The sequence below is a fragment of the Xanthobacter sp. NM-25 genome, from assembly GCF_022138605.1.
In the GTDB taxonomy this organism is placed as follows: Bacteria; Pseudomonadota; Alphaproteobacteria; order Rhizobiales; family Xanthobacteraceae; genus Xanthobacter.
This window is the reverse complement of sequence record NZ_JACBFS010000004.1, coordinates 509,719-566,156: the sequence shown is the minus strand read 5'-3', so window position 1 is coordinate 566,156 and position 56,438 is coordinate 509,719. Positions and strand designations below refer to the sequence as shown.

The following is a 56,438-nucleotide window of genomic DNA, read 5'->3' as shown; positions in this document are numbered from 1 at the left end:
CGGGGACAATCAAGAAAGGCATGAATTGCGTGCCGGCAACGCTATTCTCCCGCGTTTCGTAGCCGGTCGTAGAAGGGAGAAAAAATACTGGAAGTTCTCGGCGTCCCTAAGTCGGCCGATGGCTCCGGCCGTCTCGCTGGTCGTCTGTCGACTGGATCAGAATCGTGGTTTCAGGACATCCAGAAATTGGCTCAGCACCGGGTTCGAATTGTCCGGCTTCCAGCAGGCTGAGTATCCAAGACGGGTTGCGCCGTTGCCATTGTGGACCGGCCGGAACACGACTCCCAAACCGCTCAGGCCAGTTGCAGACTCGCATTGCAGGGCAATGCCCTGGCCGGCGGCGACTTCACTCAGGATGCTCTCGCGGCTAAGAAGGCGCGTTGCGATGTGAGGGTGATCAGAAGGTGCTGCGAGATTGCGCAGCAGGATGTTCTGGATGTCGGGGCCTGGATCATGATGGCTAATAAGGAAGCGCTCCCCCTTCAATTCTGGCCAATAGATGACGGGCTTGTCCGCAAGCGGATGTTCGATCGGTAGGGCTACGACGAGATATTCTGACCAGAGCATGATCGTGCGAAACACTTCGCATGCACTGGCTTCACAGAGCACGATAGCCACGTCGATTGTTCCGGAAAGCAGCCCGGCAGTCAGATCGACGAAAGGAATTTCGAAAGGGACCACTTCGACATCGCGATACCGCTCACGGAAATCTCGCAATGCCGCGCGGAATGCACCGTTCGAAAGCGAGTTGTAGAACCCAACGACAATACGGCCACGGCGTCCGGTGCCGCTGGCTTTCGCATGTTCGGCCAGGCGCTCGATGTCTTCGACGATACGGCGCGCCCCTATAACAAACTCCTCGCCTATCGATGTTAGGCGCGCTCCGGCTGTGGACCGGTCGAACAGCAACACACCGAGCTCATCTTCCGCCTCCCGAATGCGTCTGCTGACGATTGGTTGGCGAACGTTGAGCTCATATGCGGCAGCGCTGAAACTGCCGTTGCGCGCGCAAGCGACGATGTAGCGAAGGTGGCGTAGATCCACCAAGCATCCTCCACATCTATGTACCCGCTGGACGGGCCGCCCCCACGAAAAGCCAGAATTCTCTAGTAATGCGCTGACCGTACAATGCGTCGGCGTCTCAGCTCTCAGCAGCACACTCGCGCAAGGTCGCCTCAAGAATGTCGAGCGCCTCGACAAACAGCTCATCCTGAATGGTCAACGGAGCCAGGAAGCGCACGACGTTGCCATGGACACCGCAGGTCAGAAGGATCAGGCCGCGCTCCAGGGCGTTGAGCCGGACCTTGTTCGTAAACTCGGGATTCGGCGTGCTGGTGCCCGGCAGGTTGAACTCAACGGCGTTCATGAAACCGGGCCCACGCACGTCCACGATCTGAGGGACGTCATCCCGCAGAGACTGCAACTTCTGCTTCAGCCGATTGCCGAGCAACGTGGCTCGCTCGTTGAGGCCCTCCTCCTCGATGACATCAAGAACCGCATTGCCGGCAGCGATACCGATTGGGCTCCCACCGTAGGTGCCACCAAGACCGCCCACCGCAGGCGAATCCATCAGGTCCGCGCGTCCGGTCACCGCCGCGATCGGAAAGCCACCGCCAAGGCCCTTGGCCATGGTGGTCAGGTCCGCCACCACACCAAAGTGCTCCATGGCAAACATTTTCCCCGTACGCGCGAAGCCGGTCTGGACCTCATCCGCAATCAGCAGGATCCCGTGCTTGTCGGCAAGTTCCCGAAGTGCCTGCATGAAAGCCTTCGGCACCTCGTAGAAGCCGCCTTCGCCCTGAACGGGCTCGATGATGAAGGCGGCGACCCGGTTCGGATCCACATCCGCCTTGAACAGCTTGTCCAGTGAGGAGAGCGAGGCCTCGACCGTCGTCCCGTGAAGTTCCGCGGGAAACGGCACATGGAAAACGTCCGGCATCATAGCGCCGAAACCAGCCTTGTACGGCGCCACCTTGCCCGTGAGGGCCATGCCCATGAATGTCCGACCATGAAATCCACCCGTGAAGGCGATGACCGCGGAGCGCTTGGTCGCAGCGCGTGCGATCTTGACCGCATTCTCCACAGCTTCCGCCCCGGTCGTGACAAAGACCGTCTTCTTCTTGAACTCACCGGGCACAAGAGCGTTCAGACGCTCAGCAAGCTGGACATAATTCGCGTAGGGTACCACCTGGTGGCAGGTGTGGGTGAAGTGATCCAGTTGCTTCTTTACGGCATCGATCACCTTCGGATGACGGTGGCCGGTGTTGACCACGGCGATACCGGCTGCGAAGTCGATGTAGCGCTTTCCCTCCACATCCCAGATCTCCGCATTCGCGGCGCGCTCGGCATAAATCTGGGTGGTAACGCCCACTCCTCCTGAGAGTGCGTCATTGCGGCGGGCGGCGAGTTCGGTGTTCAACATCTGAAGGTTCCCAATGCGTGACGATTAGCCCAAGCCCTTGGTCGAGCATGCATCGCTCTCCCCCCGGGCCTATCAAATCTCTACATAAATTCTGTAATGTTTCAACATGCCCGCAGCACCCGGTGACTGCTGCCCTACGCGCTTCGCTCGTGCGTCCGGCAAAGTGCTTCTCACAGAGGATCGACGCACGTCATCATGAGGCGTTCGAATTGGCCGAAATCCACATCAGCCTTGGAGCCGATCACCACAAGAACGTTGGCAGTGTCCCCTCGCTCTCGCACGCTCAGGTCGAGTGATGACCGCTTTCCAACGATCTGGAACAGCGAGCTGCGCTCAGGCTCGTCGGTGAACGTCAGATATCCCTTGGCGCGATAAATGCTCGCTGGAAATTCCTTTACGGCAGCCTCAAAGGCATCGCGCCTCAATAGGCCATCCGACGACCACGTCTGGGTGGCGAAGGCTTGATCGTGCGCACCAGATTGCCCTGACACGAAGCCCGTAGCACGCGGGAAGACGGACAGCCGCGGCGACTCGCGCGTTGAGTCCAGGATCACTTCGAGCGGCACTTCCGCTTGGACACTCTCGATAATGCGCATCGACGGGAGGGCAGCCTTCAACACCCTATGCACGCCCGCAACCACGTCACCCGATACGAGATCGATCTTGTTAAGGATGACCACGTCCGAGACTGCGGCCTGCTCGATCGCTAACTCTGTCATTCCATAGTCGAGATCGAAATAGTTGAGCGCATCCACCAAGCAGAATATGCCGTCGACTTGAAACTGGCGACTCAGCGCACCGGAGAAGAACATCTCCGCAACACGTCTGGGCTCCGAAACACCACTGGTTTCGATGACGATATGATCCGGAGTGGATTCCGCCTCCATTAGTCGCCGCAAACCACCCGCGAGATCGTCATTGATGTTGCAGCACACGCAGCCATTCTTAAGCGAAATGATATCGGGCTGCACCTCGCTCAGCATGTCCGCGTCGACATTGATCGCTCCGAAGTCGTTGATTAGGATCCCTAGCCTGTACCCCATTGGCTGAGCCAGCAAACGCCGCAGGAGCGTGGTCTTTCCAGCACCCAAAAAGCCGCTCACGATTGTCACTGGGATTTTCATCGTGGGAGCATCCGTGGAAGCCCGTTCGACCGGGGCGGCCTTCGGTAGCATTCTCATTCTTCTCGGCCTTCCACCCGCTTCGAGACCCCATCCCCACCCGATCGCGCGGCTGAGATTGGACCCGACTACAACCGCGCTCGCTTCCCCCAAGGTGCGACTTCACATACGGAAGTTCGCAGGAGATTTGCACAGAAATATTTACATAATTTCTGCAAAGATTCCACCATGCTAGTGCCCTTCCCAGCATCTCTCCGCCCCAACCCGACGCTGGGAATGCCTTCTCGGCCTCAGAACGTTGGCGGCGTGTTCACCCAGATCAGGCGACAGGGCTTACGTCCCTTGCAACGCCAAGCGTGAGCCCGTTTGCTTTCGAAGTAGAGGGAATCGCCTGGCTCGAGATCAACCGCGCCAATGCCATCGACTTCGATCTCGAACGTGCCCTCCAAGACCCTGATGAACTCCTCGCCCTCATGCGAATAGAAGCCTTCGCTGCCCGCTCCGGGTTGAAGCGTCCATTCTTGGCAATCGAGCATTCTCGGTCCTGAGGCGAGCTCAAGGATCTTGATCCCCGTGCCGAGCATAGGCAGTACACGCCCCTTCCCCGACTTCACGACACCATGGGCAGATGGGGGTTCGCCGGCGGCAAGGTCGGTCACCGTTGTTCCGAGCGTCTCCGCCAGGATCTTCATCAAACGGATGCCAACACCGCTTGAGGTCCGCTCCAGGGTCGATATCACAGAAGACGATACGCCGACGGCATCGGCCACCTGCTTGATCGTCATCCCTCTCTTCCGACGCAACTTACGAAGCAGGGGCCCCAGACCTGGCGCAGAGGCGTGATCGGCTTCCGGAACTTGTTCAGCGTCTTGCAGAGCGGATCTTATCGCCGCCAGATTCAGACCGTGGACCGACCGCAGCCGCAGAATTTCCCGGACGCGTGCAACGTCCTCCTCGCGGAAGAGTCTGTATCCGCTGTCCGTCCGGATCGGGTGAACCAGACCATGCTGCTCCCAAAGCCGAAGAGTGGCTGGAGGAACACCTACGGTCGAGGAAACGTCAGAAATCTTATAGACTGTCTCAGTCATCCAGTGCCGCCGCGCACCCCCCGAACATAGCGGGCCATTGCGCGGAATTTTAGCAGGCTCCCTTGCTGCGCGGCAAGCCAGCAAGAAGGCAGAACTGGCTGAGCATACTCGCGTACCGAGGCCGGGGCCACCAGCCTTTTTAACAGCTCGCGAGCGTTGGTTCCCAGGCGGCACGACGAACTGTGAGAATTCCGCTGCAACCAGGAACCAGCGCCCCGGAGCACTATTATATGGCTCCGGGGCGCCTCAGCTCACGCTTTGGGACGCAACGCCTTAGGGTCGTAGAAGGGCGGCAATGACAGACTTGCGCCATATCGCACGCCGGCAATCTCGACCTCGTATAGACCCTCGGCGAGGAACGCCTGCCATCCGGTCAAAGGCACGTCGACATAGCCGGATCCAAGCGAAGCCCCGATGGTGTAACCAAACGAACCAGACGTGACCCGCCCGACGATCTGGCCGTTCCGGTAGATCGGCTCATCATGGTGAAGCATGGCTTCCGGATCATCGAGCTTGATGTGGACCAGACGACGCTTCACGCCTTCGGCGCGCTGACGGGTGATCGCCTCTGCGCCGATGAAGGTGCTCTTCTTACGCGAAACCGCAAAGCCCAAGCCTGCCTCGATCGGCGTGTCCGCCGGCGAGACGTCATGGCCCCAGTGCACAAACCCCTTCTCGCTCCGCAGGGTATCCAGCGCGTGATAGCCCGCGAGGCGCAGACCCAGATCCTGACCTTCCTGCATCAGCGCATCGAAGATCGGCACCAGGAAGTCGGTCGTGGGATAGAGCTCCCAGCCGAGTTCTCCGACGAACGAAATGCGCAATGCCAGCGCCTTCCCATATCCGATATCAATCTCCTGGGCCGTGCCAAACGGGAAGGCTTCATTGGAGAAATCGTTGGGAGAAACGCTCTCAAGCAGTTCGCGCGATTTCGGGCCATTCAGGGCGAGCGTCCCGAAACCTGCACTGACGTCGGTGAGGGTCACGAATGCCTGAGGATCAAGATGACGACGAATCCAGTTCACATCGCGCGCCTGCTGGGCCGCGGCTGTCACCATCAGATATTTGTCCTCCGCGAGACGCGTGAACGTCAGATCCGACTCGATGCCGCCTCTATCGTTGAGCATCTGCGAATAAATCACCGACCCGACCGGGCGGTCCATATCCGAGGCGACGATGTGCTGAAGTTCACGACACGCATCACGACCCTGGATGAGCGTCTTGCCGAAGGATGAGAGATCGAAGAGAGCGACCGTCTCGCGAGCAGCCTTGTGCTCTTCGCCAACGGCCTCGAACCAGTTCTGCCGACCATAGGAGTATTCATACTTGGGCTCGACACCGGCGGGCGCGTACCAATTGGCGCGTTCAATGCCGGCAGCCGTACCAAAGCAGGCATTGTGCTCTTTGAGGCGCGCATACAGGGGCGTCTGCCGCACGGGACGGGCCGTTTCAAACTGCCTATGCGGCCAGTGCATCTCGTAAAGCAGGCCGAGACTCTCTCCGATGCGCGTCCGCAGGAATTTCTCGTTGGTCTCGAAACCATGGAAGCGGGCGATGTCCATTTCGGACAGGTCCATAGTGGCATGGCCCTCCACCACCCAGTCAGCCATGGCACGTCCCACGCCCGGCGAGGCAAGAATGCCCTGCGAGTTGAAGCCTGCCGCGACGAATAGATTGTCGACGTTCGGGGCTTCACCGACGATAAACCGGTTATCCGGCGTGAAGCTCTCGGGGCCATTCATGAAGTGACGTATGCCGAGCTCCTTCAGGAGCGGGACAGTCTCCATGGCCTTGGTCATGGGAAGCTCAAACTGATCCCAGTCCTCCGGGAGTTCGATGAACTGCTGGATCTCGGGGAGGCGCGACAGGGGGAGCGCCTTGGCATTGGGCTCGAACGCTCCCACGAGCAACTTGCCCGCATCTTCCTTGATGTAATTGTAGCCGTCTGTGTCCCGCAGCACCGGCAGCACCTTCGGGATCGACACATGCTCCTCGGTCGTGACGTACATGTGCTCGGAAGCATACAGCGGAACGTGAACACCCGCACGCGCGGCAAGCGTCCGGGTCCACAGCCCGCAGGCCAGGATGACCTTCTCGCAGGCGATATCGCCCTGCTTGGTCTTCACGCCGACAACACGTCCGCGCTCGATGGCGAAGTCTGTAACTTCGATCCCTTCGAGGATCTTGGCGCCGCCCATGCGGGCGCCACGGACAAAGCAGGCGGTCAGATCGACGGGATTGATCTGTCCGTCACCGGGAATGAAGGCGCCGCCCACAATCGCGCTGGGATCGAGCAGCGGATAATGATTCCGCACCTCGGTGGGGCTCAGCATATGCGCCTCGACGCCGAACACCTTGCCTAGAGAAACGAGGCGGGCAATCTCATGCAGGCGCTCCTGGGTACGGGCGATCGGCAGGGAGCCGCTGCGCTTGAACCCCGTGTCCAGACCGGTCTCCGCGGTGAGCTTCGGAAACAGCTCCGCGCCGTAACGGCAAAGCTCGGTCATCGTGTGCGTCGTGCGGAGCTGCATGAAGAGGCCAGCGGCATGCCAGGTGGTACCCGACGTGACCTGTCCGCGCTCGAGCAACACAACATCGCTCCAGCCGCGCTTCGTGAGATGATAGGCAATCGAACTCCCGATAGCGCCACCACCGACAATTACCACTCTCGCCTGAGAAGGAAACGACATGTGTGCCTCTAACACTCTACGTTGATTGATCGAAAAATGCTGGCGCGTGGTCGGTCAAATCAGACGCGGCATAACCCTGCCACGTCTGATTTCTTGGATGATGGACTAAACAATTTGCATACATTCTGCAATGTTCGTCCGCCCGGGGCGCGAGCTTCCGGCCTCAGGACGCAGATGCGTTCAGCGCCTTCTGAAGCTCCGGCATGATCTCGAAGAGATCCCCCACCAAGCCGTAATCCGCGATCTGGAAGATGGGCGCATCCGGGTCCTTGTTGATCGCGACGATCACCTTGGAGTCCTTCATTCCAGCGAGGTGCTGGATGGCACCCGAGATGCCCACAGCGACGTACAAATCCGGCGCGACCACCTTGCCGGTCTGACCGACCTGCCAGTCGTTCGGGGCATAACCAGCGTCCACCGCGGCACGCGAGGCGCCCATCGCGGCCCCAAGGGCGTCCGCCACCGGTTCGATGAACTGCGTGAAATGCTCGGGCGATCCCAGCGCCCGTCCACCAGACACGATGGTCTTCGCGGACGAGAGCTCAGGCCTGGTGCTCTTGACGACCGTTTCCTCGACAAACGTCGAGATCCCAGTATCGCCACGATCCGACAAAAGCTCAATCGGCGCCGCGCTGCCGTCGGCGGCAGCATCGAAGGAGGCAGTGCGGATCGTGAGCACCTTCTTTGCGTCAATGACCTGTACTGTCTGAAGGGCGTTACCGGCGTAGATCGGACGCTCAAACGTATCCGGCGCCAGAACACGGATCACGTCGGACACCTGCATCACATCCAGCAGCGCGGCAACGCGGGGCAGAATGTTCTTTCCGAACGCGGTGGACGGCGCGACGATGGCATCGAAGCTGGGAGCAAGCGCGACGATGAGATCCGCAACAGGCTCCGCGAGGCCATGCCCGTAGAAGACCGCGTCGGCCAGCAGGATCTTTTCAACGCCATCGAGCCGGGATGCCGCCTCGGCCGCGCGCTGCGCTTCATGGCCTGCCACCAGAACCTGGACAGAGCCACCCATCTGCTGCGCGGCGCTCAATGCCTTCCGGGTCGCATCGTTGATCAACGTGTTGTCGTGATCTGCAATCAGGAGAGTCGCCATCACAGCACTCCCGCCTCAGTCTTGAGTTTCGAAACGAGTTCGGTCACCGAAGCGACCTTCTGACCGGCGACACGTCCGGCAGGCTCGGTGGTGGTGATCACCTTCAGGCGCGGCAAGACATCCACGCCGAGCGTATCGGCCGCGATCTCCTCCAGCGGCTTCTTCTTCGCCTTCATAATGTTCGGCAGCGAAGCGTACCGGGGTTCATTCAGCCGGAGGTCGGTGGTCACGATCGCGGGCAGCTTGAGCATGAGCTTTTGCAGCCCACCATCGATCTCTCGCTGCACCTCCAGGTTCTCACCCGCGACCTCGAGCTTGGAAGCGAACGTTCCCTGCGGCCATCCCAGAAGCGCAGCGAGCATCTGGCCGGTCTGGTTGCAGTCGTCGTCGATCGCCTGCTTGCCAAGAATGACGAGATTTACCGCTTCCCGCTCCGCAACTCCCTTGAGGATCTTAGCGACGGCAAGCGGTTCGACGGTAGTTTCCGTTTTCACGAGGATTCCACGATCCGCCCCCATTGCGAGCCCCGTACGAACGATCTCCGAGGCCTGGGCCGGGCCGATCGAGACGACGATGACCTCCTCAGCCTTGCCGGCCTCCTTCAGACGAAGCGCTGCCTCGACAGCGATCTCATCGAAGGGGTTCATCGACATCTTGACGTTGGCCAGGTCGACACCGGATCCGTCCGGCTTCACCCTCACCTTCACGTTGAAGTCCACCACCCGCTTCACGGGCACCAGAATTTTCATCCTGCGACCTCCAAATGTGCGTTCTCTTCAGCCGCCTGCGCGACCATTGGAGAGAGCACTCCCCTGCGTTGGCATGCGGCTTCGATGGTGTTGCTGAGCAGACAGGCAATGGTCATCGGTCCAACCCCGCCCGGCACTGGCGTGATGGCGGCTGCGACCTCAACGGCCTCGTCGAACGCCACATCGCCGACAAGAATCCTGCGGCCATTCCGGTCGATCTGGTTGATACCAACGTCGATGACGATCGCCCCGCCGCGAATCCAACTGCCTCGAATGAGCTCGGGCTGGCCCACCGCCACCACCAGGATATCCGCTGTCCGGCAGACGGAGGGGACGTCGACGGTCGCTTTATGGGCCACAGTCACTGTGCATCCCTCTGCGAGGAGCAACCGAGCCATCGGCTTTCCGACGATATTGGAATGCCCGACCACCACTGCGTTCAAACCGACCAGAGACTTTCGTGCCTCCTGGATCAACATCAAGCATCCGAGCGGCGTGCAGGGAACGATACTCGGCTTGCCGATAGCCAGATTGCCTGCATTCGTCGGGTGGAAGCCATCCACGTCTTTGGGTGGCGCGATGGACGACATAACCAGGAAAGCGTCGATATGGGGAGGCAGCGGCAGCTGGACGAGGATCCCGTCCACACTGTCGTCCCCATTCAACATTTCAACCAGCGCCAGCACCTCAGCCTGCGAGGTTTCGACAGGCAGGCGGAAATACTGCGGCTCGATACCAACGCTGGTAGCCTGCTCGACCTTGTTGCGGACATAGACCACGCTGGCCGGGTCCTCACCGACGATCACCACACTCAACGCGACGCGAATGCCGTCGTTAGCGAGCTCTGCCGCAGCGGTCCGGACGCGATCCCGCAGTTGAGATGAAAGATCTCGACCGGACAGAAGTTTCGCGCTCATCGAAAGACCACCGTACGCCGCCCGGACAAGAACACGCGCCGCTCAGCGTGCAGTCGCACGGCACGAGCGAGCACCACGCATTCGACATCTCTGCCGGTATCGACCAGTTCCTCGGGGCCAAGCGAGTGCTCGGCGCGTGCGACGTCCTGCTCAATGATTGGGCCTTCATCCAGATCCGCGGTGACGTAATGCGCCGTGGCCCCGATCAGCTTCACGCCGCGTTCGTAAGCTTGATGATAAGGCTTGGCGCCCTTAAAACTCGGCAGGAACGAGTGGTGGATGTTGATCGCACGTCCATGAAGGAAGCCGCACATGTCGTCAGACAGCACCTGCATATAACGAGCAAGAACCGTGAGCTCGATGTCGTAGTCCGAGACGATCTGCTTGATCTGAGCTTCCTGCTGGGCCTTCGTCTCACGGTTGATCGGCAGATAGTGAAAAGGGATGCCGTGGAACTCGGCCAGATCCCTGAAATCCTCGTGATTGGAGACGATCGCCGGCACCTTGATGGGCAGCGTGCCCACACGCAGACGAAACAGCAGGTCGTTGAGGCAATGACCGAACTTCGAGACCATTAACAGCGTACGCATGGGCTCGGCTGCATTGCGCACCTCCCATTGCATGCCAATGCGTTCAGCGACCTCAGCGAGCGATGCCTTGATGCCCTCCGGACGTTCAGCTTGGCAGTCGAACACGACGCGCATGAAGAACATGCCATGCGGCGCCGTGAACTGGGCGCTTTCGACGATGTTGGCCTCATTCCCGGCCAAGGTTCCGGAAATCTCGTGCACGATCCCGACCTGATCGGCGCAGGACAGAGTCACGACCTGACGACACATATTCCCAGCCATTCGGCTCTCCACACACATCAATCCTGCCGATCACACGGCGGCTCTCGTCATTCCGGCGGGCGCACGAACGCATGTGCGCCCGCCGGAACAGGCACAATGAGACGAACTCAGCATCTTGGATGGACCGGGCAGTTTGCTCGGTCACTCACGCATCAGCGGTCACCACAACCTTCTCCGCGTTCCATTTCTCAGCACCCGCGACGTAGGTACGCAGAACGCCGATCTCACTGATCTTCCCCGCCGGGTGGGTCAGAGGATTGCCGGCGAGGACGACGAAGTCAGCTGCCTTGCCAACGGCAATGCTCCCGACCAGATCCTCCATCTGCAAGTGGTAGGCAGCATTGATGGTCACGGCTCGAAGAGCCTGCTCGACGGTGAGGCACTCTTCCTCGCCCAACACCGTACCCTTCTGGGTTGTGCGGGTGACGCCGAACTGGACCGAGAGAAGAGGATTGGGCCACGTCATCGGTGCGTCGTTGTGGAACGAGACGCGCATGCCTGCTCTGACGGCAGTGCCAAAAGGCAGCACCGCATCCGCACGCTCCGGCCCAAACATGTCGTCCCGGAGGGCGTCACCCCAGTAGTAGGCGATCGTGTTGAAGAAGCTGCACACGAGGCCGAGCTTGTGAGCACGCTCCGCCTGATCCGGGCGCATCATGGAACAATGCTCAAGCCGATAGGGACCATTAACCTTGGAGTATTCGGTGAAGATTTCCTCGTAGACGTCCAGAACCGTATCAACGGTCTCGTCACCCTGCGTATGAACCGAAAGCTGCCAGCCTGCTGAGATAGCCTTTACCATCAGCATTTTCAGGCGTTCACGCGAGTAATTGAGGTTACCGCGGTTGGCTTCGGGCATGCCCATACGCGTGATAGTCATGTCAGTGGTAAGATATGGCCGCGTCATCGCGACATTGCCCACAAACAGGGAGCCATCGGCCCAGAGCTTCGTGCCGATCGCCTTGAAGAACTCGTCACCTTCGCCGACCTGCGCAATGATCGGTGTATCAGCAAAGACCTGCTCATAGAGGCGCATACGGATCGGAAACTGATATTCCTTGCGCAGCGCGTCGAAATAGCCGCTCCACTGCGGGAACATGCCTATCTCGGCCGATGTGGTGTAGCCAGCACTCGCGAACTTCCCCAGCCATTCCTTGAGTTCGCGTACGGCCCGTTCCTTGCCGCAGCTCTCGTAGAAGGCGTTGCGCACGCGCTTGGCCATCTCCTCGCGGAATTTCCATGGACGCCCATTGCTGTCACGGATGATCTCGGTGTCGAGATGCCCGGGCGCGCCGTTTTCATATCCGCAGGCAGCGACAGCCGCCGAATTCAGGTAGATGCCGTGGAAGTTGAAGAGGGTTACGGCCAACGGATTGTTCGGCGCCAGGGTATCGAGGAAATCACGGGTGGGCTCGACCATCCCCTGGTGGAGCGTGGGATCGAGGCCTACAGCCATGACGAACTCACCCGGAGCTGCTTTGGCGACCCGGCGAGAGATCTTGGCGATTGCCGCCTCATACGTGGGCGTGTGCACCGCGCGAATATCGACAACAGGCTCTCCCCAGATCAGGGCGCTGAAAAGCGGATGCCCGTGCGCTTCCACGAAGCCCGGAAGCAGTGTGGCCCCATCGAGATCAATGATCTCCGTCCGCGGACCGACAAAAGCCTCGACCTCCTCGACGCTTCCCACCTTGACGATCTTGCCGTCGAGTACCCCAACGGCTTCGACGCTCATCGCACCTTCCACCATCGTGACGATGGGGCCGCCCTTGAAGATCATATCGAGCATCTGAACTTCCTCTCGTGGGTGTGCCGGGCGCTATTGTCTAGCCCGTCTTCATTCATGGAGGTCGGCCGGATTGAGCTGGATGCCTCCCCGGCCGTCAGTGTTTTGGGAGCGATGTCGATTTCAGGAGCGGCGCCAGTGGAACAGGGTTCCCACTCGGGCAATCCCGCCCGGCATCAGGCGCATCACCAGGATGACCAGGAGGCCATAGATCATGAGGCGGTACTCCTCGATGTCTCGGAAGGCCTCAGCGCCGAACGTCAGGATGAATGCTCCGAGGACGGGGCCCACGATGGTCCGATGCCCCCCAACGATCACCATCGAGACGATCATCACCATCAGCGGAACGCCAACCGCGTCACTGGGCGTTAGGAGAAGCAGGTAGTGGGCGAACAAGCCCCCGGCGGCACCGACGATGAATGCGCTCAGCGCGAACACGCCGACACGATAGACGGTGGCATTGAGACCAAGACTCTCAGCCGCGTCCTGAGCATCCCGCACCGCATGGACACCGAGTCCGTAGCGCGAGCGCATTAGAAGATAGACGCCGACGGACGCGGTGGTGAGGAGGATCAGGCTGACGATGAAGTAGCCAGTCTTATCCGCGGCGGAGAAGGTGAGCTCCCCGACGAAGGGCACGCGGACATTGGGAAGCCCGGGAATGCCAATCAATCCGGATTCACCTCGCGTCACCGACTTCACGTTCTCGATGATGATGCGTGCGATTTCACCAAACGCCAGGGTGACGATCGCAATCTGCGGGGTCGAGCGCAGACGCAATACCGGAGCGACAACGACGACGCTTACTGCGGCAGCAATGAGCGCCCCGATCCAGATCGTCAGCCACGGAGACAAAGCGAAATGCATGGAGAGCAAGGCCGAGGCGTACGCCGCGATACCGAAGAAGCCCTGGTGGCCGAAGGTCTTCAGGCCGCCATAGCCTGAGGCAAGATTCCATCCTACGGCGAACACTCCCCAGATCATGGACATTACCATGAGATGCAGTGTGTAGGCGTCGGGCTTCATCTTGAGCACGACCGCACCGACCACGCCTACCGCCAGGACGGAAGCGATCACCCGCAAGGTGACGGAAGAGCTAAGCATTCTCGTGTTGGAAGGCCCTTCCATGGAGCGAACCTCAGCGCCTGAATTTGCGCTCTTGTGCTGCGACATCTCAGGCCCTCCTGCCGACGTTGCCGAACAGGCCTTCCGGCTTGAACCAGATGATCAGGATCAGCAGGCCGAAGGAAAATAGCTCCCGCCACTCCGAAGAGGTGACGGTGGTGCCAAGGGCCTCGACGATGCCGACGATGAAGCCGGCGATAATGGTCCCGCGGAAGCTACCCATGCCGCCGAGAACGACAACGACGAACGCTTTCAGGCCCATGGGAACGCCCATCCAGGGATTCACCGACTGGATGGGCGCCATCATGACGGCGGCAACCCCGGAGAGTGCACCGCTCAACGCGAAGGCCATCAGGAATACCCGGCCTACGTTGATGCCGACAACCGATGCCGCCTGGGCGTCTTGGGACACCGCACGCAATGCCCAGCCCGCTCGCGAACGGCGGAGGAAAAGCTCCATGAGGGCGATCGTTCCGATGGCCACAGCGAGGATCAGGAGACGCTGATAGGGCAGCGTCACGCCAAACAGCGTGATCGAGCCATCGACGAAATACTGGAGCGTGTAGTACTCCTCGCCAATCACCTGGAGTACCCCATTTTGCAGGATGAAGGAAAGGCCGAGCGTGGTGACGATCGTGCCCAGCTCCCAGCCCTCTCTCTTCATAAGAGGCTCGATGAGGCCTTTTTCGATCAGACCACCAAGGCATGCCGCCCCGAGGATGGCGAGCAGCGCAGCCGGGATAGTCGGCAGCATCAACGCACCAAGGGCAAGGAAGAGAATGTAGGCAGCTACCATGAAGAACTCGCCGTGCGAGAAATTCATGACGCGCATGGTTCCGTAGACCAGGGCAAGGCCAGCGCCCATGAGAGCGTACATCGACCCCGTAATGATTCCGTTGACTAGTTGCTCAACGAGAAGGGAGACAGTCATGTCTGTTTCTCTCAGTGGCCGAGGTAGACGCTTTTGACTTCTTCATGGTCGAGCATCGCGAGACCGCTGCCCGACAGGACGACCTGTCCACTCTGGAGAAGGTACCCACGATCGGAATTTCCGAAGGAGACCCGAGCGTTCTGCTCATTGAACAGGACGCTCTTCCCCCTCTTGTTCACTGCGACCATGACTGCGGTGATCTGCTTGACCATAATCGGGGAAAGGCCGAGGAAGGGCTCGTCCATGATCAGCATCTTGGGATCGCTCATTAGCCCGCGGGCAATCGCGACCATCTGCTGCTGCCCGCCGCTCAATGATCCGGCCACTGCATCCGCTCGCTCTTTCACAAGCGGAAAAAGATCCTCCACCTCATCAAGTCTCGACTTGATCACGGAAGCATCCCGCTCACTGTAAGCGCCGAGAAGGACGTTCTCTCGAACGGTCATACGCGGAAACAGCCGACGCCGCTCCAGGACCAAACTGATGCCGATCGAGGTCATGGCGTGCGTCGGAAGGTTCGTGATATCTCGACCGTTCCAGGTGATTTTCCCGGATCTCACAGGAAGGAGCCCTGTCACCGCCTTGAACACGGTACTCTTCCCCGAGCCGTTTGGCCCCATCAGAGCAACCATCTCACCCGACTGCACCGTCATCGACACGTCCCAGAGGACCTGCGTCTTTCCGTACCAGACGCATACGTTCTCGAGGCTCAGCATTGTTCATCCTCGCCCAGATAGAGACGTGCAACGTTCGGGTGGTTCAGCACGTGATCTGGCGTACCCTCGACCATCATCTCGCCCCGGTTCATGAAGAGCATGCGGTCGCAGAGCTTGGCCATCACCTTCATATTATGTTCGACCAGAACGATCGTGACGCCGCGTTCTTTCAAGGAGGCCACGAGATCAATCAGGCCGGGAATACTAGGCTGATCCACACCGCCCGTGACCTCATCCATCAGGAGCAGATCGGGCTTGATGGCCAGGGCGCGGGCGAGCTCAAGCCGCTTGCGCTGCCCAGTGCTGAGTGCGTCAGCCAGATGGTCTCGTTTCGCACTGAGACCAACATAGTCCAGGAGCTCCTCCGCCTCGCGGCGGATCACCGACATTCGGCTTTCCTTCAGCATGGCACCTACGATCACGTTCTCCAGGACCGTGATTGCACCGAAGGGCTGCGTGATCTGAAAGGTTCGCGCTATGCCGGCTCTGGCACGCCAGCAAACAGAGCGCCATCCGATCTCCTCAGACTTGTATTTCACAACGCCACTCGTCGGGGTCACGACCCCAGCGATCATGTTGAACAGTGTGGTCTTTCCAGCCCCGTTCGGCCCCAGGAGGCCAAAGACTTCCCGGGGACGAACGGTCAGGCTGATGTTGTTCACCGCCTGAAGGCCACCAAAGCGCACACTGAGTGACGCCAACTCAAGAATTGCGCCATCCATCAAATCTGTCCCCTACTCTTCTTATCCTGGATGACACGCGTCACTTGGAACCGGGCGCCGCCAGCTCGTCGAGCTTTCCGGTTGCAGCCTTCGGCGGATAGAAGACGTAGAAGTCCTTGCCGTCATCGAACATCTGCCCAGCCGTCATGAAGAAGTAGTCCGGACCGAGCTTCGGCGAGTGTCGCTTGGGGTCGAAGACGATACGGCGGTAGTCCGGACAAGTGTCGTCATCGGTCGCCAGAAGCTCGCGGTTGAGATCCTGCACCTTCAGAGACTTGGCTCGCTGGATCGCGCCGAAGAGGACATTCGCGCTGCAATAGCCCAAGGCCGCATCGCCCGACACATTGATGTTGTTTTCGGACAGAAGCTTGGCGAAAGGCTTGCCACGGTCGGACCTGCGGGGATCAAACGCACCACCGAAGAAAACCAGACCATTGCCGTCCTTACCGATGCCATTCCGGAATGCGGGAAGCCCAGCATAGTAAACGGCGATGTTCTCCGACTTCGTTCCCTGCTCGTTGAACTGCTTCACAAACGACAGACCAGAGCTTGCCGCCGTGAAAATCGAGATGATGACGTCGGGGTTCAATGCCTTGAGCTTCGACAGCTGAGAGTAGAAATCGGTATTTCCGATGGGCACACTCTCGTGCGCGACCTGCTTCCAACCCGATGCCTTCAACTCACCTTGAACAGATTTCTGAATGGCGTCAGAGAAGTCAGTCAACTCCGAGACGATGGCATAGGTCTTGTTGGGATAGTTGCGTTTCCCGCTCTCCCCGAGTTTGGTCAGGTGGTCAGCAAGGCTAACGCCGTAGGCCTCAGAGTCGCCGTCCCACTTCCATACGTTGCCATACTTCTCATGAGAGGAAGCAATGCGCTCGGAAATGGTGCTGCTCACTGGCAGAGGAATATAGAGCACCTTGTCCGGATAGGCGGGGGCCAGCTCCATCAGAGCCAACGCCACATCGCTATGCAGCAGATCACCAACGAGAACGTCGACGCGGTCACGGGTGAGCAGTTTCTGGGCAGCTCCCACGCCGATATTCGGCTTGGATTGAGAGTCCGCAACGATCAGTTCCACGGGACGCTTGACCCCGTCGATCTCGAGCCCACCTTCCGCGTTGATACGCTTCGCGACGAGATCCCACGTAGCGCGAACCGTAAGCCCGGTGTTGGCAGCGGGGCCGGTCAGCGGCCCGACGAGTCCGAGCTTTATCGGCTCCGCCGCGTTTACAATGCCGGAGAACAGCATTGCTGCACTCAGGAAACACGCACCAAACAACGAAGGAGCTCTCCGAGCCATGTTCCACCTCTCTGAATGTCGGGGCATTGCGCTTGGGATCGTCGGGCTGCCCCGTTACCGACGACGATATAAACTTTGCAGATATTCTGCAATTTTGAAATCGACTGTCAAGGCGTTCATGATCCCAAAAAAACGGCCAAGAATGCCGCAATCAGCCTGCTTTGCGGGCAATCCGCCGTATGCGGCGCACTCGTTCAAGCACGAAGACAACGTGGCTAAGATGGTACGCTGGGCGGCTTACTACCTCTATCGCGACCGGCTCGGCTTCCGGGCAGGCCCACGCGATCTCGACGCGTTGGATATCAAAGGCGTTGGCCTGTCGAAGGACGATCCCACCTTAGGAGTGACAGAGGTCTTCCATGACAAGATCGCCGTCTCGCTGCCTTCCAATGGAGGTGAGGAGAACTCCACACTCACCGTCACCTATCACGGTTGGCGCCTCGACTTCGGCCCGCGAGAGGCGCAAAGCTCCATTGAGGCAGCGACACCACGATCAATCTTGCGATGAATTGTGGAGTCGATGACGCGCAACGCATCTCTGGGTAAGGAAGCGAGGGCTACACCATCAGCCGAGGCAATTAGGCTGAAGGAACGCCATCACGAGGTGACGAAATTCCCTCCGACATCTCTTCTTTAAACCTCGGTCCTCGAGCCAAGCGTCTTCCAAGCACTTCCAGGAAGTTGTCATAACGCTCGCCCCCCCTTGCACGGGCCGCCGCCTGGGCAGCTTCCGGTAGCGAAGGGGTGGACGTGAGCCAAGATCGGATGAAGATCGCAAAGGCCTCGTTGGTGATGCCCACATCACGTTCCAACCGCTGAATGCTGCGATCGAGCCGGTCAAGGCGCTTTGCAATGGCGGCCTCCTGCCGTTCGTCTGCGTCGGGCGAGAGGAAGGAGGCGATGGCCGCCTCGGCGACGATGGAACGGGACTGGTCGCGCCGGTCGGAGAAATCCGCCAGCAGGCGCATCAGCTCCGGCTCAAGATAGACCGACAGGCGCTTCTTCTTGTCCAGACGTTGGGGCACGATTCACAGCTCCATTCCGTCGCCGGGATCCATTGCGGCCTGCCGTGCGACTATGCGCATACTGCGGATGACGGCACGTCCGGCGGCGGCGTCCCGCTCCGGTTCATCGGTGTCGGGATCGAACTCGTTGACCGGCGTTTTCTGCGGCTCCGGGGCGATGTCCTTGTGTGCCTCGAGGCCGGGCTCGCGGCGCAGGCCTGAATTGGCCGGATCGTCGTCCAGCTTGGCGCCGGCGGCCGGCGCCGGCGCGGCGGGAACGGAAACCGGAGCGGCCGCCACCTTCAGCCCCGACCAGTCGTCGGGCTTCGGCTCCAGGCCGGCCTTCGGATTGCGTAGCACGGGCAGCAGCCGTTCCTGAAACCGCGCGTCCTCGTAGTAGCGCGCCTTCTTGGCCCGGATCGGCGGAACGCCCGCAACCATCACGATCTCGTCGCTGGCCGGGAGCTGCATCACCTCGCCGGGGGTGAGCAACGGCCGAGCGGTTTCGGAGCGCGACACCATCAGGTGGCCCAGCCACGGCGCCAAGCGGTGGCCGGCGTAGTTCTGCATGGCGCGCATCTCGGTGGCGGTGCCGAGCGCATCGCTGACCCTGCGCGCCGTCCGCTCGTCATTGGTGGCGAAGCTGATCCTGACGTGGCAATTGTCGAGGACGGAATTGTTGGCGCCGTAGGAGCGCTCAATTTGGTTCAGCGACTGCGCGATGAGGAAGGCCTTGATCTGGTAGCCGGCCATGAAGGCCAGGGCGCTCTCGAAGAAGTCCAAACGTCCCAAGGCGGGAAACTCGTCGAGCATCAGCAGCAAACGGTGGCGGCGATCCTTCGCATGGAGGTCCTCGGTCAATCGCCTGCCGATCTGGTTGAGCACGAGGCGCACGAGCGGCTTGGTGCGGGAGATGTCGGACGGCGGCACGACGAGATAGAGCGTGGTCGGCCGCTCGCCGGACACGAGGTCGGCGATGCGCCAGTCGCAGCGGGCGGTGACGGCGGCGACGATCGGATCACGATAGAGGCCGAGGAACGACATGGCGGTGCTCAGGACGCCCGACCTTTCATTGTCGGACTTGTTGAGCAGCTCGCGGGCGGCGCTGGCGATGACGGGATGGGGGCCTTTGTCGCCGAGATGCGGCGTGGTCATCATGGCGGACAGGGTCGATTCAATCGGCCGGCGCGGATCGGAGAGGAAGGCGGCGACGCCGGCGAGGGTCTTATCCTGCTCGGCATAGAGGACGTGGAGGATCGCGCCGACGAGGAGCGAATGGGAGGTCTTCTCCCAATGGTTCCTTTTTTCGAGCGACCCCTCGGGGTCGACCAGCACATCGGCGACGTTCTGGACGTCGCGCACCTCCCACTCGCCACGGCGAACTTCGAGCAGCGGGTTGTAGGCGGCGGAGTTCGCATTGGTCGGATCGAACAGGAGCACCTGGCCGAAGCGGGCGCGCAGACCCGCGGTGAGTTCCCAGTTCTCGCCCTTGATGTCGTGGACGATGGCGGAACCCGGCCAGGTGAGCAGCGTCGGCACCACGAGGCCCGTCCCCTTGCCCGATCTGGTGGGGGCGAAGCACAGCACATGCTCGGCGCCATCGTGGCGAAGGTAGTCGCGCTCATAGCGGCCGAGCACCACGCCGTCATCGCCAAGCAGGCCCGCGGCCGCGACCTCCTCCCGCTCGGCCCAGCGGGCGGAGCCGAAGGTGCGCACGTCGGTCGCCTCGCGCGCCCGGATGATCGACATGAAGATGGCGACGGCTCCGGCGAGGAGCCCGCCGGAAGCCGCGATGGCGCCGCCCTCGACGAAGATCGCCGGCGCATAGGCATCGTAGAAGTACCACCACCAGAAGAGGGCCGGCGGCGGATAGACCGGCAGGCCGGCGATCTCGAACCAGGGCGCGCCGAGCTGCGCCTGAAAGCCGAGCCGCCAGGCGGTCCATTGCGTCGCGCCCCAGACCGCGAGGAGCACGATCGTGAAGACGACGATGATCTGACCCCAGAGGACTCGGGTCGCGGACAATGTGCCGGTGCTCCTTCCCGTTCATGCCGATGAGGGGAAGAAGGGTCGACGCGTCGCACCTTGCAATGGCCCGACCCCTGGGGCTCGCACCGGAGCGTAGAGGTCTCGGAAAATACTTGTAGGGCGCGGCGCGACGTTCGCGGATTCGGAGCGCAGGTCAGTCGGCGGGGAGTTGGCGCAGCGGGTTGAGCATCGGCACACCGAGAGGCGCGAAGTGGCGCTCGTTGGCGGTGAGGACCGTCAGGCCGTGAGCTGCCGCCGTGGCGGCGATGGCGATGTCCTCAAAGCCTGGGTCGTGCGCCCGCGCCCGGTCGAGGATGACGCCGGCTTCGCGGGCTTCCTCGACGCCAAAAACCAGGATGCGGCCCGCATAGAAGTGCTCGACGGCGCCAAGCCACTGGCGAAGTTGCCTGGCCTTCGTCGTCGCGCCGATCCGGATGGCACGGGCAATGCCGGCCTCGATCTCGGCGACAGTCACGGCCGAAATGTAGAGTTCGCCGTCATGTCGGCGGAGCCACGCCTCGAAGTCCTCGGACTGGGCTTGACGCTTGGAGGGCGCGTCGGCCGAGACGATATTGGTATCCAGTAGATACACGGGCTCAGAGGCCCTCATCGCCGAGGGCGCGGGCTTGCTTGCGGCGGCGCTCCGGGATGTCCTCCGGCTCGCCGGGGAAGGCGAGCAGGAGATCGGCGAAGCTCGGCACCTGGGAGACGCGCTGCCACTCGTCGAAGGAGACGAGCACGGCCTCCTTTCGGCCGTGGCGGGTGATCACGGTCGGCTCGCCAGCGACGGCGCGATCGACCACGGCGGACAGCGTCGCCTTCGCGTCCTTGAGCTGGAGTTCCTTCATCGCGCCATCTCCGATATGACTACCGATGGTCATGTAGTGCTCTCCCGGGTGAAAGGCAAGGGACGGGCGGATGGACCGATGGCCACGCTCCCTATAGTCCCAGCCCACGCTTGCGTCCGAAGTTCCAGTCGACGCCGCCGTCCGCGCGAGCGACGCCGGAGACGTGCTGGCCGATGTGCTTCTCGATCGAAGGCGACCAGGGCACGAGCTTGAAGCCGAGCCCGTCGTCGATCATGGCGAAGCGGCCGGAGGCGAGCGTGAAGCGCTGCCGGTAGGTGCCGGTCACATATTCCCCGTCGGCCGCTTTCTGGAACGGCACGGCGGTCTCGGCGGCGAGACGATGGCCGAGGGTGTCCAGCTCGCGCTCCCGCAAGGTGGCGAGCAGGTTGCGGGCGAAGACGAGGCGCTGGCCCTCACGCTTCGCCAGCCCTTCGGAGACGAGATGCTCGGCGCGGGCTTCCAGCGCCCGCTTCACCTCGAGGCCGAAGCCGCCGCCGAGATCAACCGGATCGCGGGCGATGAGCTGTCGGTCGAGCCAGGTCGCCCCGCTGGCCGTGACTTGCCCCTCGATGGGCAGGTCGGCACGGACCGCCAGCGCCACGCGGCGTTCGCCTTTCGCATCCTCGAAGCTGCGCAGCTCGACGATGGAGCCCGGCGCGCTGTCGCCGGCCGCGTCGAGATCGGCCAGCTTGATGTGGTGGGTGCGGCCGTCGACGCCGTCGACCACGGCATAGGCCGTGGCGCGCAGCTCGTCGTCGAGGCCGCGGGCGACCAGGCGGCCGATGACCGGCTCGCCGCGCGTCTCGCCGGAGAGGACATAGTCGGCGGCGCCGCGCTCGATGCCCTCGCCGGAGAGAGCCTGGTGCATGCGCTTGATGATGTCGTTGCGCTGGCCGAGTTCGCGCAGGGTCGCCTCGGCATCGCCGGCCATCACCCATTGGCCGGCGCCGATGGATTCGGCGAGGCCGAGGCGTTCGAGATGGCGCAGGCGGCCGACCTTCTGGGTCAGGTAGGCGTCGGGCTGCCGGTCGGGCGACGGGGCGACGTCGATGACGCCGCGCTCGCCAGCGTCCTGGACAAGCTGGCGGTCGAGCTGGGTCCAGCGCTCGGCCTCGATCTGGCGCGCGAGCGAGCGGCTGACGTCGAGATCGGTGCGCGGGCCGAGTTCCTGCGTGATGAGGCCCTGCGCGCGGTCGCGCAGGCCGCTCTTGATGTAGTCTCGGTCGATCACGAGGTCCTGGCCGTCGTCGGTGCGACCGCGGACGATGACATGGACATGGGGATTGTCGGTGTTCCAATGGTCGACGCCGATCCAGTCGAGCTTGGTCCCGAGATCCTTCTCGGCCTGCGCCATCAGCTCGCGGGTGAAGCGCTGCAGGTCTTCCATATCGGTCGCGTCTTCCGGCGAGACGATGAACCTGAAATGGTGCCGGTCGTCCTTGCAGCGCTCGGAGAAATCCTTGACGTCGGCATCGTCGGTCCCGGGGCCGAACATGCGCGCCTTCTCGCCGTCGCGGGTGACGCCGTCGCGGCGCAGATAGTTGAGGTGCCGGGCGAGCGGGGCGCGCTGGCCCCTGTTGCGCACCACCAGGGCCTTCACCGTGCACAGGCGGGTGCGGCTGGTGATGAGGCGGTTGGCGCGGATGCTGGCACCGCGGCCGCGCGCGAAATGCGGGCCGCGGCCGGAGGTGATCTTGCCGGAGCGAGAGATGCGGCCACCGGCCTTCTGCGCGGCAGCGAGCGCCTGGGCGACGAAGGGCTTGGTGCGCTGGGCCTTCGAGGAGCGGATGCGGCCGGGACGGACGCGGAAATCGTCGTCGCGGCTCATGGCCATTCCCGCTGCGATGTGCACTTCGCCCTGAAATCGTTCGATAAATCGCAGGCGCGTACCTCGCGACGACGATCCGCGATGTGCGGGAAATCCTGAAAAACCCAGACAAACCAACCGACCGTCCAAGCCGCGATGTGCGGCTTTTTATCTTGCCTTCCCTCGGTCGCTGCCCGGCCCACCCCACAGCCCCCCGTAATTCCTACGATCTCTGCGCAGGGGAGCCGAAAAACCACGAGGATCATCGCCGCTCCCCCTGTGCGTCGGGCTTGCGCACGAACAGGCCGTCGGAGAGCGGCGTGAGCGCCGACAGGTCGACGATCGCTGGGCCGTTCGGCGGGTGCGCGGCGGGCGCATCGGCCGCCGGCGGATCGTCGCGGGGCGTGACCAGCGTGCGTCCGACGAAGAGTGGCGCGAGACGCCATGTCGGGGCCGTGCCGCTTCCGCCGGACGCAGTGACGGGCGCCGTGCCGCCGATCATGGACGCGACCTTCGTGACATAGGCGACGGTCTCTGCGGGCAGTGGCCGGCCGCTCGTGCGATACGCGTCGTACCGTTGCGGGCCGGCATTGTAGGCCGCCAGCATCGCGTCGATGCTGCCGTAGCGATCGTGCATCTGCCGAAGATAGGCGGCGCCGGCGAGGATGTTGGCCCGCGGCTCCCATGGGTCGCTGCCGAGGTCGTATTGGGTGCGCAGTTCGTCCCATGTGCCCGGCATGATCTGCATCAGGCCGATGGCGCCTTTGGGCGAGCGCGTGCGCGCATCGCCGTCACTCTCGGCCGCCATCACGGCGCGGATCCAGCGCGTGGGGATCTCGAAGCGCTCGGCCGCCTCGGTAACATGGGCCGCCCATGGATCGGACGATGGCGCGCTCGCCGGAGGGCGGGCCGGCGGCGGTTCGGCCGCCGCACTGGACGGCATGCCCGCGGTCATGACGCCGGCGACGAGCAGCGCGAGGATCGCCGGGACGGCCGCGCAGGCACCGCCATCCCGATGTGCCGTGAGCCTGCCATCGTGCTCGCTCCGGCCAAGGGCAAGGCTGCGCCGGCGTTCCAAGTTTTCCGGACGGGCCGCGTCGGACGATGTGTCCGTCTTCCGGAAAACAGGCCGCCGCCCTTGACCTCCACTGCGCGCGACGGCCGCGCCATGGGCGATCGGGTCGAGGGGATTGATCGCCGTTCGATCGATCAAGGGGATTGGGCCTGACGGTCCACAGGAGCGAGGGCCGCGCATAACGCTCACGCCTCGCCGTCGCGCCTGATCCGGCGCGTCCAGTGCAGGTTCCAGACGTCCTTTCGGGTATCGGACTCGAACAGCCGGGCGCGCAGCGGCTCGGCGAAGGACGGATCGTCGATGGACAGGGAGAGGTAGGTTCCGGCCTTCTCGCCGGTGCGGTGCCAGGCCGCGCCAACCTCCTGCCCGTCGAAGAAGACGCGGTGGTCCGGCGCGTTCTCCGCGTCCGATCCATCAGCGGGCAGGATGGCGACTTCCACGTCGAGGGTGAGTGTGCGGACGCGGCCGAAGAAGCCGTCCGCGGTGCGAGTGAAGGTGCCGATCTGGGGCATGGTGGGGAGCCTTTCGCGGGTTGGAGGCGCGAGCCGTCACGGCTCGTCGGAGACCGGCTCGCGGAACGCGTCCGTGGCCGGATCGGGATCGTCGGTGGTCCAGAGCGGGATCGCCCGGCCGACGACGGTGGAGAGCGGGAGCGGCCCGAAGTAGCGACTGTCGAAGCTGTCGGGGCTGTTCCAGTTCATGAAGAAGGCCTCGGCGCCGACGAGCGTCCGGCAGCCCTGCCAGACCGGCAGCGGGCGGCCGCGCGTGTCGCGCGCACGGGCCTGCCCGTAGATCGAGCCGTAGGCGATGATGTCCGCCCCGGAGCGACAGACCTCGGTGCCAGCGAGGGCCAGCACGCGCTTGATGAGCGGCAGGCCGCGCGGCAGGTAGCCGCGCGTGTCGAGGAAGACGGCAAGCCTTTCGGGCGGCCGGACGACCGCGAGATCGGTGACGTGAACGGGCCCGCCGGGGACGATGCGGTAGAGGCCGACCGGGACGCTCCCCGAGGCGTTCCAGAGAAAGCGGATGTCGGGCCGGCTCGATGCCGGGGCGACGACGAGGGCGACGCCGGCGAGCATCGCGGCGAGCGTTGCGCAGCGGGCGGTCATGGAAGCAGCTCGCGGCGGCGCAGCCAGGCGCGGTGCTGCTCGGGCGTGTAGGCGCGGAACGGTTCGTTGACGGCGATGCGGTTGTGGAGGTGCCGCCAATGGTCCGGCGACACCTCCGCCGGATCGATGCCACGGGCCTCGATCCCGTCGATCGCCTTCAGCGCCGCCCTGACCTTTGGCCAGCCGTTGAGGCGCAGCAGGATGTCGGCGCCGGGACGGATATGCGGCACCGTCTGGCAGGGCTCGCCGGGGAAGACCGCGCGCACGATGTCGATGCGCGCGACGACCGTGCCGTGATCGTTTCCCGCCCACCGGACGAGACCGAAGATGCGGTTCGGGGAGAAATAGACGAGACGCCGGAAGCGATCGAGGCGGTGCTCGTCCGCGATCTTGCCGAAGCGGATCCAGCGCTCCACCTGCTTCTCGCGCCAGGTCAGCTCGACCAGCGTCTGGCCGGACCGGACGCCGTCGGATTGCAACTGTGCCGTCATTGCGATGCTCCATCGGTGAAGGGGAGCGCGGCGGCGATGCGCGCCCGCGCGCGCTCGGCCATCGCGGGGTCGATCTCGCAGCCGAGGTAGCGGCGGCCGGAGAGCCGGCGGCGCCGGAGCCGGCGAACCAGTCGCCGACGAGGCCGCCCGGCGGGCAGCTCGTGCGGATCAGGATTTCGATCAGGCCGGAGGGTTTTTCGGTCGGATGGATCGCCCGGCGCCCTTGTCCCCGATTTCGGAGACTGGCCGGTCGCGTTAGCAGGAATCCGAAGGATTCCTTGTTAGCACCGTTAGAGGGGGGCGGATTCCGCCTGCGGCATCCGTGGCTTGGCGGGTGCCGCGGTCCCCGATAGCACGGGAATCCGGTCCCTGATGGCACGGGCTTTACGGTCCCTGATAGCACGGGTGCGTCCACAGGATGCTCACAGTCCGACCGTCCACCGGCGCAGCGCGCGGAGCGCGGACGCCGACAGCGGATCGGTCACGAGGGGATGGAAGGTCAGCCGGACCCGGCCATCGGGATCGCAGACCAGCGCCAGGTGATAGCCGGGCAGCGGCTGGCGGCGGACGATGGCGCGCAGGTCGTAGGTGAAGTGCTTGAGCGGCGAGAGGCTGCCGGACTTGAGATGAAGGTGAGGAACGTCGAAGCTCCAGCCCCATTGCTGGCGGCCGCCATGCTTGCGTACGAGCCGGTAGAGCCAACGCTCCAGGCCGCCCGTCAGCCCGAAATAGTCCCGGTCGATGGTGAGCACGAGCGCGTCGTCGAGGACGCCGGCATAGAACCAGTCGGGCAGCACCAGCTCGAGGCCGAGCGGCCGCCCGGCCGCATCGAGCCGTTCCCGCCATTCGTTGATCCAGGAGAAGCGGTGCCGCCGGCGTTCGGAAGGTTGGCGGATGGAGGTGGCGACGCTGGTCGACTGCAAGCGGTCGAGCGCGGCCTTCAGCCGGGCATAGCTGCGGATGGAGTCGTCGCGGCCGATGAAGGCGAGGATCTCATAGGGCGTCGCGGACATCAGCCGCGAGGTGACGAGGCCCCGGTCGCGTGCGTCGACGATCTGGCTCGCGGCCCAGATCAGCACGTCGGCATCCCAGATGGTGGCCATGCCGTGCTCCACCGTGGCCTCCACGCGGATCGAGACCGCGCCCATGCGGAAGTCGATGGGCGCGATGCGTCGGGACTTGCCGAGGGCGAAGAAGGGCCAGGACATCAGGTCCTGCGCGTCGCGGGGCGCGATGTCGCCCGAGCGGGCCCGGAAGAGTTCGAGCTGGCGGTTGTCGACGATGCGGCGGGCGGGCATGGCGTGCGGACCGCCGCGATCAACGGGCCGCTGCGGCCGTATGGCCGCTAGCGGGGGAACGCGGCGCGGGCTTGCTGCTCGCGGATCCGGACGTGGACTGGCGGGCGCAGGCTTCGACCCAGGCATGTAGGTCGGCTAAGGCGTAGACGACCCGCCCGCCTAGCTTGTGGTAGATCGGCCCAGTCCCGTCGCAGCGAAATTTCTCAAGCGTGCGGGGGGAGAGATCGAGCAGGCGCGCGGCCTCGGGCGTGCGCACGAAGCGCGGCCAGTTGCTGTCGGTCTTGTCCTGCATTGGAGGCCTCCGTCGCAGCCGCCGCCGGAACGGCGGGTCTATGGCGACGTTGGCGAAAAACGGCGGGCCCGAAGGAGTGTCGAAAATCGCGCCCCTATGGGAAATGTCCCCCCTGCGGCCAGACGCACTGGGGCGTCATCGGTGGCGTGTGGGGCGCGCCAGGAGGCGCAAATAGCCGCCCTCGATGGTCTCATGAGCGGTCTTCAGGATGCGGGCGAGCCGTCGCCGTTCCGGCGCGTTCTTCCAGTCGAGGGCGCGCAGCGTCTCGACATCGCGGTTGAGAAGGACGCTGGCGATCTGGCGCCGTGAGGCGCCGGATGCCACGCCGTCCCATGCGCGCAGCATCAGCGCGGCGCGATGGAGTTGGAAACGGGAGAGGCTCTGCTCGCGCGGCCACGGGCCGGCGGGCTGGCCGAGCAGGTGCCGCGTCAACCGCAGCAGGTTCTTCACGCGCCAGAGAAGATGCCCGTCGAGCGGGACGAGAACGGCCGCGTTGCCGATCTCCGCGCCGTGCGGGAACCAGAGACGGTGCATGTCATCCGCGAGGACGGCATGGAGCCCGTCCTCCGCGGTCCCGGTGCGGGCGGTCGCAAGCCCGAGCCCGGCGAGCGCCGCGGCGTCGAAGCCGTCAGGCGCGGGGGTGACGATCAGCACCGCCGGATATTGCCGGGGGTGCCAGATGGGTCGTGCGGTTTCAGCGGGGGCAGCGGGGTCGACAGGGAAAGGCCAATCCCCAGCGTCGGACGAACCTCCGGGTCGCCTCGGCGCTGGCGATGCCGTCGGCCGCCGGACGGGTCATGGCGTCGGCGTAGTCCTGCCGGTATTTCCGATTGCGTCGAAGAAACTCGAAGCTGACGCCGCCGCGATCGAGGCGGCTCAGATCGTCCTCGAAGTGCGGCGATCGCCAATCCTGCAGTGGCTCCATGACGTTGCCTTTCCGCCGGTTTCAGCCTTCGGGGATGATTCGGAGGCGTGCGAACGCAGCGGAAGCCAGAAAATCGGAATGGTGATGCTGTGCCGGCTGAGCACATCTGGGCCGGTTCCGGGCTCGGAGGGTGCCTTACTGCAAGCGCGGGTCGAGCAGATGGCGATAGCCGGTCTTGGTCATCCAGCGGGCGCGGGCCAGGTGGCTGTCGTGGATGCGCCTGGCGCGTTCCGGCTCCGCCGCCGCGTCCAGCCCGAAGACGATGGCCACCACCTCGCGCCAGTCGGCGCCTTCCTCGGCCGCGTCCAGCAGGCGAAGATAGGTCCCGAGGTGCGCCTCGTCGTAGGCGTTCACCCGATCGGTCATCGGCGGGCTGTCCCGGAAAATGGTCTTGGTCATGGGTGTTCTTGACGGACGTGCGGGGTTGTGGCGCGTGGGTCGCCAATCGGTCGTTTGCTCAAGAGAAGCACCGCCACTGGCTTCCGGCCATATCGGAATGGCGGCTTGCTGCGAAGACAACAACTATTTTGAACTATTCGGAACGCTTTGCGGGACGCGTGATGAGTTGGCGTCACCTGAATATAGCCCGCTCGGTGACAGGCAACGGGCGCGTCTCATGGCCACGCGCCATCAGGTATCGGTCCGGAGAAACTCGTTCGGATCGACATCGAGCGCATCCGCCAGCTTCTCCAGCATGTCCACAGTGGCGGCGTATTCCTCACGCTCGAGCATGCCGACATAGTTGCGGTTGACCTGGGCACGATGGGCAAGCTCCTCCTGAGAGACGGACTTCTCCTGTCTCAGGCGACGCAAGTTTCGTGCGACTCTCTCCCGCAGCATCATGCGGGAGGAGTCGCCGTCTGCCTAATATACTGCCACCCAATATACTAGGGATTCAGACGGGCGCCATGCCCCGATCCGCCTGTCTGTGCGTGGTTTCGCGAGCCGGGCGCAGCCCGGCGAGCCGCGGCCGTGCTGTTTGGGCGCGGCCGCGCCGCCGGGGTCCGGATCGGCGCATGATGCCGGACACGGGAAACCGCGCGGCCAGCGTACCGACCGCGCGGCGGCAGGGATCAGGCTGCCTTCTCCAGCAAGGTCTTTGCCTTCCCCTCCAGTTCAAGGCGGCTGTCCTGATGCACCTTGGCGCGGGCATGCGCCGTCATGCCCTGCACGAAGTCGAAGATGCTTTCCGGTGGGCGGCCTTCCTCCTGCAACACGGTCTCTATGATCTTGCCAGTCTCGGACTTGGAGAAACCGCGCCTGCGCAGGAAGGTCTCGCGGTCCTCGTCGGTGCGCGCGACGATCCGCTCGCGCGCCGCCCGGATGCCGGCGACGAAAGGCGCGGGCGAGGAATGGGCGAAGCTGGTCAGCGCGGGCGCGGCCTCATGGACGAAACGCTGCGCGGCAAACTTGCTGTGCCGGATGCTGATTTCCTCGAAGCCCTCCACACCCCACAGGTTGCGGTTCATGCACACCGCCCGGAGATAGAAAGAGGCGATGCCCAGCGTCTTCGATCCGACTTCGCTGTTCCAGCAATAGAAGCCCCGGAAATAAAGGTCCGGCTCGCCGTTCGGGAGGCGCCCCGCCTCGATCGGGTGGGTATCGTCGACGAGGAAGAGGAACACGTCGCGGTCGCTGGCATAAAGCGTGGTGGTGTCCTTCGTCACGTCCACGAAGGGATTGTGCGTCATGGTCGCCCAATCCAGCACACCCGGCACCTTCCACATGGTGTCGCCGATGCCGTTGCCGGCGATCTTCACGACGGCGGCGACAAGCTCGTGGTCCCAGATGCGGCCATAGTCCGGGCCGGTCACGGCGCGAAGCTCGATCCGGCCGTCATCCGCCTCCAGGGTCTTCACAAGTTCGGCGCGATGCGACAGCAAGCCGTGCTGCAGGTTGATGCCGGCGAGCGATGCTGGAAGCTGGCGCATATAGGTCGAAGGCGCGCCGACAAGGCTGCACAACTGCCCGAAGCTCCAATGCGTCGGGGCGATGGGTTCATCCTGTCCGGGCACCACAAGGGCGAGCTTGTCCGCATTGTCGCGGCTGGCCTCCACGCGCAAAAGGCGGCTCTCCAATGTCCTGACGCTGGCGAGGTCCGCGCGCGCCTTCACGGCGTCGTAAAGCTCGGTGAGCGACAGATAACGCTCGTCGTCGGGGCGCGAGAACCATTCCGAGGAAACCCGCCCGATCCGCTCGCCGCGCGAGACGTCCACGCGGAAGCCGCCGGAAACCGGCTGGCTGTGCTGGCTGCTGGTGATGATGTTCATTGTCCTGATCCTTTCCCGTAAATGCCGAAGGCATGTCCCCCGACATGCCTTCCGGGGGCGCGTGAGCGCGCAGGGATGGGAGGGGACAAGTGCCGGCGAGCATGGCCGGGCTGCCGGGCCGAGCGGGACGGTGTGGCGACGATCGGAAGGATGACGGTCTTCGGCCGTCCTGCGAGCCGGCGGCCCTGCCATGGCGCAGGCGGCACTTGAGGGGAGAAAGGGGGAAAGTCCCCCTTGGCTTCCCCTCGCGATCGGCAAGGCCCGCGGCCGCAGCCGATCACGACAACCGGAGCGGAGCTCGCCGTATGGACTTCGGGCGGTGGCGGGCATGAACATGGCGAAGCCCCGCCGGATGGCGGGGCTCCCCCGAGGGGTGGGGTCAGTCGGCCGCGCGGCGCGACCAGATGAGAGCGAACTCGCCTTCGGTGTCGGTCTCGACGAGGCTCGCATAGATGGGAGCGGCGAACGAAGGATCGTCGAGCTTGACGGAGAGGTAGTTGCGGCCCTCGCGGGAGGTCTTCTTCCACGCGGCTCCGAACTCGGTGGCACGGGAGAAGATGCGGAAGTCCGGCCCCTTGTCGTTGTCGCCTTCGGCGGGGAGGAACTCCACCGTCTTGACGTCGAGGCTGAGGGTCTTGACGGCGCCCTTGAAACCCTTGGCGGTGGTGGTGAAAGAGCCGATGGTGGCCATTGCGGTGGTTCCTTCTGGTGATCGGGCCGCGACCATCGCGTCCTCGATGGGGGTCGCCCGACCGTGGACGATCGGCCCGCACCCTTCGGGCCGGAACGAAGTGGAGGGCGGCCGGCGGCGACGGCTTTTTTGCTTGGCGATGCAAAGCCGGCCCTGGCCGGCGGCGGAAAAAAGCTGGTGGCGGACGTTGCGGGTTCAAGATCGAGGCGATGCTTCAGCGTCGCCGGTCTTCGGTCAGACCCACACCAATCGAGGGCGTGATGGACGTGGCCTGACATCGGCGGATGGGAGGAACCACCGCACTGGCCGCCATCGGGACCGCGCTTTCACATCGCCAGCGTCAAGGATTTCGCCAAAAGGGCGCCCGGCACGGCCCTCGGCCTCGGCGTCAAGGTGGAACGCCCAGGCTCCGCACTGAGGGCGACAACGACAAGGGGGCGGCCGGCTGACCCTCGTCTTCGCTGCCATCGGGTTCCAGCATCATCGCGTGGAAGAAGACCTCCCGCGAGGGCCGCGACGGCATCGCCGGCTCCGGGCTCGTCTCGGTTCTTCGTTCGCTGCTCCCGTGTCGACCGATGCGCGCCTCGTCGAGACAGGCACCGGAGGCGATTGTCCTCATGGCCTCCTGCCGTGTGGCCGACTGATCCCACCCCTCGGGGGAGCCCGGTCGTCCGGTGGGGCGTCGTCGGTGGGAATGCCCGCCGCCGCCCTCTTGCGCGAGAGATCGTGACCGAAGGCCGAGACGGCGTTGCCGGCTCGGGGAGCGGCCTGCCGCGAGTAGAGCCCGGCCGGCCGCAGGCCGGCGCGCCCAATCTCTCAGCCCTCTCTTTCTGCACCTGAATGGTTGCGACAGATTTGCCCTGAAAAGATCAACGCCGGGAATATCACCGCAATACTTAGGGTTTGCGGGACGCCAACGAGTTCGATCCGGGTACGGGCAGGTGCTCGAGAATGAAATTCGCCCGCTCGCGGACCGGCACATTCGGCAGTATCAGGATTTCATAGCCGAGCATCGGTAGAAGTGTCGCAAGCCGATCGTATTCGGCAACCGCGTCGTCAAAGCCATGTCGGCGCTCTGGATCGGCGCAGTAGATTTCTGGCCAAGGAGAAGCAAGGAATACCCGCTCGTGATAGCGGTTGGCGGCGATCAGTTCCTCTTGGAGCGGCCCGCCAGTCGCATGTTGAAGCGCGGCAGCAGCATCAACAAGCCCTCGATCGAAGAACGTCCAGCCGGGCTGCGACGAAGCTGCAACATGATCCTCTATCGCGACCTCGATCGCTCGGCGTGCAAATGCCACCATGTCAATCCAAGGCAAGGCATTGCCGTTGCGCTCAAGCTCTTGCTTGACGATTCGGCGTCCGGGTTCCTCTACGACTGAAAAGCCTCGCGAGGCGAGTTCAGCGAGAAGTGTTGATTTTCCACCACCTGAGCATCCTGAAATCAATATGCGCCTATTCATCAAAGCCCGCATTTCCCGTGGCTCGGCAGAGGTATCGCAAAACTCCCACAACCTGCGGCAGTTTTGGGGGTCGGCTTGTTGCAGCACAAGAGCCTCGACGTCCGGGCTCCGGCCATAGAAGGGATCGTCACACAGAATGGAGCCCACCGGGTTGTGCGGCCTGCTACGGCGGCGTGCCCAGCCGTGCGAGCGCCGACAGGCCGACACACGCGCCACCGGCGATGCGGAAGACTTGCCGCCAGATGTCCGAAGGGATGGCGTCATGGGTCACGCCATGCACGAGCGCGTAACCCGCCGCGGCGGCGGGAACGGCGAAGATCGTGGCGAGGGCTATCCGCAGGATCGGCGCTCGAACGGTGGCGAACAGGGTCGCGAGAATGCCGAAGGCTGCGGCTCCGGTGGCGAGGCCGACCACGACCGCGCCGACCAGCCCGGCCCCGGTGGCGTAGGCGAAGCGCGCGGCGGCGAGCGTGACCATGAAGGGCAGCGCGTAGGTCGCCAGCGAATAGGCGAGCCCGCACAGCATGACGGTGAACGCCACGGCCATGACGATGACGAGGAACACGTACGGCCCCCTTTGGTTGCGGGCAGTCCGGAGGCGACGGCGGGTCCATCGCCTCCGGAACGCCGGTTCAGGTGACGATCATGCCGGCACGGTGGGCGATCTTGGCATAGGTGCTGAGGCGATGCTCGGCCTTGAAATACAGGTCGCGCTCGACTGGCAGGCCGAGCTTGCCGCGCGCATCCTCGATCTCGGACAACATAGCGTAGCCGAGTTCGGGACTGCCGAGGCCGAGGTCCATCAGGCCGAACAGCCGGAGGTCCCCATCCTCGGCATAGGCTTCGGCGATGAGCCATGTGGCTCCGGCGTCGGGGGTGAACAGCTTGACCACCGGGAACGGGTCGAAGCCGTCGCGTTCCTCGCTGACGCAGCCGTTCTCGATGAGCCGATCGCGCAGGTCATCGGGGATCAGCGGCTCGGTGCGGGGGACACGCGGGGTCATGACGCCAACTCCCCCGTTGCCGCGTCGAGCCCGTGGCGCAGGCGGAAGGCGGCAATGGCGCCGGCCTGCCGCGCCAGCTTGCGCGCGAGCGCCTCGATCTCGGCGCGCCGCTCGAAGCGCAGCGTGGCAAGCGTCTCCTGACAACGACGCTCGTCGGCGGGGTTCCATCGGGAGGTCGCGCGTCCGAAGCGCCGGGTCTGGACATGGGTGCTCATGGCGATGCGCTCGGCGCGGCCGGCGATCTGCCGTTCGATGATGGCAAGGTGGCGCTCGGTTTCGGCGCGCGCCCTTTCCATGCGGGCCAGCGTGGCCCGCTGCTCGCTCTCGGTTTTCATGGGTCCGGTTCCAGGTAGTGGGGCTATCGAGGTTTCCGGCCGCGCCGTGACGGCGCGGCCGGAAAATTCTCGGGGCTGCCGGGAGGCTGGCCGGAGCCGCAGGCGGCGGCTCCGGCCGTGGGCTCACTCGGCGACGTGGTTGACGGCTCTGGCGTCCTCGGCCGTGCCGGCATCGTCGGCAGCGGCGGTCGGGGCCTCCATGACCGCTTCGGCCTCGGCTTCCGGTTCGTCCAGCCAAGCCGGCCGCTCGGTTCGCAGGAGCGGCGGGAGCCAGCCGGTGGCAGCGACAAGCTGCTCGGCGGCTTCCGCCATGGGCTGCTTCTTCATGCCGGCGATCCGCTCCGCTGCCTCGTCGCTGACGGCTTCCCGCACGGCGGCGACAATGTGCGCCTTGGTCACGCGGCTGAAATAGCTCCGCGCCGTGGGCGTCCAGTGCGCCGCCATGTCGAGGGCGAGACCCGTCGCCAGCCGGTCGGCGGTCTCATGGGCGCGCGGCTTGCGCTCCCAAGGCTGCTTCACCGCATTGACGGTGAGTGAGGCGCAATGTGCGAACAGCGCCAGCACGCTCGCCTGATCCAGCGCGGCGATGAAGCCCCACAGGTCGGCCACGTCGCGCGGCATATCCGCCTGCCAGCCGGCATGACGATCCGCCAGCGCCTTCGCCGGGGCGGTGTCCTCGATGCCGTCCGCATGCCCGCCAAGGTGCGGACTGCTCGGACGGATGTCGAGGCAGGTGGCATCCGAGCCGCGATAGAAGGTCTGCGCGGCAAGGGCATGGGTGACGGCGATAAACGCCATGTCCGGCTGTTCGCCAAGGGCGAGACGCACGCCGAGCGTGCGGTGGGCCGTGAGGTCGCGCACGAGAAGGTCGGAGAGCGGCTTGCCCGCATCCCCGGCGTCCTCGTCCTCCGGTTCGAGGGCGGAAACGTGGTTCCCTTCCTCGTCAAGTTCGCCGTCCTCGATGATCTCGCCATCCTCGGTGACGCGAACGCCATCGCTCACGGCGTCGCCGTCCTCGGCTTCCGTCTCGGGCTTCTCGTCCTCGGGACGGACGAAACCGCGCTCGATGCGGGTGCTTCCGTCATGAGCGAGCACGACGAAGACGCCGCCGCGCGCGATGTCGTCGGGATCATAGGCACGCCTCAGAGCGTCGACGCGCTCCATTTCCGCCTCAAGCTCCCCGAACCGCTCGTCCGCCTCCGGGGGGAGTTCGTCCGCGCCGTCCCATTCCTCCGACAGGCGGTTGTATTCCTCTTGCGCGGCGGCGTAGGCGGCTTCCTCGTCCTCGGGCAGGTCCACCGGCTGCGGATAGGCGCGGCGCATGCCGTTGCCGTGCGGGTAGTCGATATGGACCGAGACCCAACTCCAGCCCTCCGCCGCCTGAACCTCGGCGGCGATGGCTTCCAGCTTCTCGATGACGAGCCGGTCCAGTAGCGCGGCACCCTCGAAATAGCCGCCGCGATCCTCCGTGAACAGGTCGCGCAGGATGGTGCCGCCCGCCTCGGCGTAGGCTTCCGGGCCGATAAAGATCGCGCGCCGATCCGTCGCCGCCACATTGGTCTTCGTCAGGTCGCGGCGGATGATCCACGGCTCGCGGTTGTGGAGAAGGTTTTCAAAAACCTGCTCCTGCCGGGCATGGTCCTCGGTGATGGCGAAGGCCATCAACTGGTCGAGGTTCAAGCCACCGTCGCGGTACACCTGCAACAACTTGGCGCTGACCGCGCCGAGCCGCAGGCGCTGGCGCACCACCTGCGCGGTGACGCCGAAGCGGGCGGCGATGTCCTCCGCGCCCCATCCGCGATGTTCCGCAAGCTCGCGGAACGCCTCGAACTGGTCGGCCGGGTGCATCGCCTCGCGGGTGACGTTCTCGTCCAAGCTGATCTCGTGCGGGTCGTTCGCCGTGTCGATGACGCAGCGCACCGGCTCCGTCTTCCTGATCTCCTTGCGCTTGGCGCGCAGAAGCAGGGCCAGCCTGCGGCCTTCCCCGACCGTGACGAAATAGGAGCCGGTGGGCTCGCCCGCCGCGTCAAGCTCGGGCTCCACCACGAGATTGTGCAGCATGCCCTTGGCGGCGATGCTGGCCGCCAGTGCCTCGATGGTCGCCGGACTATGCGGGGTCCTCCGCGCATTGCGCGGGGACTTCTTGAGCTTGTTGAGCGGAATGAAAGCCGTCTCGCCGCTGGCGGCGGGGGTGGTCGTCTCTGCGCCTCTTCCGGCCTGCGAAGCCGCGCCGGCCTCGGTGGTCGCCGGCACGGCGACCACTTCCGGGACGGCGTGGGCTTCCGCTTCCGCAACCGCTTCCGCCGCACCAGCGGCAACCTTGGTCTTCCTTGCAGTCCTAGCCATGGGTCCGATCCTTTCTCCGTCAATGCCGGAGGCATGTCCCCGACATGCCTCCCGGGGGCGCGTGAGCGCTCGGCAGAGAGAGGGGCGGCTGCCGGCGAGCATGGTCGGGCTGCGCGGCGAGCGGGGTGGATCGAAATAGTGTTGGCTGTTGTGGTTCTGTGCCGCCCTGAGAGCGCGCGGCTCTGCCATGGCGCAGGCGGCAGTCGCGGGGGAGAGATGGCCGAGACCATCTCTCCCCACATCGGATACAGCCAAGTTCAAGCTAGCGCGCGACGGCGGACACCGAGATTGAAGGGGCGTTGATTTTCTTTGGAAATCGGCGAGTTTTGGGGATTCGCAGTCCGCGATTTTCAAGTATTATTACGCTGAGGTTCGCTTGTTCCGCCGCACATAGTGCGATCGTCTACGACGGGTTACGACGACGAGCGGCACACTACGTCTGAGGTCGTTGAAATGGCCGCGATTTCGCATTCTCAGCCACTGGTTCTCGTCCCACTCTTCGCGTGGGGCGACTGGGTCCGCCCGATGGCGGGGATGCCGTGGCAGGAAAGCGAAGAGCAACGACAGCGGAGAGGACACGGCTGGTTCTCGAACCGGCTCAGCGTCCGACCGCTTTTGATCCTGCGAGGCCGGATCCGCGGCTTGTCGAGCTGGTCCGTCTGCTTGCGCGACAGGCCGCGAAGGACTTCATTGAAGGGAGTGGGAAGCGAGAAACCGACGATCGCCTCCCGGAATGAGGGGCTGGTTCATGAAGGTCGCTCTCTACGCCCGCTACTCGTCCGACAATCAACGGGAAGCCTCGATCGAGGACCAGCTTCGCCTTTGCCGCGCGCGCGCCGAGCGCGAGGGCTGGCATGTCGTTGACAGCTATTCGGACCGTGCGATCTCCGGCGCCTCGCTTCTCAGGCCCGGCATCCAGCAATTGATCTCAGACGGGCTCAAGCGGCGGTACGACGTGATCCTCACGGAATCGCTCGACCGCCTTTCCCGCGACCAGGAGGACATCGCCGGCTTCTACAAGCGTATGCGTTTCGTCGGCGTCACGATCATCACCTTGTCGGAAGGCGAGGTCAGCGAACTGCACATCGGACTGAAAGGGACGATGGGTGCGCTCTACCTCAAGGACTTGGCCGACAAGACACGGCGCGGACTGCGCGGGCGTGTCGAGGAGGGCAAGTCGGGCGGCGGCCTGTGCTACGGCTACGATGTGGTCAGGCAGTTTGATGCCAGCGGCGAAGCGATTCGCGGCGACCGCACGATCAATGAGACGGAGGAGGCAACCGTCCGGCGCATTTTCGCCGACTACCTCGCCGGCCAGTCCTCGCGCACGATCGCCATGAAGCTCAATCGGGAAGGCGTTCCCGGCCCGCAAGGCAAGGAATGGGGGCCGACGACGATCCACGGCAATCCGAAGCGTGGTGTCGGCATTCTTAACAATGAGCTTTACATCGGCAAGCTGGTCTGGAACCGGCTGCGCTATCTGAAGGACCCTGACACCGGAAAGCGGGTTTCGCGCCTCAATCCTGAGAGCGAGTGGGTCATTCAGGAGGTGCCAGAGCTGCGGATCGTCGACCAGGAGACGTGGGATGCGGTGAAGGCCCGTCAACAGACGCTCGCCTACGAGCCGGCGTCCGAGCCGGGTGAGAATACGCTCAATACCCATCGTCGGCCGAGATACCTGTTCACGGGACTGGTCAAATGCGGCTGCTGCGGCAGCGGCTACACCATGATCTCAAAGGACTTGCTCGGCTGCTTCGGTGCCCGCAACAAAGGCATCTGCGAGAACCGGCTGAACATCCGGCGCGATGCGCTTGAGAAGTCGGTGTTGCAGGGTCTGCACACTCATCTGATGGAGCCAGGCCTGTTCAAGGAGTTCTGCGCCGAGTTCACCCGGGAGGTGAACCGCCGCCGCATCGAGCGCAGCTCGGATGCGGAAGGGTGGCGGCGCGAGCTGGAAAGGACCGACCGCGATCTCGACAAGGCGATCGATGCCATCTTGCAGGGCATTCCGCCCCTGAAGCTCAAGGACAAGATTGAGAAGCTCGAAGCCCGCAAGGCGGAGCTGACCGAGATGCTGGCGAACGCGGAGGAGCCGCCGCCGCTGCTGCATCCGAACATGGCGGAGGTCTACCATCAGCGGATCCTGGCGCTGTACGGGGATCTTTTGAACGAAGAAACCACGACCCAGGCGGCGCAGACGTTCCGCTCGCTCGTCGAGCGGATCGTGTTGGTCCCCGCAGGGGCCGAGTTGCAGATCGTACTGCGCGGCGATCTGGCGGCGATCCTGCGCTTTGCGGCGGGCAAGAAAAACCCCGACGTCCTTGCGGAAGCCGGGGTTCTCGACGACCTGCTTTCGCAGGGATCGGTGGTTGCGGGGACGCGCAACATCCGACCACTGCGAAATGGCGCCGAGAACGCGAAAGGCGACCCTTCCGGGTCGCCTTCCAAATCGCAGGAATCGATGGTTGCGGGGGCAGGATTTGAACCTGCGACCTTCAGGTTATGAGCCTGACGAGCTACCGGGCTGCTCCACCCCGCGTCAAGGCCGATCGGTTGAAGTGGCTGCGCCGTCGATCGGTGAGGCGTATGTAGCAATGCCCCTCGTGGAAGGAAAGGGCTCGCTGCCAAAAAAATGTCATGGCAGCCATGTCTCACCCCACCCGCCTGTGGATGAGGGGCCGCCGCCATTCGCATGCGAGTGTGCAAAGCGTTGTGGCTTATGGTTTTGCAGAGCTGGCGCGCTTGCAAAGAAGGCACGCCGACCATCGGCATCAAGGCTGTGGATGACGCTGGCCGGCGGCCGAGGGGCCGGCGGCGAGGGACGGGGGGAAGTGATCGGGGCCATGTCGTGCTGCCAAGTCGCCCTGCCAAGTCGCCCTGCCAGGCAGGGGTGCCAGACAACCCCGGCCAGACAGCCCCGGCCAGGTGACCCGGCTCAGGCGGCTGTGAACCGATGGCGGGCGCGCCCGGTGCCGGGCGCCGGCCGTCAGGGGGCGTCGTGCGGGGGCTTGGCGGGGATGCCGGTGGCGGTCTTCTCGGCCCGCCGCGCGGCGGCTTCCGCATTGTGGCGGGCCTTGCGCGCCTCGCGGCCTTCCCGGCCTTCCACCAGCGCGGTGATGGCGCCATGCAGGGTGGCGAGATCCTGCCGGGTGAGGCCGAGCCGGTGGAAAATGTTGCGGATATTGCGGGTGGTGGAGGGGCGCTTTTCCGGCGAGCGGAAGAAGCCGGCCTCCTCCAACGCCCCTTCCAGATGATCGAAAAAGGCGAACAGGTCGCCCTTGTCGGCCAGAGGTGATTTTTCCGGCGGGGCGAAGGGCAGGGCACCGGCGCTGGCCAGTTTCGACCATTCATAGCCCGTCACCGCCACGCAGGTGGCGAGATTGAGCGAGGCGAAGGCGGGGTTGACCGGCAAAGTGAGGATGGCATCGCACAGCGACACCTCCTCGGTATAAAGCCCCGTCCGCTCGCGGCCGAACACCAGCGCCACCTCGGCGCCCTGAACCAGGCGGCGGGCGGCATCGGCGACGGCGCCGTCCGCCCCCAGCACGGGCTTGGCCATGCCGCGCTCGCGGGCGGTGGCGGCGATGGCATAATTCACATCGGCCAGGGCGGCGCGCAGATCGGGATAGACCTCCACCCCCTGGAGGATTCGGTCCGCGCCGGCGCTGAAGATGCGAGCCTGCTCATTGGGCCAGCCTTCGCGCGGGTTGACGAGGCGCAGGCGCGACAGGCCGAAATTGCCCATGGCCCGCGCGGCCGAGCCCACATTCTGCCCCAGCTGGGGTTCCACGAGGATCACCACCGGCCCGCCGGTGACCCATGGCTTGGTACTGTCGGTTCCAGATCCTGGCATCACGTTCCTCTCCGGCCGCTCTGTCGCACACCGTCGCCGCCACGTCGAGCGCGTGACCGCGCGCCTCTGCCGCGCGCCTCTCATGCCAAAGGTGATGGGATTGGCGCTTTCTTAGCTCGGTGTGCAGGTGTATAGCGGCGCCGTGGGAGGATTGCCGCAAGGGCTTCCCAGACGCGGAACGGCATCCCCGGTGGGCTGCCGTACCCCGGGGGGCCGTACTCCAGGGAGCCGCGCTGCTGGTGGACCTGCGGCAACTTCTGCCGGACATTCATTCCGCGCGCTGCGCACCCCGAAAGGTCGTCCACATGGCGAAGATCAAGGTGGCTAATCCGGTCGTCGAGCTCGACGGCGACGAGATGACCCGGATCATCTGGCAGTACATCAAGGACAAGCTGATCCACCCCTATCTCGACATCGACCTCAAGTATTACGATCTGTCGGTCGAGAACCGCGACGCCACCCAGGACAAGGTGACCGTCGAGGCCGCCGAGGCGATCAAGCAGTATGGCGTCGGCGTGAAATGCGCCACCATCACCCCGGACGAAGCGCGGGTGAAGGAGTTCAACCTGCACGAGATGTGGAAGTCGCCCAACGGCACCATCCGCAACATTCTCGGCGGCGTGATCTTCCGCGAACCCATCATCTGCAAGAACGTGCCGCGCCTGGTGCCGGGCTGGACCCAGCCCATCGTGGTGGGCCGCCACGCCTTCGGCGATCAGTACCGCGCCACCGATTTCAAGGTGCCGGGCAAGGGCACGCTGACCATCTCCTTCGTGGGTGAGGACGGCACCAAGATCGAGAAGGAAGTCTACAAGTTCCCGGGTTCGGGCGTGGCCATGGCCATGTACAATCTGGATGACTCCATCCGCGATTTCGCCCGCGCGTCGCTGAACTACGGCCTGATGCGTAACTATCCGGTCTATCTCTCCACGAAGAACACCATCCTGAAGGCCTATGACGGGCGCTTCAAGGACATCTTCCAGGAGATCTACGACGCAGAGTTCAAGGCTGAGTTCGAGAAGCGCGGCCTGACCTATGAACACCGCCTGATCGACGACATGGTGGCCTCGGCCCTGAAGTGGTCCGGCGGCTATGTCTGGGCCTGCAAGAACTATGATGGCGACGTGCAGTCCGACATCGTGGCGCAGGGCTTCGGCTCGCTGGGCCTGATGACCTCCGTGCTCATGACCCCCGATGGCAAGACGGTGGAAGCGGAAGCCGCCCACGGCACCGTGACCCGCCACTATCGCGAGCACCAGAAGGGCAAGGAGACCTCCACCAACTCCATCGCCTCCATCTTCGCCTGGACCCGTGGCCTTGCCCACCGCGCCAAGCTCGATGGCAACGAAGAGCTGGCCAGCTTCTCCAAGACCCTCGAAAAGGTCTGCGTGGACACCGTCGAGAGCGGCTACATGACCAAGGATCTGGCCCTGCTGGTGGGCGCCGATCAGAAGTGGCTCTCCACCACCGGCTTCCTCGACAAGATCGCCGAAAACCTCAACAAGGCCATGGCGGCCTGAGGCGCCATGCGCGTTTGCTGTTGAGTTCCGCCGCCGGCGCCCGAGGGCGCCGGCGGTTTTCTTTTGTCTGGCGCTGTGCGGCTGTGGGGCGGCCAGGGACCAGCCACGGGCTTTTACAATCGCGGCTTGCGATGGCGCGGGGGGCGGCGGAAGGCCGCGCCGCCGGTCGGCTTCTGCGCCATCTCCACCAGGCGCTGGATGACATCGGGATAGCGCAGCATCAGGATCTGCATCTCGTCTTCTTCGATGGCCAGGAGCTTGCTCTTGCTCAGCGCCCGCACCGGAACCGTCACGTCCGGCGCGCCGCTGAAGACATCGCCGGGCCCGAGGCGGATCGGCCCATCGGCCGCCGCGGCCTCCAGTTCCCCCTCCAGCACCACGAACACCCGGCGGCTGGTGTCGCCCGGGCGAACCACCTGGCGGCCGCGATCGAAGCTGCGCGAGTTCAGCAGGGGCAGGAGGTCTCCCAGGACCGGCGGTGCGAGGTCGGAGAAGGGTGGCAGCCGGGACAGCATGGAGAAGGTGACGACGAAATTGTGCTTGGAGATCACCTCGGAGAATGAGCTGGAGATGATGGCGATGGGCAGGGCCAGCATGATCAACCCCGCCACCATGGTGATGCCTCCGATCACCCGCCCCACCACCGTGACCGGCACCACATCGCCGTAGCCCACCGTGGTGAGAGTGGTGATGGCCCACCACATGGCTTCTGGAATGGAGCCGAGCTTGTCGGGCTGCACATTGCGTTCGGTGAGGTAGAGTGCCGTGGCGGCCATCAGTACGCCGGTGCACAGGATGACCAGGCAGGCCAGCAGGGCATAGCGCTCGCGCTTAATCGCCAGGAACAGGGCGTTGAAGCCGGAGGAGTAGCGGGCCAGCTTGAGAAAGCGCAGCAGCCTCAGCACCAGCAGGGCCCGCATGTCCAGTGGCAGCACCAGCCCGACGAAGAACGGCAGGATGGCGATCAGGTCGATGATGGCGGCCGGTGTCGCCACGTAGCTCAGTCGCGCGCGCCAGGCCGGCATGGTCCGGCGCAGGGGATGCTCCGGCGCGACCCAGATGCGCACCAGATACTCGATGCTGAAAAGGGCGAGCGCGATGTGCTCGCCGATGGTGAACCAGACGAGATCACCCAGCTCCAGGCTTGGTACGGTGCTGAGAACGGCGCCACCGACGCTCAGCAGAACCAGCGTGATCAGCAGGTAATGGACCACATCGGCAGCCAGATCGCCGGGCAGGTCGCGCTCGAGAATATCAAAGATGCGCTGGCGCGCGGAGCGAGTCCCCATAAACCTCGACCTCAGCTGTTGCCCGGGCGCCGCGCGGCGGGCGGGCAATCCTCCTGCCGCCTTCATGGGGCAGTATTCCGGCCGGGGGAAGCCTGATGTTGCGGAGGGCGCGCGCCAGCCCCGCCGGCGGCCTCAGGCGGGCGGCTGCTGGATGCCTGCTTCCTCCCGGGCGCGCGCGTCTGCGATGCGCTCCGCCACCACCGTCTCCGGCAGGCCGATTGCGGTGAGCAGGCGCGTCAGAAGCTGCAGGCTGGCCTCCACCGTCTCGGGAATGACGCCGGACACGCCGAGGTTCGCCAGCCGGCGCGCATGGTCCAGGTCCTTCGCACGGGTTACCACGGGCACAGTGGGCCAGCGCCGACGCACCCCCGCCACCAGGCGTTCGGCCGCCGCCGGATTATCGAGGGTCACCATGACCGCACGGGCGGCGTCGATACCGAGCCGGTCGAGAATCTCCTCGCGGCTGGCATCGCCGAAATAGACCGCGCGGCCGCTGGAGCGCTCCAGCGCCACCCGACGGGGATCGCTGTCCACCGCGATGAAGGCGATCTCTTCGCGTTCCAACGCTTCCGCCACCATGCGGCCGACGCGACCGAAACCGGCAATGATGACATGATCGCGGCTGTGCGCCTCGCCGGCGGCCAGAAGATGGTCGTGGGCCTGCGCCTCCAGCTGCCGGCCGAGGCGGCGACCGATGCGGCCCAAAAATGGAGTGGCGGCGAGGCTCAGGCCGACCATGGCGACGAGCAGGCCGGCCTCGGCGCTGGTCACCGCCCCCTTGGCCACGAGAAGCCCCAGCACCACCAGCGCGAATTCTCCGGTCTGCGCCAGCAGGATGGAGGCTTCCGCCGCATCCGCCTTCTGAACCCGCATGACCCTGAGGGCGCCGAAATTGACGGCGGACTTCACCACCAGCAGGCCCACCGTCGCGGCCAAAATCAGCGGCAGGCGCGGCAGCACGGCGGCGAAATCCACCTCCATGCCGACGGTGACGAAGAACACGCCGATGAGCAGCCCCTTGAACGGCTCCAGGTCCACCTCGATCTGGTGTCGATAGGCGGTTTCCGACAGCAGCATGCCGGCCAGAAACGCGCCAAGCGCCCCAGAAAGGCCGGCGGCGCGGGTGATGCCGGCAGTGCCCACCACTACCACCAGGGTGATGGCCATGATCAGCGCGCGCGAGCGGGTGGACCCGGCCATGCCCACCAGCGGCGCCATCACATAACGGCCGGCGATGAGGATCGCGGCGACGGCCGCCACCGCTTTGGCCAATGCTGACGCCGCCAGCATCAGCACATTGCCGCCACCACCCGCGATCAGCTCGGTGGCGAGCAGGATCGGCACCACCATCAGGTCCTGAAACAGCAGCACGGCGATGACGAGCTGGCCCAGTGGGGCCAGAGAACGGTGCTCTTCCACCAGGATTTGCGTGACCACGGCGGTGGACGACAGGGCCAGGGCGAAGCCGAGCACCATGGCGAGCCCGGGGTCGTCGACCCCCGCGCCCAGGGCGGCCAGGGTCAAGGCGATGCCGCAAAACAGCACCTGGATGCCGCCGATGCCGAACACCTCCCGCCGCAGCGCCCACAAGCGGCCCGCGGAGAACTCGAGGCCCAGGAGAAACAGCAAAAACACCACGCCCAGCTCTCCGAAGGGCGCGACCCGTTCGGTGCTGGAGATGGTGATGAACTGGATCCAGCTGAAGTCGTGCGCCCAGCGGCCCAGGCCATGCGGCCCGAGCACCGCGCCCACCACGATGAAGCCGACCACGGCGCCAATCCGCGCCCGATGGAAGAGCGGCACGAGGATACCGGCGGCCAGCAGGTAAACGAAAGCGTCCTTGAGAACGGCATCACCCACAGCCGCATCTCCCCAGCCGGCCGATCCACATTCAGTTCCAGGCCGCGCCTGGGGCGTCTACCGGCCGGTGCTCCTTCCGGCTGCAGCGGGGCTGAGGATCGAGCGGGCTTGGTGCACCCGATCTCATCCCTTCCGGCAGGGTCAATGTCCGCCTCCCGCTGCGAGAGCCGCAGCCAAATTGACGGCGCGACCTTGCCTCCAGGTCAACGCTGCGCGCGCTCGCAGGCAGAGTTGTACCATCCCCGCTCCTGATCTCCCACCTCCGCCGGCCCCGCAGGCCTGACCCCGCCGACCGCGCGCGGCGTCAGGCACCGAGCGCGGCCTCGATCGCCGCGATGGCGTCCTTGGCCTTGGAGCCGTCCGGTCCACCCGCCTGGGCCATATCCGGTCGTCCACCGCCGCCTTTGCCTCCGATGGCCGCCGCGCCCTGGCGCACCAGTGCCACCGCGTCAAAGCGGGTTGTGAGGTCTGCGGTCACGCCCACCACCAGCGAGGCCTTGCCATCGGCGGCGCTGTTGACCACCGCAACGACGCCCGAGCCGAGCTTCGCCTTGCCCTCGTCGGCGATGGCCTTGAGATCCTTCGGGTCGGCGCCGGAAATGACGATTGGCAGGTACTTGGTGCCCTTGATGTCGATCACCCGCGGGCCATTCTCATCGCCGCCGCCGGCCATGGCGAGCTTCTTGCGCGCTTCCGCCAGCTCACGCTCCAGCTTCCGGCGGTCCTCGATGAGGGCCTCAAGCCGCGTCTCCACCTCCACCACTGGCGCCTTGAGCGCCGCCGCGGCCGCCAGCAGGGCGGTATTGGCGGCATTGAGATGGCGGCGCGCGGCATCGGCCGTGAGCGCTTCCAGGCGCCGCACCCCCGCCGCCACCGCACTTTCAGACACGACCGAAATCAGGCCGATATCACCGGTCCGGCGCACATGGGTGCCGCCGCAGAGCTCGACCGAATAGGGCGCGCCATTGCCATCGTCAGTGCCCATGGAGACGACACGCACCTCGTCGCCATACTTCTCGCCGAACAGCGCACGGGCACCGGATTCGATCGCCTCATCGACCGCCATGATGCGGGTCTCGACCGGCTCGTTGCGCAGCACGAAATGGTTGGCGATATCTTCCACCCGTGCCAGTTCGTCCTGGCTCAGGGGCTTGGGATGGGAAAAGTCGAAACGCAGCCGATCGGGGGCCACCAGCGACCCCTTCTGCGCCACGTGGTCTCCCAGCACCCGGCGCAGCGCCTCGTGCAGCAGATGGGTTGCGGAATGATTGGCGCGCAGTGCGCCACGCCGCGCATGATCCACATCGAGAACCAGCGCACTGCCGACCTTGAGTGAGCCGGCGAGGACCTCAACGTCATGCACGAACAGATCGCCCAGCTTCTTCTGCGTGCCAAGCACGCGCGCACTGACCCCGCCCTCACCCGACCACATGCCGGTATCGCCCATCTGGCCACCGGACTCGGCATAAAACGGCGTCTGGTTCAGCACCGCGAGGCCGCGTTCGCCGGCGGCAAGGGCGTTCACCTCTGTGCCATCCTTCAACAGCGCGACGATGGCGCCCTCGGCCTGTTCCGTATCGTAGCCCAGGAAATCGGTGGCTCCGACCCGATCACGGATTGCGAACCACACCCCATCTGTCGCCGCCTCGCCCGATCCCGACCAATTGGCACGTGCCTCCGCCTTCTGCCGCTCCATGGCGGCAGTGAAGGCTTCCACGTCCACCGAGATGCCGCGCATGCGCAGCGCATCCTGGGTCAAATCAAGCGGGAAGCCATAGGTGTCGTAGAGTTTGAAGGCCACATCGCCATCGAACCGGGCGCCCGTGACGAGGCCGGCGCTCTCTTCCTCGAGAATCGACAGGCCACGCTCCAGGGTGCGACGGAAGCGTGTCTCCTCCAACAATAGCGTTTCCGACGCCAGCGCTTCGGCGCGGACGAGTTCGGGATACGCCCGTCCCATCTCGCGCACGAGCACCGGCACCAGGCGATGCATCAGCGGATCTTTCGCCCCCAGGAGCTGGGCGTGCCGCATGGCCCGGCGCATGATGCGACGCAGCACATAGCCGCGCCCCTCATTGGAGGGCAGCACACCGTCCGCGGTGAGGAAGACGGAAGAGCGCAGGTGGTCCGCGATCACGCGATGGCTGGCCTTCTGCGCACCGTCAGGATCGACGCCGGTCAGCTCTGCCACCTCGGCAATGAGCGCCCGCATCAGATCGGTCTCATAATTGTCGTGCGTGCCCTGAAGCACCGCGGAGATGCGCTCCAACCCCATGCCCGTATCGATGGAGGGACGCGGCAGGTTCACCCGCTCTCCGCTCGGAACCTGCTCGTATTGCATGAACACGAGGTTCCAGATCTCGATGAAGCGGTCGCCGTCCTCATCCGGCGAGCCGGGAGGACCGCCCGGGATGTGATCGCCATGGTCAAAGAAGATCTCGGAGCAGGGCCCGCACGGCCCTGTTTCACCCATGGACCAGAAATTATCGCTGGTAGCGATCTTAATGATTTTCTCGTCGGGCAAGCCGGCGATCTTCTTCCACAGCGCGTAGGCTTCCTCGTCCTCGCTATAGACGGTGACGATCAGGCGATCCTTAGGCAGATCGAAGGTGCCCGTCACCAGATTCCAGGCCAGCTCGATAGCGCGGTCCTTGAAATAGTCACCGAACGAGAAATTACCCAGCATTTCGAAGAAGGTGTGGTGCCGTGCCGTGTAGCCCACATTGTCCAGGTCATTGTGCTTGCCACCGGCACGCACACACTTCTGCGCGGTCACCGCCCGCGCATAGGGACGCTTCTCCATCCCGGTGAAGACGTTCTTGAACTGCACCATCCCCGCATTGGTGAACATCAAGGTGGGGTCGTTACGCGGCACCAACGGGGAGGAGGAGACCGCCTCGTGCCCGTGCTTGACGAAGTAGTCGATGAAGGTCGACCGGATCTCGTTGACGCCGCTCATGTGCCGGCCACTGCCCTTGATGGCCGGACGCTCTGAACGCGGCCGGCGATGATCACCTCGAGCGGCACGCTGGCGCCGCCGCTCAGCTCCAACCCGCGCGACCCCTGGCCGGCAGATTGGAACCGGGTTCGTTTACCGATGGGGCTGGCACTTGTCCAGAAACGCCTCGCATCGGCGCTTTGCCTCACTCTTCCGGGGGCTCCTTGCCGTCGGCATCCTCTTCCGGCGTACCGGCGAGGATCTGCTCGGCGATCAGGCCCGCGTTCTGGCGGATGGCGGCCTCGATGCGCCCCGCCACCTCGGTGTTCTGGCGCAGGAAGCTCTTGGCGTTCTCGCGCCCCTGGCCCAGACGCTGGCTGTCGTAGGAGAACCATGCGCCGGACTTCTCCACCACGCCGGCACGCACACCGAGATCGAGCAACTCGCCCATCTTGGAGACGCCCTCGCCATACATGATGTCGAACTCCACCTGCTTGAAGGGTGGCGCGAGCTTGTTCTTCACCACCTTCACGCGGGTCTGGTTGCCGACCACCTCATCCCGCTCCTTGATGGCGCCGATGCGACGGATGTCCAGGCGCACTGAAGCGTAGAATTTGAGCGCGTTGCCACCGGTAGTGGTCTCGGGGGAGCCATACATCACGCCGATCTTCATGCGGATCTGATTGATGAAGACCACCATGGTGTTGGACTTGGAGATGGAGGCGGTGAGCTTGCGCAGCGCCTGACTCATCAGCCGGGCCTGCATGCCCGGCTGATTGTCCCCCATCTCGCCCTCGAGCTCGGCGCGGGGGGTGAGGGCGGCGACCGAATCGACAACCAACACATCAATGGCGCCTGAGCGAACGAGCGTGTCGGCGATCTCGAGAGCCTGCTCGCCCGCGTCCGGCTGGGAGATCAGGAGGTCATCAAGATTGACGCCGAGCTTGCGCGCATAAACCGGATCGAGTGCATGCTCGGCATCGATGAAGGCGCATGTTCCGCCACGTTTCTGCGCTTCCGCAATCACATGGAGGGAAAGCGTCGTTTTTCCGGATGATTCCGGGCCGAAAATCTCGACCACGCGGCCTTTGGGTAGGCCACCGATGCCGAGGGCGATATCGAGGCCGAGGGAGCCCGAGGGGATGGCCTCGATCTCCAGCGCCCTGCCGCCCTTGCCGAGACGCATAATCGAGCCCTTGCCGAAATGGCGCTCGATCTGGGACAGCGCGGCGTCCAGAGCCTTGGTCTTATCCATGGAAGAACCTTCGACGAGTCGGAGTGTCGCTTGAGTCATCGCCGCGCTCCGGTGCTGGCGCAAGGGGAAATGAGACTGGTCAAAATGTACTTGCTTTGTTCCGTGTTCGCAATATGTTCTTTTCAGGCACTCACGAACCGGGAAGGAAGATGAGGTTGCGGGGACCGGCAGCGACGGGAATTGCCGCGGTGACAGCGCCTTTTTCGAGGTCGACAACCAGGACCTGGTCGGCAAACCAGTCGGTGACGTAGGCGCGGCGGTGCGGTGAATCGACGATCACGCTCTCCGGGGCGGTGCCAGCGGGAAGCTGGAGCGTCCGGTGAGGCCGTGCGGGATCCACGAGAGCGAGGGTTGCCGACTGCTGATTGGCAACCAGGATGCGGCCGGTTTGCGTATCGGTGGCGAGACCGTAGGGCATCTTGCCCGTTGGGAGGTAGGTGACGGTGTGGCGGGCCTTGTCGACGCGGGCGATGCGTCCTTTGCGCACGTCTGCCACGTTCAGGATGGCTTGTGGCTTGCTGGTATCGAAGGCGTAAGGGGCGGTCCCGACGGGAATGGTGGCGCGTGTTTGGAGCGTCACCAGGTCAACCACGCTGACAGTGCCGCCCTCGCGATCGGCGGAGTAGAGTTCTTGGCGTTCGGGATCGAGGGCAAGGCCAGCGGGACCGGGACCGACCGCGACGGTGCCGGTGAGTTGGAGGTCGGGCAGGTGGAAGCGGCGAACCGTGTTCGCGCTCCAGTCACCCACATAAAGCTGTTGGTCATCGGCGGTGATGCCGAAGGGTTGCCCACCGATGGGGACGGTGGTGACGTTCGTCAGGTTTTGGGCATCGATGCGGGAGAGAAGGCCGGCGTCCGGGTGAGTGACGTAGACGGAGTGAGTTTGCGGAACGTGAATGAGGCTGGCCGGCCCCGCGGCGAGGGGAATGCGGTGCGTTTCGCTTAACGTCGCCGTGTCGACGACGCTCACGGCGGCGCCAGCCTGGCAAACTACCAGCAGCGTCGCCGCATGAAGCGGCGACGCGATGAGGGGGAGGAGGGAGGCGAGCGCGAGGCTCCCGCAGCGCCGCAGGAGGCGCTGCATCAGTGGCTCGCCGGTGCGCTGGCGGCTTCGACCTTGGTTTTGAGTCCGCTCAGGCCATCGGTGAAAAATTGGGTCATGGCCGTGGTTGCGGCTTCATCGTTGAGTTCGTCGGGCGGGAAGTTGCTGGTGTCGCCGCGATAGAGGCGGGCGGCCCAGTCCACGGTGCTGGAGCCGTTTCCGGCGTCGGTCACGGTCATGGTGGCAGTGTAGAAGCTGACGGGGAAGGCTTCGACATTCTCCTGGCCGAGGCGGTAGGAAAGGTGGCGGGCTTTGTCGTCGCGCTCGTCGAGGCTGTCGGTGATTTCGCCTTTCTCCAGGACCAGCACCCGCTCGGTTTCGTCTCCAGATCCGGTGCTGCGAACGGCCTTGATGTCGGGATGCCAGATGCCGATGGCGCCGAAGTCACTCACGAGTTTCCAGATGACGTCGGGAGGCGCGGCGATGGTGATGCTGGCCTGGGCCTTCTGAGGGGTGGGGCCATGGGCATGCACCGCGGGGCTCGCCAGGCTGAGAAGGAGGGCGGCGGCTGCGACGAGGAGAGAACGCTCAGGTTTCAGAAGGCTGAGGCGCATTGGGCAAAGTCCTTGTGTGTTTTGCAGACAACAGGCGCGGGGCGAAGGATGCCCCAAGCGCCGCGGTCAGCGCGGTGAGGGCGAGAGCGGCGAAGAGCGGCGCGGTGCGAAAGGGCTGCGGCACCGGGCGGGGGCGCGCCCGGGCGGCGACGGTGGGGAGCAGATCCTCCGTCTCGGCGAGGGTCGCGTAGCCAAGGCTGGTTGTGGTGGCGAGGGCCTGGAGATGGGCCGTGCGCAGGGCACTGAGATGCTCCTCGCCTGCCGCGGCATCGCCGCCCCATGGCGCATTGCGGGGATGCCATCCGGGCCGCTGTGATGCATCTTCGGGTGGCGGGCCGTGTCGGTTTTCTTGCGGAACGTCAGTGGCCTGCAGGAAACCGATCTCGTGTCCGAAGCCATCGAATTTCGGGATGGGTACCGGTACCGCGCCGCCGACACCGATAATGGCGCCGGCAGTGGCGCCGGTCTTTCCCTCGAACGGGGGGAGGCCACTGGGGGGCAGGGGCGGTGCCTCCTGGCCGTCGCTGAGGAACAGGAGGTCGGCGTCCAGCGGCGCGGCGAGGGAGAGCGCCGAATAGAGGCCGCGGGCCACATAGCTGTCCCCTTCCCACGCCATGCGCCAGTCCAGGGCGGCGATTGCTCCATCAAGAGGGGCAAAATTGGCGCAGGTTTCCACCGGCTCGAAGAGGAGGAAGCTCCGACGTTCGGTGAATATCCCAAGGCCCAGGCGAGAGCCGCAGGGGAGTTGCGCGAGCAGGTTGCGAAGGCGCTGCTTCACAGCGTCGAGGCGGGAAGTGGGACGCTGGTCCGAGCCCATGCGGCGGCCGTCCACGTCGCGCACGGTCATGTCGCGCACGGTCATGGAGCCGGTCACGTCCACCACGGCGAGGAGATGGTAGGAGGGGCCGGTCGCGGGCACGCTGGGGGCGACAAGCGCGAGCAGCGCGAGGCCGCACGCCGCCAGAAGAGCCGTGGCGCGCAGGTCGATCCGTCTCGGACGCGGAGCAAACCGTTGGGTCATGGCAGGCCCTTGGGCAAGCCCGGAAGATCGGTCCACAGGCGCTTGGGGGTCTGCCGTGGCTCCTCCTCCAGTTCGCGCTCGATCTCTGGAAAGTCGCGGATCAGGCGCAGGGCGATGTCGAGATTATATTTGGCGTCCCAGAGACTTGGTGCATGGCGCAGGGTGGCGCGGTAGTTTTCTTTGGCGAGGCGGATTTCGGGAATGGCCGCATCAACCGCCATGCGCTCGAGAAGGTCGATGGCGCGCGCGAGGCGGGTGTTGCCGAGGTCATAGAGGGCGGCGGCGGCCATGGCGGTGTCGTCACTGCGGGTGATCACATCCACCACGTGCTGCGCGTCGTTCAGCTGGTCGTGGGTCATGAGGAAATGCGCGCGGGCGAACAGCAGCCGGGGGGCGGCATCGTCCGCCACGGCCAGGTCGCGGCCGGCGGCAAGGCCGAGGATGGTCCGGTTGTCGCGCATGTGGGTGATGAGCCGGATGGCCTGGTGGGTCACCACGGCGGCCGCGCCCGCGAGGATGACGAGGGCGAGCATGCGCAGCCACCGGCGCGTCCGCCATCTCGTGAGAGCCGTCATCATGCCGCCTCCCGTTCAGTGGCGCCTTCGCTGGCGCCGATGGGGGAGCGCTGCGGCAGCCGGTGGGGCCTGTGGAGCGGGCGCTCGGCGAGCTTGGCGGCGGCGAGAAGGGCGAGGGCGGCCGCCGCGATGGCGTAGCAGAAGGGCGAGAGATCGAGGCGGGCGCGGCGTTCGAGGAAGGTGACGGGGGCGGCTTCCTGGCGGTCGATCTCGGCGATCGCCTCCGCCACCGCCTGCGGGCTGCCCGCCTCAAATGCGCGATAGGGCACGCCCAGGCTGGCGAGGAAGATGTTGAGGTGGCGCTCGGGCATCACCTGCGGGGTATCCTCGCCGGGCGCCTGCGGCTTGTCGAAGGGGCCGCGGGCGCCGGCGGTGCGCAGGAACAGCCAGTAAATCCGCACCGGGCGGCGTTTCACGGCATCGCGCAGGGCGGCCTGAACCCGGGGGTCGATCACTGCGGCGCCGTCGGAAACCAGGACCACCGCGCCGGCATCCGCTGCCGGATCATCGGCGAAGGCGGAGAGGGCAAGGGCAAGGCCCCGGCCCACGTCGGTGAGGGCGAGGCCGGGGCGGTCGGTGGCGGCGACGGCGGCGGCCACTGCATCCAGATGGTCGGTGAGCGGCAGGATCGGCATGGGGGAGGTGGAGAAGCCGGCGACCCCCATGCGGTCGTGGGGGCGGCGTTGGATGAAGTCGGTCAAAAGCCTTTTGGCGGCAGCGGATTTGGAGTCTTCGCCCTGTCCGGGTTGGCGGTTGGCGAAGGTGTTGTCCATGCTGGCGGAACGGTCGAGCAGCAGCATCAGGTGCGCGCCCTGGCCGGTGCGGGTGATGGTTTGGGCGCGGCGGTGCAGGCCGCTGAGGCCGAGCACCAGCAGGACGATGGCTAGCAGAGCGGCGCCGCGCAGGGTGGCGGAGACGAGGGTGGAGAGGGCGTCGGCAGGGGCGAGGCCCAGCGCCGGCACCCGCGTGCCGCGAAAGGGACCGGCCAGAAGCGGCAGCAGAACCAAGGCGAGGAGGGGGAGAAGCCAGGGGAAGTCGATGCCCAGCTGCAGGCGGCTCATCATGGCGCCCCCTCCGCGGCGAGCGCTGCGGCCGGGGGCCGTGGCCGGGGATCGCGCCGCTCGGCGTGGGCGAGCCGGCGGGCCAGCGCCAGGAGGTCCGCGGTTGGCAACGCCTCCATGGCGGCGGCCGGTTCCGCGCCGAAGAACGCGCGTCGCGAGGTGGTGAAAAATCCTGCGATTTCAGAGCTAAGGTCGCTGTAGCGCGGATCGTGCCGGCACCAGGCGGCAACGTCGTCGGCGAGCAGGCGGTGGCCGGCGGCGGCGTCGAAAGCGCGGTGCAGGGTGATGAGGCCGGCGCGATAGGCGGGAACGTCGGTGGGGGCAGCGGCCAGTGGGGCGAGGGCGCGCAGGGCGGTGGCGAACGGTCGTTGGCTGCGGGTGAAGGGCCGCCAGCCCTGCAGCAGCGCCAGCGCGAGGAGGGCGAGGGTGCCGACGAGGGCGGCGACGGTTATGGCTTCGATCTCAGGCCGCAGCGGGTAGGGGCGGGGGAGAATGTCCGGGCGCAGCGCCATGGGATTGCCGCCGCGGCTGGGCACCAGCTCGCGGAACGGGGCAGCGGTAAAGACGAAGGCGGGCACGAGGAGGTCGCGAGGCGCCTCGCCGTTGGTGGCGCGCAAAGGCACCGCCGGGATCTCCATGGCGCGCGGTTCGAGCGCCCCGTAGAAGTTCTGATAGACCATGGTGAGGCGGTAACTGGATCCATCCGCGGTCAGGGGGCCGGGGCTCAGATCGACGCGGATGAGGTCCAGATAGCCATTCACCTTGTGCGGCTGCGGCAGGGCCGCCGGCACCAGAGCGAAGCCCGGATCGAGGCGGATGTCGGCCTCGACGCGCACAAGATCGCCGAGGAAATAGCCGAAGGCGCGGGCCGGCAGCAGCGTCACGCTGTCCGCCTGCACCGGGCCGGCGGTGAGCGCCAGCAGAGCGATGCCTGCGCCGGCCAGGCGCGGCAGGCCGCGACGGGCTCCGGCCGCGATCGAACGGCCTAAGCGGCTAGCGATGCAGGAGAAAATCGAGCAGCGCATGGGCGTCGAACCGGTCGGTGAGGTGAAAGGCGCTGAGCCCGCGGGACAGGAAGATCTGGTCGAGGGCCTGCCGGCGGGCGCGGGCGGCGGCCTGCCAGCGGGCGCGCAGGGCGGGGCGCAGCACCACCAGGCGGCGCCCACCGGTTTCCGCATCGTGCAGCTCCATCAGGCCGAAGCGGGGCAGGTCGCCCTCGGCGCGGCTGTCGTGGAGCACCACCGGAAGCACGTCGTGGCGCGCGAGGGCATCGAGCAAGGCCACGATCCCGTCATCGGGCATGAGGAAATCGGAGACCAACACCACGAGGCTGCGGCTGCGCGGCAGATGGGCGGTGGCCTCCAGCAGCCCGCCAGTACCGGCGCCGTGGGCGCCCGCCTCGGCGAGGAGGGTGCGCACCTCGTCGGGAATGCCGCGCCGCCGCGTCGGGGGAATGAACAGATCGGCACGGAAGGCAGTGTCGGCGGCGATCAGGCCGAAGGCGTCCCCCGAGGCGACCGAGGAGGCGGCGAGGGCGGCCACGAGGCGGGCCGCCTCGTCCAGGAGGGTGCCGAAGCCCATGGAGGCGGACAGATCCACCATCGCCGTCACCGTGAGCGCGCGGCGCGGCGCGAAGGCGCGCACGTGAATCCCCTCGAAGGGGTCCTTGAGGCTGGCGCGGATGTCGATGCGTCGGGGGTCGGCATCGGCCATCAGGGGCACCAGGCCGCGGAACAGATCCTGTCCGCCGCGACCGGCTCCCGGGTGGGCACCGGGCCGTCCGACCGCCGGCCGCCAGCGCAGGGGATAGCGCAGCAGCGGGGCGTGGTCGTCCGGGTCTTCGGTCGGCGGGTGGGGCGTGGTCATGGCGCCGGCACCGTGTCGAACGCGGCCTGGCAGAGGGCGCGGGCGATGGTGTCGCGGCGCAGCTCATAAACCGGGTCGAAGAAGATCCGGTGGGCCATCACCTCCGGGAACACCGCGCGCAGGTCCTCGGGCACGATCATGTCGCGCCCCTCCAGCCAGGCGCGCACGCGGGCCGCGCGGATGAGGAAGGACAGGCCGCGCGGGCTGGCGCCGCCCTGGACCAGCCGGTCCATGCGGACATCGGGCAGGCGGATGCCGGCCTGGGCGGGGGCGCGCACGGCGTCCCACAGGCCCAGGGTATAGTCGCGGATGGCCGGGCTGGCGTGGATGGCGGCCTGGATGTCGCGGGCGAGGGCGCCCAGGGCGCGGTGATCCACCACCCCTTCGCGCACCGCGCGCAGCAGGGTGTCGGTGTCGTGGAAGCGCGGCTCGAACACCAAGGCCCGGCGGGCGTCGCGATCCTCCGGCGCCTTCACCTCCACTTCCATGAAGAAGCGGTCGCGGGCGGCGGCCGGCAGCTCGAAAGTTTCTTCCCGCTCCACCCGATTGCGATCGGCAAAGACCTGCAGATGGGGAAAATCATGCTCGGTGCCGAAAGCGGAGATGGAGTGCTCGGCCATCAGCCGCAGCAGCAGCGCATGCACCTGCGGCCGGGCGCGGTTGATCTCGTTGAAGAAGAAGATGGAGAGGTCGCCGCCCCGGCGCAGCAGCGGGCCGGGGTCGATGCGCGGGCGCCCATCGTCGCCGATGCGGGCATCATAGACGAGGTCGGTGGGCATCAGGTCGATGGTGCCTTCGACCCGGGCATAGGCGCCGCCGATGGCCCGGGCCATGGCCCGCAGCAGCGTGGTCTTGCCCACGCCCACGTCGCCTTCCAGCAGCACGTGGCCGCGGGCGAAGACGGCGATGGTGAGCAGGCGGATCACCCGCTCCTGCCCCAGCACCACCTGGCCCACCTCGCGCTCGAAGTCGAGCGCGTGCGCGCGCCAGTCGGCGAGGCGCGTCTCGGCGCCGGTCACGCCGGGGGAGGGG

The 56,438-nt window shown here is 65.1% G+C and carries 53 protein-coding genes, 1 tRNA gene and 1 pseudogene (1 of these 55 running past the window's edge); 3 read left to right on the top strand and 52 right to left on the bottom strand.

What is annotated here, in order from left to right:
- Positions 1–156: 156 nt before the first annotated feature.
- From MEU52_RS14320 to MEU52_RS14250, 15 genes are all read right to left on the bottom strand, one after another.
- A complete protein-coding gene (locus MEU52_RS14320) occupies positions 157–1,044 on the bottom strand; it encodes a LysR family transcriptional regulator (protein WP_238123124.1) in 888 nt (295 codons plus the stop codon).
- Between the two features lie 97 nt (positions 1,045–1,141).
- On the bottom strand, positions 1,142–2,422 hold the full coding sequence (locus MEU52_RS14315) for a 4-aminobutyrate--2-oxoglutarate transaminase (RefSeq protein WP_238123123.1): 1,281 nt from the start codon (positions 2,420–2,422) through the stop codon (positions 1,142–1,144).
- Positions 2,423–2,592: 170 nt separating this feature from the next.
- Entirely contained in the window at positions 2,593–3,597 is a 1,005-nt protein-coding gene (locus tag MEU52_RS14310; protein WP_238123122.1) for a CobW family GTP-binding protein, read from the bottom strand.
- Positions 3,598–3,833: 236 nt separating this feature from the next.
- The gene (locus MEU52_RS21840) at positions 3,834–4,631 is read right to left on the bottom strand and encodes a MerR family transcriptional regulator (protein WP_273546345.1); all 798 of its coding nucleotides are present in this window, start codon (positions 4,629–4,631) and stop codon (positions 3,834–3,836) included.
- A 251-nt stretch (positions 4,632–4,882) separates the two neighbouring features.
- Entirely contained in the window at positions 4,883–7,321 is a 2,439-nt protein-coding gene (locus tag MEU52_RS14300) for a GcvT family protein (RefSeq protein WP_238123120.1), read from the bottom strand.
- A 163-nt stretch (positions 7,322–7,484) separates the two neighbouring features.
- The gene (locus MEU52_RS14295) at positions 7,485–8,429 is read right to left on the bottom strand and encodes an electron transfer flavoprotein subunit alpha/FixB family protein (protein ID WP_238123119.1); all 945 of its coding nucleotides are present in this window, start codon (positions 8,427–8,429) and stop codon (positions 7,485–7,487) included.
- Positions 8,429–9,178: an electron transfer flavoprotein subunit beta/FixA family protein gene (locus MEU52_RS14290; RefSeq protein ID WP_238123118.1), complete on the bottom strand. Its 750-nt coding sequence runs from the start codon at positions 9,176–9,178 to the stop codon at positions 8,429–8,431. The genes MEU52_RS14295 and MEU52_RS14290 overlap by 1 nt, the downstream gene beginning before the upstream one ends.
- Positions 9,175–10,095, bottom strand: a complete 921-nt coding sequence (locus MEU52_RS14285; protein WP_238123117.1) for a bifunctional 5,10-methylenetetrahydrofolate dehydrogenase/5,10-methenyltetrahydrofolate cyclohydrolase — start codon at positions 10,093–10,095, stop codon at positions 9,175–9,177. Before MEU52_RS14285 ends, MEU52_RS14290 begins: the two co-directional genes overlap by 4 nt.
- The gene (gene purU / locus MEU52_RS14280) at positions 10,092–10,934 is read right to left on the bottom strand and encodes a formyltetrahydrofolate deformylase (protein WP_238123155.1); all 843 of its coding nucleotides are present in this window, start codon (positions 10,932–10,934) and stop codon (positions 10,092–10,094) included. Before purU ends, MEU52_RS14285 begins: the two co-directional genes overlap by 4 nt.
- 157 nt (positions 10,935–11,091) lie before the next feature.
- Positions 11,092–12,735 (bottom strand): amidohydrolase, encoded by a 1,644-nt coding sequence (locus MEU52_RS14275; RefSeq protein WP_238123116.1) that lies wholly within the window; start codon positions 12,733–12,735, stop codon positions 11,092–11,094.
- 120 nt (positions 12,736–12,855) lie between these two features.
- Positions 12,856–13,905, bottom strand: a complete 1,050-nt coding sequence (locus tag MEU52_RS14270; protein WP_238123115.1) for a branched-chain amino acid ABC transporter permease — start codon at positions 13,903–13,905, stop codon at positions 12,856–12,858.
- Between the two features lies 1 nt (position 13,906).
- Complete coding sequence (locus tag MEU52_RS14265) at positions 13,907–14,788, bottom strand: branched-chain amino acid ABC transporter permease (protein ID WP_238123114.1); 882 nt, start codon at positions 14,786–14,788, stop codon at positions 13,907–13,909.
- A gap of 11 nt (positions 14,789–14,799) precedes the next feature.
- Positions 14,800–15,504 (bottom strand): ABC transporter ATP-binding protein, encoded by a 705-nt coding sequence (locus tag MEU52_RS14260; protein ID WP_238123113.1) that lies wholly within the window; start codon positions 15,502–15,504, stop codon positions 14,800–14,802.
- Complete coding sequence (locus tag MEU52_RS14255; RefSeq protein ID WP_238123112.1) at positions 15,498–16,226, bottom strand: ABC transporter ATP-binding protein; 729 nt, start codon at positions 16,224–16,226, stop codon at positions 15,498–15,500. The genes MEU52_RS14260 and MEU52_RS14255 overlap by 7 nt, the downstream gene beginning before the upstream one ends.
- A gap of 40 nt (positions 16,227–16,266) precedes the next feature.
- Entirely contained in the window at positions 16,267–17,478 is a 1,212-nt protein-coding gene (locus MEU52_RS14250) for an ABC transporter substrate-binding protein (RefSeq protein WP_238123111.1), read from the bottom strand.
- A gap of 49 nt (positions 17,479–17,527) precedes the next feature.
- Here MEU52_RS14250 and MEU52_RS14245 point away from each other — a divergent pair, with 49 nt between their 5' ends.
- Positions 17,528–18,037 (top strand): hypothetical protein, encoded by a 510-nt coding sequence (locus MEU52_RS14245; RefSeq protein WP_238123110.1) that lies wholly within the window; start codon positions 17,528–17,530, stop codon positions 18,035–18,037.
- A 70-nt stretch (positions 18,038–18,107) separates the two neighbouring features.
- Here MEU52_RS14245 and MEU52_RS14240 read toward each other — a convergent pair whose 3' ends face one another.
- The 23 genes and pseudogenes from MEU52_RS14240 to MEU52_RS14130 all read right to left on the bottom strand — a co-directional run bounded on the left by MEU52_RS14240 (position 18,108) and on the right by MEU52_RS14130 (position 36,512).
- Positions 18,108–18,497 (bottom strand): CopG family transcriptional regulator, encoded by a 390-nt coding sequence (locus MEU52_RS14240; RefSeq protein WP_238123154.1) that lies wholly within the window; start codon positions 18,495–18,497, stop codon positions 18,108–18,110.
- A gap of 60 nt (positions 18,498–18,557) precedes the next feature.
- Positions 18,558–20,558 (bottom strand): conjugal transfer protein TraG, encoded by a 2,001-nt coding sequence (locus tag MEU52_RS14235; RefSeq protein WP_238123109.1) that lies wholly within the window; start codon positions 20,556–20,558, stop codon positions 18,558–18,560.
- Positions 20,559–20,715: 157 nt separating this feature from the next.
- Positions 20,716–21,153 carry a PIN domain-containing protein gene (locus MEU52_RS14230; protein WP_238123108.1) on the bottom strand — a complete coding sequence of 146 codons (438 nt, stop codon included), beginning with the start codon at positions 21,151–21,153 and terminating at the stop codon, positions 20,716–20,718.
- Between the two features lie 4 nt (positions 21,154–21,157).
- Positions 21,158–21,409, bottom strand: a complete 252-nt coding sequence (locus tag MEU52_RS14225; protein ID WP_238123153.1) for a type II toxin-antitoxin system Phd/YefM family antitoxin — start codon at positions 21,407–21,409, stop codon at positions 21,158–21,160.
- Between the two features lie 91 nt (positions 21,410–21,500).
- The gene (locus tag MEU52_RS14220; RefSeq protein WP_238123107.1) at positions 21,501–23,237 is read right to left on the bottom strand and encodes a relaxase/mobilization nuclease domain-containing protein; all 1,737 of its coding nucleotides are present in this window, start codon (positions 23,235–23,237) and stop codon (positions 21,501–21,503) included.
- Positions 23,238–23,478: 241 nt separating this feature from the next.
- Positions 23,479–24,429, bottom strand: a complete 951-nt coding sequence (locus MEU52_RS14215) for a lytic transglycosylase domain-containing protein (protein ID WP_238123106.1) — start codon at positions 24,427–24,429, stop codon at positions 23,479–23,481.
- 47 nt (positions 24,430–24,476) lie between these two features.
- Positions 24,477–24,803: a DUF736 domain-containing protein gene (locus MEU52_RS14210; RefSeq protein ID WP_238123105.1), complete on the bottom strand. Its 327-nt coding sequence runs from the start codon at positions 24,801–24,803 to the stop codon at positions 24,477–24,479.
- A 36-nt stretch (positions 24,804–24,839) separates the two neighbouring features.
- On the bottom strand, positions 24,840–25,400 hold the full coding sequence (locus MEU52_RS14205) for a S26 family signal peptidase (protein ID WP_238123104.1): 561 nt from the start codon (positions 25,398–25,400) through the stop codon (positions 24,840–24,842).
- On the bottom strand, positions 25,397–25,891 hold the full coding sequence (locus MEU52_RS14200; protein ID WP_238123103.1) for a DUF2840 domain-containing protein: 495 nt from the start codon (positions 25,889–25,891) through the stop codon (positions 25,397–25,399). Before MEU52_RS14200 ends, MEU52_RS14205 begins: the two co-directional genes overlap by 4 nt.
- A pseudogene (locus MEU52_RS14195) lies at positions 25,888–26,108 on the bottom strand (DNA methyltransferase); the annotation flags it as partial. The pseudogene MEU52_RS14195 and the gene MEU52_RS14200, both read right to left, overlap by 4 nt.
- A 205-nt stretch (positions 26,109–26,313) precedes the next feature.
- On the bottom strand, positions 26,314–27,189 hold the full coding sequence (locus MEU52_RS14190) for a replication initiator protein A (RefSeq protein ID WP_238123102.1): 876 nt from the start codon (positions 27,187–27,189) through the stop codon (positions 26,314–26,316).
- A 19-nt stretch (positions 27,190–27,208) separates the two neighbouring features.
- Positions 27,209–27,481 carry a helix-turn-helix transcriptional regulator gene (locus tag MEU52_RS14185; RefSeq protein ID WP_238123101.1) on the bottom strand — a complete coding sequence of 91 codons (273 nt, stop codon included), beginning with the start codon at positions 27,479–27,481 and terminating at the stop codon, positions 27,209–27,211.
- Positions 27,482–27,616: 135 nt separating this feature from the next.
- A complete protein-coding gene (locus MEU52_RS14180; protein ID WP_238123100.1) occupies positions 27,617–28,135 on the bottom strand; it encodes a DUF2285 domain-containing protein in 519 nt (172 codons plus the stop codon).
- A gap of 40 nt (positions 28,136–28,175) precedes the next feature.
- Positions 28,176–28,406, bottom strand: coding sequence for a transcriptional regulator domain-containing protein (locus MEU52_RS14175; RefSeq protein ID WP_238123099.1), 231 nt, complete (start codon positions 28,404–28,406; stop codon positions 28,176–28,178).
- Positions 28,407–28,541: 135 nt separating this feature from the next.
- Positions 28,542–28,805, bottom strand: a complete 264-nt coding sequence (locus tag MEU52_RS14170) for a DNA -binding domain-containing protein (RefSeq protein ID WP_238123098.1) — start codon at positions 28,803–28,805, stop codon at positions 28,542–28,544.
- Between the two features lie 231 nt (positions 28,806–29,036).
- On the bottom strand, positions 29,037–29,249 hold the full coding sequence (locus tag MEU52_RS14165; protein ID WP_238123097.1) for a helix-turn-helix domain-containing protein: 213 nt from the start codon (positions 29,247–29,249) through the stop codon (positions 29,037–29,039).
- A 230-nt stretch (positions 29,250–29,479) separates the two neighbouring features.
- Positions 29,480–30,676: a DUF932 domain-containing protein gene (locus tag MEU52_RS14160; RefSeq protein ID WP_238123096.1), complete on the bottom strand. Its 1,197-nt coding sequence runs from the start codon at positions 30,674–30,676 to the stop codon at positions 29,480–29,482.
- 379 nt (positions 30,677–31,055) lie between these two features.
- Complete coding sequence (locus MEU52_RS14155; RefSeq protein ID WP_238123095.1) at positions 31,056–31,367, bottom strand: DUF736 domain-containing protein; 312 nt, start codon at positions 31,365–31,367, stop codon at positions 31,056–31,058.
- Positions 31,368–32,263: 896 nt separating this feature from the next.
- On the bottom strand, positions 32,264–32,827 hold the full coding sequence (locus tag MEU52_RS14150) for an AAA family ATPase (protein WP_238123152.1): 564 nt from the start codon (positions 32,825–32,827) through the stop codon (positions 32,264–32,266).
- A 163-nt stretch (positions 32,828–32,990) separates the two neighbouring features.
- Positions 32,991–33,392 carry a hypothetical protein gene (locus tag MEU52_RS14145; RefSeq protein WP_238123094.1) on the bottom strand — a complete coding sequence of 134 codons (402 nt, stop codon included), beginning with the start codon at positions 33,390–33,392 and terminating at the stop codon, positions 32,991–32,993.
- A gap of 67 nt (positions 33,393–33,459) precedes the next feature.
- Positions 33,460–33,831 carry a DUF2958 domain-containing protein gene (locus tag MEU52_RS14140; RefSeq protein WP_238123093.1) on the bottom strand — a complete coding sequence of 124 codons (372 nt, stop codon included), beginning with the start codon at positions 33,829–33,831 and terminating at the stop codon, positions 33,460–33,462.
- Positions 33,828–34,166 carry a hypothetical protein gene (locus MEU52_RS14135; RefSeq protein WP_238123092.1) on the bottom strand — a complete coding sequence of 113 codons (339 nt, stop codon included), beginning with the start codon at positions 34,164–34,166 and terminating at the stop codon, positions 33,828–33,830. The genes MEU52_RS14140 and MEU52_RS14135 overlap by 4 nt, the downstream gene beginning before the upstream one ends.
- A gap of 123 nt (positions 34,167–34,289) precedes the next feature.
- A complete protein-coding gene (locus MEU52_RS14130) occupies positions 34,290–36,512 on the bottom strand; it encodes a ParB/RepB/Spo0J family partition protein (RefSeq protein WP_238123091.1) in 2,223 nt (740 codons plus the stop codon).
- 733 nt (positions 36,513–37,245) lie between these two features.
- Here MEU52_RS14130 and MEU52_RS14125 point away from each other — a divergent pair.
- Positions 37,246–39,018 carry a recombinase family protein gene (locus MEU52_RS14125; RefSeq protein WP_337927147.1) on the top strand — a complete coding sequence of 591 codons (1,773 nt, stop codon included), beginning with the start codon at positions 37,246–37,248 and terminating at the stop codon, positions 39,016–39,018.
- Here MEU52_RS14125 and MEU52_RS14120 read toward each other — a convergent pair.
- Both MEU52_RS14120 and MEU52_RS14115 read right to left on the bottom strand, forming a co-directional pair.
- Positions 38,975–39,051 (bottom strand) — tRNA-Met (locus tag MEU52_RS14120). The two genes, MEU52_RS14125 and MEU52_RS14120, sit on opposite strands and share 44 nt — an antisense overlap.
- A 447-nt stretch (positions 39,052–39,498) precedes the next feature.
- Entirely contained in the window at positions 39,499–40,365 is an 867-nt protein-coding gene (locus MEU52_RS14115; protein ID WP_238123150.1) for an RNA methyltransferase, read from the bottom strand.
- Between the two features lie 305 nt (positions 40,366–40,670).
- On the opposite strand from MEU52_RS14115, the gene MEU52_RS14110 reads away from it, so the two are divergent.
- Positions 40,671–41,885, top strand: coding sequence for an NADP-dependent isocitrate dehydrogenase (locus tag MEU52_RS14110; protein ID WP_238123090.1), 1,215 nt, complete (start codon positions 40,671–40,673; stop codon positions 41,883–41,885).
- Between the two features lie 113 nt (positions 41,886–41,998).
- On the opposite strand, the gene MEU52_RS14105 is transcribed toward MEU52_RS14110, so the two are convergent.
- The 12 genes from MEU52_RS14105 to MEU52_RS14050 all read right to left on the bottom strand — a co-directional run.
- Positions 41,999–43,174 (bottom strand): cyclic nucleotide-gated ion channel, encoded by a 1,176-nt coding sequence (locus MEU52_RS14105; protein WP_238123089.1) that lies wholly within the window; start codon positions 43,172–43,174, stop codon positions 41,999–42,001.
- Between the two features lie 132 nt (positions 43,175–43,306).
- The gene (locus MEU52_RS14100; RefSeq protein ID WP_238123088.1) at positions 43,307–45,034 is read right to left on the bottom strand and encodes a cation:proton antiporter domain-containing protein; all 1,728 of its coding nucleotides are present in this window, start codon (positions 45,032–45,034) and stop codon (positions 43,307–43,309) included.
- A 304-nt stretch (positions 45,035–45,338) separates the two neighbouring features.
- Positions 45,339–47,993: an alanine--tRNA ligase gene (gene alaS / locus MEU52_RS14095; RefSeq protein ID WP_238123087.1), complete on the bottom strand. Its 2,655-nt coding sequence runs from the start codon at positions 47,991–47,993 to the stop codon at positions 45,339–45,341.
- 184 nt (positions 47,994–48,177) lie between these two features.
- Positions 48,178–49,266, bottom strand: coding sequence for a recombinase RecA (gene recA / locus MEU52_RS14090; RefSeq protein ID WP_238123149.1), 1,089 nt, complete (start codon positions 49,264–49,266; stop codon positions 48,178–48,180).
- 91 nt (positions 49,267–49,357) lie between these two features.
- Entirely contained in the window at positions 49,358–50,311 is a 954-nt protein-coding gene (locus MEU52_RS14085; protein ID WP_238123086.1) for a YncE family protein, read from the bottom strand.
- Positions 50,311–50,883: an SRPBCC family protein gene (locus MEU52_RS14080; protein ID WP_238123085.1), complete on the bottom strand. Its 573-nt coding sequence runs from the start codon at positions 50,881–50,883 to the stop codon at positions 50,311–50,313. The genes MEU52_RS14085 and MEU52_RS14080 overlap by 1 nt, the downstream gene beginning before the upstream one ends.
- On the bottom strand, positions 50,858–51,904 hold the full coding sequence (locus tag MEU52_RS14075; RefSeq protein ID WP_238123084.1) for a VWA domain-containing protein: 1,047 nt from the start codon (positions 51,902–51,904) through the stop codon (positions 50,858–50,860). Before MEU52_RS14075 ends, MEU52_RS14080 begins: the two co-directional genes overlap by 26 nt.
- Positions 51,901–52,482 carry a hypothetical protein gene (locus MEU52_RS14070; protein WP_238123083.1) on the bottom strand — a complete coding sequence of 194 codons (582 nt, stop codon included), beginning with the start codon at positions 52,480–52,482 and terminating at the stop codon, positions 51,901–51,903. Before MEU52_RS14070 ends, MEU52_RS14075 begins: the two co-directional genes overlap by 4 nt.
- Entirely contained in the window at positions 52,479–53,543 is a 1,065-nt protein-coding gene (locus MEU52_RS14065; RefSeq protein ID WP_238123082.1) for a vWA domain-containing protein, read from the bottom strand. Before MEU52_RS14065 ends, MEU52_RS14070 begins: the two co-directional genes overlap by 4 nt.
- A complete protein-coding gene (locus tag MEU52_RS14060; RefSeq protein ID WP_238123081.1) occupies positions 53,540–54,565 on the bottom strand; it encodes a nonribosomal peptide synthetase MxaA in 1,026 nt (341 codons plus the stop codon). Before MEU52_RS14060 ends, MEU52_RS14065 begins: the two co-directional genes overlap by 4 nt.
- Entirely contained in the window at positions 54,534–55,406 is an 873-nt protein-coding gene (locus MEU52_RS14055; protein WP_238123080.1) for a DUF58 domain-containing protein, read from the bottom strand. Before MEU52_RS14055 ends, MEU52_RS14060 begins: the two co-directional genes overlap by 32 nt.
- A protein-coding gene (locus MEU52_RS14050; protein WP_238123079.1) for an AAA family ATPase crosses the window boundary here: on the bottom strand, positions 55,403–56,438 show its 3' portion. Its footprint extends 20 nt past the window's final position; the window shows 1,036 of its 1,056 coding nt (coding positions 21–1,056); its start codon lies off the right edge, out of view; the stop codon is at positions 55,403–55,405. The genes MEU52_RS14055 and MEU52_RS14050 overlap by 4 nt, the downstream gene beginning before the upstream one ends.

What these genes read in the sequence shown, in the direction of transcription:
- MEU52_RS14255 (WP_238123112.1), bottom strand. Translation starts at nt 16,226, where the DNA reads ATGGATGGCGCAATTCTTGAGTTGGCGTCACTCAGTGTGCGCTTTGGT.
- MEU52_RS14290 (WP_238123118.1), bottom strand. Translation starts at nt 9,178, where the DNA reads ATGAAAATTCTGGTGCCCGTGAAGCGGGTGGTGGACTTCAACGTGAAG.
- MEU52_RS14170 (WP_238123098.1), bottom strand. Translation starts at nt 28,805, where the DNA reads ATGACCAAGACCATTTTCCGGGACAGCCCGCCGATGACCGATCGGGTG.
- MEU52_RS14245 (WP_238123110.1), top strand. Translation starts at nt 17,528, where the DNA reads ATGTTCCACCTCTCTGAATGTCGGGGCATTGCGCTTGGGATCGTCGGG.
- MEU52_RS14250 (WP_238123111.1), bottom strand. Translation starts at nt 17,478, where the DNA reads ATGCTGTTCTCCGGCATTGTAAACGCGGCGGAGCCGATAAAGCTCGGA.
- MEU52_RS14310 (WP_238123122.1), bottom strand. Translation starts at nt 3,597, where the DNA reads ATGCTACCGAAGGCCGCCCCGGTCGAACGGGCTTCCACGGATGCTCCC.
- MEU52_RS14175 (WP_238123099.1), bottom strand. Translation starts at nt 28,406, where the DNA reads ATGGAGCCACTGCAGGATTGGCGATCGCCGCACTTCGAGGACGATCTG.
- MEU52_RS14075 (WP_238123084.1), bottom strand. Translation starts at nt 51,904, where the DNA reads ATGACCCAACGGTTTGCTCCGCGTCCGAGACGGATCGACCTGCGCGCC.
- MEU52_RS14285 (WP_238123117.1), bottom strand. Translation starts at nt 10,095, where the DNA reads ATGAGCGCGAAACTTCTGTCCGGTCGAGATCTTTCATCTCAACTGCGG.
- MEU52_RS14140 (WP_238123093.1), bottom strand. Translation starts at nt 33,831, where the DNA reads ATGACCCCGCGTGTCCCCCGCACCGAGCCGCTGATCCCCGATGACCTG.
- recA (WP_238123149.1), bottom strand. Translation starts at nt 49,266, where the DNA reads ATGACTCAAGCGACACTCCGACTCGTCGAAGGTTCTTCCATGGATAAG.
- MEU52_RS14260 (WP_238123113.1), bottom strand. Translation starts at nt 15,504, where the DNA reads ATGCTGAGCCTCGAGAACGTATGCGTCTGGTACGGAAAGACGCAGGTC.
- MEU52_RS14110 (WP_238123090.1), top strand. Translation starts at nt 40,671, where the DNA reads ATGGCGAAGATCAAGGTGGCTAATCCGGTCGTCGAGCTCGACGGCGAC.
- MEU52_RS14315 (WP_238123123.1), bottom strand. Translation starts at nt 2,422, where the DNA reads ATGTTGAACACCGAACTCGCCGCCCGCCGCAATGACGCACTCTCAGGA.
- MEU52_RS14265 (WP_238123114.1), bottom strand. Translation starts at nt 14,788, where the DNA reads ATGACTGTCTCCCTTCTCGTTGAGCAACTAGTCAACGGAATCATTACG.
- MEU52_RS14160 (WP_238123096.1), bottom strand. Translation starts at nt 30,676, where the DNA reads ATGAACATCATCACCAGCAGCCAGCACAGCCAGCCGGTTTCCGGCGGC.
- purU (WP_238123155.1), bottom strand. Translation starts at nt 10,934, where the DNA reads ATGTGTCGTCAGGTCGTGACTCTGTCCTGCGCCGATCAGGTCGGGATC.
- alaS (WP_238123087.1), bottom strand. Translation starts at nt 47,993, where the DNA reads ATGAGCGGCGTCAACGAGATCCGGTCGACCTTCATCGACTACTTCGTC.
- MEU52_RS14190 (WP_238123102.1), bottom strand. Translation starts at nt 27,189, where the DNA reads ATGCCCGCCCGCCGCATCGTCGACAACCGCCAGCTCGAACTCTTCCGG.
- MEU52_RS14070 (WP_238123083.1), bottom strand. Translation starts at nt 52,482, where the DNA reads ATGATGACGGCTCTCACGAGATGGCGGACGCGCCGGTGGCTGCGCATG.
- MEU52_RS14200 (WP_238123103.1), bottom strand. Translation starts at nt 25,891, where the DNA reads ATGACGGCACAGTTGCAATCCGACGGCGTCCGGTCCGGCCAGACGCTG.
- MEU52_RS21840 (WP_273546345.1), bottom strand. Translation starts at nt 4,631, where the DNA reads ATGACTGAGACAGTCTATAAGATTTCTGACGTTTCCTCGACCGTAGGT.
- MEU52_RS14135 (WP_238123092.1), bottom strand. Translation starts at nt 34,166, where the DNA reads ATGAAAACCGAGAGCGAGCAGCGGGCCACGCTGGCCCGCATGGAAAGG.
- MEU52_RS14270 (WP_238123115.1), bottom strand. Translation starts at nt 13,905, where the DNA reads ATGTCGCAGCACAAGAGCGCAAATTCAGGCGCTGAGGTTCGCTCCATG.
- MEU52_RS14240 (WP_238123154.1), bottom strand. Translation starts at nt 18,497, where the DNA reads ATGCGCCTGCTGGCGGATTTCTCCGACCGGCGCGACCAGTCCCGTTCC.
- MEU52_RS14055 (WP_238123080.1), bottom strand. Translation starts at nt 55,406, where the DNA reads ATGACCACGCCCCACCCGCCGACCGAAGACCCGGACGACCACGCCCCG.
- MEU52_RS14165 (WP_238123097.1), bottom strand. Translation starts at nt 29,249, where the DNA reads ATGATGCTGCGGGAGAGAGTCGCACGAAACTTGCGTCGCCTGAGACAG.
- MEU52_RS14150 (WP_238123152.1), bottom strand. Translation starts at nt 32,827, where the DNA reads ATGAATAGGCGCATATTGATTTCAGGATGCTCAGGTGGTGGAAAATCA.
- MEU52_RS14210 (WP_238123105.1), bottom strand. Translation starts at nt 24,803, where the DNA reads ATGCCCCAGATCGGCACCTTCACTCGCACCGCGGACGGCTTCTTCGGC.
- MEU52_RS14220 (WP_238123107.1), bottom strand. Translation starts at nt 23,237, where the DNA reads ATGAGCCGCGACGACGATTTCCGCGTCCGTCCCGGCCGCATCCGCTCC.
- MEU52_RS14085 (WP_238123086.1), bottom strand. Translation starts at nt 50,311, where the DNA reads ATGCAGCGCCTCCTGCGGCGCTGCGGGAGCCTCGCGCTCGCCTCCCTC.
- MEU52_RS14065 (WP_238123082.1), bottom strand. Translation starts at nt 53,543, where the DNA reads ATGATGAGCCGCCTGCAGCTGGGCATCGACTTCCCCTGGCTTCTCCCC.
- MEU52_RS14125 (WP_337927147.1), top strand. Translation starts at nt 37,246, where the DNA reads ATGAGGGGCTGGTTCATGAAGGTCGCTCTCTACGCCCGCTACTCGTCC.
- MEU52_RS14105 (WP_238123089.1), bottom strand. Translation starts at nt 43,174, where the DNA reads ATGGGGACTCGCTCCGCGCGCCAGCGCATCTTTGATATTCTCGAGCGC.
- MEU52_RS14080 (WP_238123085.1), bottom strand. Translation starts at nt 50,883, where the DNA reads ATGCGCCTCAGCCTTCTGAAACCTGAGCGTTCTCTCCTCGTCGCAGCC.
- MEU52_RS14275 (WP_238123116.1), bottom strand. Translation starts at nt 12,735, where the DNA reads ATGCTCGATATGATCTTCAAGGGCGGCCCCATCGTCACGATGGTGGAA.
- MEU52_RS14155 (WP_238123095.1), bottom strand. Translation starts at nt 31,367, where the DNA reads ATGGCCACCATCGGCTCTTTCACCACCACCGCCAAGGGTTTCAAGGGC.
- MEU52_RS14205 (WP_238123104.1), bottom strand. Translation starts at nt 25,400, where the DNA reads ATGACCGCCCGCTGCGCAACGCTCGCCGCGATGCTCGCCGGCGTCGCC.
- MEU52_RS14295 (WP_238123119.1), bottom strand. Translation starts at nt 8,429, where the DNA reads ATGGCGACTCTCCTGATTGCAGATCACGACAACACGTTGATCAACGAT.
- MEU52_RS14185 (WP_238123101.1), bottom strand. Translation starts at nt 27,481, where the DNA reads ATGCAGGACAAGACCGACAGCAACTGGCCGCGCTTCGTGCGCACGCCC.
- MEU52_RS14225 (WP_238123153.1), bottom strand. Translation starts at nt 21,409, where the DNA reads ATGAAGGAACTCCAGCTCAAGGACGCGAAGGCGACGCTGTCCGCCGTG.
- MEU52_RS14300 (WP_238123120.1), bottom strand. Translation starts at nt 7,321, where the DNA reads ATGTCGTTTCCTTCTCAGGCGAGAGTGGTAATTGTCGGTGGTGGCGCT.
- MEU52_RS14060 (WP_238123081.1), bottom strand. Translation starts at nt 54,565, where the DNA reads ATGCGCTGCTCGATTTTCTCCTGCATCGCTAGCCGCTTAGGCCGTTCG.
- MEU52_RS14115 (WP_238123150.1), bottom strand. Translation starts at nt 40,365, where the DNA reads ATGCCAGGATCTGGAACCGACAGTACCAAGCCATGGGTCACCGGCGGG.
- MEU52_RS14130 (WP_238123091.1), bottom strand. Translation starts at nt 36,512, where the DNA reads ATGGCTAGGACTGCAAGGAAGACCAAGGTTGCCGCTGGTGCGGCGGAA.